This window comes from Streptomyces sp. 5K101 (genome assembly GCF_046506645.1).
Taxonomy (GTDB): Bacteria; Actinomycetota; Actinomycetes; order Streptomycetales; family Streptomycetaceae; genus Streptomyces.
This window is the reverse complement of the sequence record NZ_JBKFFO010000026.1, coordinates 1-56,575: the sequence shown is the minus strand read 5'-3', so window position 1 is coordinate 56,575 and position 56,575 is coordinate 1. Positions and strand designations below refer to the sequence as shown.

The 56,575-nt window shown below is 71.9% G+C and carries 49 protein-coding genes and 2 pseudogenes (1 of these 51 cut by a window edge); 34 read left to right on the top strand and 17 right to left on the bottom strand.

The features are described from left to right. The 11 genes from ACLB9X_RS30885 to ACLB9X_RS30835 all read left to right on the top strand — a co-directional run. Window positions 1-103, top strand: the 3' end of a protein-coding gene (locus ACLB9X_RS30885; RefSeq protein ID WP_410363729.1) for a class I SAM-dependent methyltransferase. Its footprint begins 617 nt before the window's first position; the window shows 103 of its 720 coding nt (coding positions 618-720); the start codon falls outside the window, past its left edge; the stop codon is at window positions 101-103. Then, on the top strand, window positions 100-4,278 hold the full coding sequence (locus ACLB9X_RS30880; protein WP_410363728.1) for an alpha-(1->3)-arabinofuranosyltransferase family protein: 4,179 nt from the start codon (window positions 100-102) through the stop codon (window positions 4,276-4,278). The genes ACLB9X_RS30885 and ACLB9X_RS30880 overlap by 4 nt, the downstream gene beginning before the upstream one ends. Further along, on the top strand, window positions 4,278-5,588 hold the full coding sequence (locus ACLB9X_RS30875) for a condensation protein (protein WP_410363727.1): 1,311 nt from the start codon (window positions 4,278-4,280) through the stop codon (window positions 5,586-5,588). The genes ACLB9X_RS30880 and ACLB9X_RS30875 overlap by 1 nt, the downstream gene beginning before the upstream one ends. Next, window positions 5,585-6,304, top strand: a complete 720-nt coding sequence (locus ACLB9X_RS30870) for a methyltransferase domain-containing protein (RefSeq protein ID WP_410363726.1) — start codon at window positions 5,585-5,587, stop codon at window positions 6,302-6,304. Before ACLB9X_RS30875 ends, ACLB9X_RS30870 begins: the two co-directional genes overlap by 4 nt. Window positions 6,305-6,308: 4 nt before the next feature. Continuing rightward, window positions 6,309-7,190 (top strand): hypothetical protein, encoded by an 882-nt coding sequence (locus ACLB9X_RS30865; protein ID WP_410363725.1) that lies wholly within the window; start codon window positions 6,309-6,311, stop codon window positions 7,188-7,190. Window positions 7,191-7,304: 114 nt separating this feature from the next. Then, window positions 7,305-7,514: a Trm112 family protein gene (locus ACLB9X_RS30860; RefSeq protein ID WP_410363724.1), complete on the top strand. Its 210-nt coding sequence runs from the start codon at window positions 7,305-7,307 to the stop codon at window positions 7,512-7,514. A gap of 265 nt (window positions 7,515-7,779) precedes the next feature. Further along, window positions 7,780-8,274, top strand: coding sequence for a DUF2617 family protein (locus ACLB9X_RS30855; protein WP_410363723.1), 495 nt, complete (start codon window positions 7,780-7,782; stop codon window positions 8,272-8,274). Further along, a complete protein-coding gene (locus ACLB9X_RS30850) occupies window positions 8,271-8,672 on the top strand; it encodes a DUF4247 domain-containing protein (protein WP_410363722.1) in 402 nt (133 codons plus the stop codon). Before ACLB9X_RS30855 ends, ACLB9X_RS30850 begins: the two co-directional genes overlap by 4 nt. A gap of 55 nt (window positions 8,673-8,727) precedes the next feature. Next, window positions 8,728-9,165 (top strand): DUF350 domain-containing protein, encoded by a 438-nt coding sequence (locus ACLB9X_RS30845; RefSeq protein ID WP_410363721.1) that lies wholly within the window; start codon window positions 8,728-8,730, stop codon window positions 9,163-9,165. Between the two features lie 6 nt (window positions 9,166-9,171). Beyond that, window positions 9,172-10,770 (top strand): polyamine aminopropyltransferase, encoded by a 1,599-nt coding sequence (locus tag ACLB9X_RS30840; RefSeq protein WP_410363720.1) that lies wholly within the window; start codon window positions 9,172-9,174, stop codon window positions 10,768-10,770. A 116-nt stretch (window positions 10,771-10,886) separates the two neighbouring features. After that, window positions 10,887-13,103 carry a WD40/YVTN/BNR-like repeat-containing protein gene (locus tag ACLB9X_RS30835; protein WP_410363719.1) on the top strand — a complete coding sequence of 739 codons (2,217 nt, stop codon included), beginning with the start codon at window positions 10,887-10,889 and terminating at the stop codon, window positions 13,101-13,103. An 80-nt stretch (window positions 13,104-13,183) separates the two neighbouring features. On the opposite strand, the gene ACLB9X_RS30830 is transcribed toward ACLB9X_RS30835, so the two are convergent. Beyond that, window positions 13,184-13,405: a hypothetical protein gene (locus ACLB9X_RS30830; protein WP_410363718.1), complete on the bottom strand. Its 222-nt coding sequence runs from the start codon at window positions 13,403-13,405 to the stop codon at window positions 13,184-13,186. Between the two features lie 171 nt (window positions 13,406-13,576). On the opposite strand from ACLB9X_RS30830, the gene ACLB9X_RS30825 reads away from it, so the two are divergent. From ACLB9X_RS30825 to ACLB9X_RS30805, 5 genes and pseudogenes are all read left to right on the top strand, one after another. Further along, on the top strand, window positions 13,577-13,999 hold the full coding sequence (locus ACLB9X_RS30825; protein WP_410363717.1) for a hypothetical protein: 423 nt from the start codon (window positions 13,577-13,579) through the stop codon (window positions 13,997-13,999). Next, a complete protein-coding gene (locus ACLB9X_RS30820) occupies window positions 13,989-14,645 on the top strand; it encodes a hypothetical protein (RefSeq protein WP_410363716.1) in 657 nt (218 codons plus the stop codon). Before ACLB9X_RS30825 ends, ACLB9X_RS30820 begins: the two co-directional genes overlap by 11 nt. A 2-nt stretch (window positions 14,646-14,647) precedes the next feature. After that, window positions 14,648-19,451: pseudogene (locus ACLB9X_RS30815) on the top strand (putative T7SS-secreted protein). After that, window positions 19,439-19,927 (top strand): hypothetical protein, encoded by a 489-nt coding sequence (locus ACLB9X_RS30810; RefSeq protein WP_410363714.1) that lies wholly within the window; start codon window positions 19,439-19,441, stop codon window positions 19,925-19,927. Before ACLB9X_RS30815 ends, ACLB9X_RS30810 begins: the two are co-directional and overlap by 13 nt. Before the next feature lie 219 nt (window positions 19,928-20,146). Beyond that, window positions 20,147-20,479 (top strand): hypothetical protein, encoded by a 333-nt coding sequence (locus tag ACLB9X_RS30805; RefSeq protein ID WP_410363713.1) that lies wholly within the window; start codon window positions 20,147-20,149, stop codon window positions 20,477-20,479. 37 nt (window positions 20,480-20,516) lie between these two features. Here the strand turns inward: ACLB9X_RS30805 and ACLB9X_RS30800 are convergent, their stop codons facing one another. Then, window positions 20,517-20,939, bottom strand: a complete 423-nt coding sequence (locus tag ACLB9X_RS30800; protein WP_410363712.1) for a YjbQ family protein — start codon at window positions 20,937-20,939, stop codon at window positions 20,517-20,519. Between the two features lie 88 nt (window positions 20,940-21,027). Between ACLB9X_RS30800 and ACLB9X_RS30795 the strand changes: the two genes are divergently transcribed. Beyond that, a complete protein-coding gene (locus ACLB9X_RS30795) occupies window positions 21,028-22,110 on the top strand; it encodes an NAD(P)-binding domain-containing protein (protein WP_410363711.1) in 1,083 nt (360 codons plus the stop codon). A 124-nt stretch (window positions 22,111-22,234) separates the two neighbouring features. Here the strand turns inward: ACLB9X_RS30795 and ACLB9X_RS30790 are convergent, their stop codons facing one another. Then, entirely contained in the window at window positions 22,235-24,061 is a 1,827-nt protein-coding gene (locus ACLB9X_RS30790) for an ABC transporter ATP-binding protein (protein WP_410363710.1), read from the bottom strand. Window positions 24,062-24,172: 111 nt separating this feature from the next. On the opposite strand from ACLB9X_RS30790, the gene ACLB9X_RS30785 reads away from it, so the two are divergent. Beyond that, window positions 24,173-24,619: a MarR family winged helix-turn-helix transcriptional regulator gene (locus ACLB9X_RS30785; protein ID WP_410363709.1), complete on the top strand. Its 447-nt coding sequence runs from the start codon at window positions 24,173-24,175 to the stop codon at window positions 24,617-24,619. A 36-nt stretch (window positions 24,620-24,655) separates the two neighbouring features. On the opposite strand, the gene ACLB9X_RS30780 is transcribed toward ACLB9X_RS30785, so the two are convergent. Continuing rightward, the gene (locus ACLB9X_RS30780) at window positions 24,656-26,245 is read right to left on the bottom strand and encodes a peptide-N4-asparagine amidase (RefSeq protein WP_410363708.1); all 1,590 of its coding nucleotides are present in this window, start codon (window positions 26,243-26,245) and stop codon (window positions 24,656-24,658) included. A 183-nt stretch (window positions 26,246-26,428) separates the two neighbouring features. Here ACLB9X_RS30780 and ACLB9X_RS30775 point away from each other — a divergent pair. Together ACLB9X_RS30775 and ACLB9X_RS30770 are read left to right on the top strand one after the other, a co-directional pair. Further along, window positions 26,429-28,233: pseudogene (locus ACLB9X_RS30775) on the top strand (ABC transporter transmembrane domain-containing protein). Beyond that, window positions 28,230-30,011, top strand: a complete 1,782-nt coding sequence (locus ACLB9X_RS30770) for an ABC transporter ATP-binding protein (RefSeq protein WP_410363707.1) — start codon at window positions 28,230-28,232, stop codon at window positions 30,009-30,011. Before ACLB9X_RS30775 ends, ACLB9X_RS30770 begins: the two are co-directional and overlap by 4 nt. 81 nt (window positions 30,012-30,092) lie before the next feature. Here ACLB9X_RS30770 and ACLB9X_RS30765 read toward each other — a convergent pair whose 3' ends face one another. Continuing rightward, the gene (locus tag ACLB9X_RS30765; protein WP_410363706.1) at window positions 30,093-30,719 is read right to left on the bottom strand and encodes a TMEM175 family protein; all 627 of its coding nucleotides are present in this window, start codon (window positions 30,717-30,719) and stop codon (window positions 30,093-30,095) included. A gap of 67 nt (window positions 30,720-30,786) precedes the next feature. Further along, on the bottom strand, window positions 30,787-31,578 hold the full coding sequence (locus ACLB9X_RS30760; protein ID WP_410363705.1) for a metal-dependent hydrolase: 792 nt from the start codon (window positions 31,576-31,578) through the stop codon (window positions 30,787-30,789). 59 nt (window positions 31,579-31,637) lie between these two features. Between ACLB9X_RS30760 and ACLB9X_RS30755 the strand changes: the two genes are divergently transcribed. From ACLB9X_RS30755 to ACLB9X_RS30735, 5 genes are all read left to right on the top strand, one after another. Then, a complete protein-coding gene (locus ACLB9X_RS30755) occupies window positions 31,638-34,211 on the top strand; it encodes a DEAD/DEAH box helicase (RefSeq protein WP_410363704.1) in 2,574 nt (857 codons plus the stop codon). A gap of 24 nt (window positions 34,212-34,235) precedes the next feature. Continuing rightward, window positions 34,236-35,099 (top strand): acyl-CoA thioesterase, encoded by an 864-nt coding sequence (locus ACLB9X_RS30750; RefSeq protein ID WP_410363703.1) that lies wholly within the window; start codon window positions 34,236-34,238, stop codon window positions 35,097-35,099. 188 nt (window positions 35,100-35,287) lie between these two features. Further along, on the top strand, window positions 35,288-35,479 hold the full coding sequence (locus ACLB9X_RS30745; protein ID WP_410363702.1) for a hypothetical protein: 192 nt from the start codon (window positions 35,288-35,290) through the stop codon (window positions 35,477-35,479). Next, window positions 35,464-35,682: an aldehyde dehydrogenase family protein gene (locus ACLB9X_RS30740; protein ID WP_410363701.1), complete on the top strand. Its 219-nt coding sequence runs from the start codon at window positions 35,464-35,466 to the stop codon at window positions 35,680-35,682. Before ACLB9X_RS30745 ends, ACLB9X_RS30740 begins: the two co-directional genes overlap by 16 nt. Then, window positions 35,679-35,816 carry a hypothetical protein gene (locus ACLB9X_RS30735; protein WP_410363700.1) on the top strand — a complete coding sequence of 46 codons (138 nt, stop codon included), beginning with the start codon at window positions 35,679-35,681 and terminating at the stop codon, window positions 35,814-35,816. The genes ACLB9X_RS30740 and ACLB9X_RS30735 overlap by 4 nt, the downstream gene beginning before the upstream one ends. A 96-nt stretch (window positions 35,817-35,912) precedes the next feature. Here the strand turns inward: ACLB9X_RS30735 and ACLB9X_RS30730 are convergent, their stop codons facing one another. The 5 genes from ACLB9X_RS30730 to ACLB9X_RS30710 form a co-directional block, all read right to left on the bottom strand. Then, window positions 35,913-38,798 (bottom strand): ATP-binding protein, encoded by a 2,886-nt coding sequence (locus ACLB9X_RS30730; RefSeq protein WP_410363699.1) that lies wholly within the window; start codon window positions 38,796-38,798, stop codon window positions 35,913-35,915. A gap of 202 nt (window positions 38,799-39,000) precedes the next feature. Then, complete coding sequence (locus tag ACLB9X_RS30725) at window positions 39,001-40,344, bottom strand: cytochrome P450 (RefSeq protein WP_410363698.1); 1,344 nt, start codon at window positions 40,342-40,344, stop codon at window positions 39,001-39,003. Window positions 40,345-40,367: 23 nt separating this feature from the next. After that, window positions 40,368-41,408: a terpene synthase family protein gene (locus ACLB9X_RS30720; protein ID WP_410363697.1), complete on the bottom strand. Its 1,041-nt coding sequence runs from the start codon at window positions 41,406-41,408 to the stop codon at window positions 40,368-40,370. A 331-nt stretch (window positions 41,409-41,739) separates the two neighbouring features. Next, the gene (locus ACLB9X_RS30715) at window positions 41,740-42,873 is read right to left on the bottom strand and encodes a TIGR03364 family FAD-dependent oxidoreductase (protein ID WP_410363696.1); all 1,134 of its coding nucleotides are present in this window, start codon (window positions 42,871-42,873) and stop codon (window positions 41,740-41,742) included. 65 nt (window positions 42,874-42,938) lie between these two features. Continuing rightward, entirely contained in the window at window positions 42,939-43,163 is a 225-nt protein-coding gene (locus ACLB9X_RS30710) for a hypothetical protein (RefSeq protein ID WP_410363695.1), read from the bottom strand. A 188-nt stretch (window positions 43,164-43,351) separates the two neighbouring features. Between ACLB9X_RS30710 and ACLB9X_RS30705 the strand changes: the two genes are divergently transcribed. The 3 genes from ACLB9X_RS30705 to ACLB9X_RS30695 all read left to right on the top strand — a co-directional run bounded on the left by ACLB9X_RS30705 (window position 43,352) and on the right by ACLB9X_RS30695 (window position 45,192). Further along, window positions 43,352-44,263, top strand: coding sequence for a LysR family transcriptional regulator (locus ACLB9X_RS30705; protein WP_410363694.1), 912 nt, complete (start codon window positions 43,352-43,354; stop codon window positions 44,261-44,263). 132 nt (window positions 44,264-44,395) lie between these two features. Beyond that, complete coding sequence (locus tag ACLB9X_RS30700; RefSeq protein ID WP_410363737.1) at window positions 44,396-44,881, top strand: glutathione peroxidase; 486 nt, start codon at window positions 44,396-44,398, stop codon at window positions 44,879-44,881. Between the two features lie 47 nt (window positions 44,882-44,928). Continuing rightward, on the top strand, window positions 44,929-45,192 hold the full coding sequence (locus tag ACLB9X_RS30695) for a hypothetical protein (protein WP_410363693.1): 264 nt from the start codon (window positions 44,929-44,931) through the stop codon (window positions 45,190-45,192). Between the two features lie 93 nt (window positions 45,193-45,285). Here ACLB9X_RS30695 and ACLB9X_RS30690 read toward each other — a convergent pair whose 3' ends face one another. Next, window positions 45,286-46,551 (bottom strand): acyl-CoA dehydrogenase family protein, encoded by a 1,266-nt coding sequence (locus ACLB9X_RS30690; protein ID WP_410363692.1) that lies wholly within the window; start codon window positions 46,549-46,551, stop codon window positions 45,286-45,288. Between the two features lie 162 nt (window positions 46,552-46,713). Here ACLB9X_RS30690 and ACLB9X_RS30685 point away from each other — a divergent pair, with 162 nt between their 5' ends. Then, on the top strand, window positions 46,714-47,349 hold the full coding sequence (locus tag ACLB9X_RS30685) for a TetR family transcriptional regulator (protein WP_410363691.1): 636 nt from the start codon (window positions 46,714-46,716) through the stop codon (window positions 47,347-47,349). Window positions 47,350-47,918: 569 nt separating this feature from the next. Here ACLB9X_RS30685 and def read toward each other — a convergent pair. Then, window positions 47,919-48,488, bottom strand: coding sequence for a peptide deformylase (def, locus tag ACLB9X_RS30680; RefSeq protein WP_410363690.1), 570 nt, complete (start codon window positions 48,486-48,488; stop codon window positions 47,919-47,921). A gap of 127 nt (window positions 48,489-48,615) precedes the next feature. Between def and ACLB9X_RS30675 the strand changes: the two genes are divergently transcribed. The 5 genes from ACLB9X_RS30675 to ACLB9X_RS30655 all read left to right on the top strand — a co-directional run bounded on the left by ACLB9X_RS30675 (window position 48,616) and on the right by ACLB9X_RS30655 (window position 53,152). After that, window positions 48,616-49,851: a MurT ligase domain-containing protein gene (locus tag ACLB9X_RS30675; RefSeq protein WP_410363689.1), complete on the top strand. Its 1,236-nt coding sequence runs from the start codon at window positions 48,616-48,618 to the stop codon at window positions 49,849-49,851. 38 nt (window positions 49,852-49,889) lie between these two features. Beyond that, window positions 49,890-50,618 carry a type 1 glutamine amidotransferase gene (locus ACLB9X_RS30670; RefSeq protein ID WP_410363688.1) on the top strand — a complete coding sequence of 243 codons (729 nt, stop codon included), beginning with the start codon at window positions 49,890-49,892 and terminating at the stop codon, window positions 50,616-50,618. Window positions 50,619-50,805: 187 nt separating this feature from the next. Further along, window positions 50,806-51,831 carry a 6-phosphofructokinase gene (locus tag ACLB9X_RS30665; protein WP_410363687.1) on the top strand — a complete coding sequence of 342 codons (1,026 nt, stop codon included), beginning with the start codon at window positions 50,806-50,808 and terminating at the stop codon, window positions 51,829-51,831. 105 nt (window positions 51,832-51,936) lie between these two features. Then, window positions 51,937-52,887 carry a cytochrome c oxidase assembly protein gene (locus tag ACLB9X_RS30660; RefSeq protein ID WP_410363686.1) on the top strand — a complete coding sequence of 317 codons (951 nt, stop codon included), beginning with the start codon at window positions 51,937-51,939 and terminating at the stop codon, window positions 52,885-52,887. A 106-nt stretch (window positions 52,888-52,993) separates the two neighbouring features. After that, on the top strand, window positions 52,994-53,152 hold the full coding sequence (locus tag ACLB9X_RS30655) for a hypothetical protein (protein WP_365992397.1): 159 nt from the start codon (window positions 52,994-52,996) through the stop codon (window positions 53,150-53,152). Between the two features lie 22 nt (window positions 53,153-53,174). Here the strand turns inward: ACLB9X_RS30655 and ACLB9X_RS30650 are convergent, their stop codons facing one another. The 4 genes from ACLB9X_RS30650 to ACLB9X_RS30635 form a co-directional block, all read right to left on the bottom strand. After that, window positions 53,175-53,597 (bottom strand): subtilase-type protease inhibitor, encoded by a 423-nt coding sequence (locus tag ACLB9X_RS30650; RefSeq protein ID WP_410363685.1) that lies wholly within the window; start codon window positions 53,595-53,597, stop codon window positions 53,175-53,177. A gap of 353 nt (window positions 53,598-53,950) precedes the next feature. Then, the gene (locus ACLB9X_RS30645) at window positions 53,951-54,301 is read right to left on the bottom strand and encodes a PRC-barrel domain containing protein (protein WP_410363684.1); all 351 of its coding nucleotides are present in this window, start codon (window positions 54,299-54,301) and stop codon (window positions 53,951-53,953) included. 89 nt (window positions 54,302-54,390) lie between these two features. Further along, complete coding sequence (locus ACLB9X_RS30640) at window positions 54,391-55,353, bottom strand: hypothetical protein (protein WP_410363683.1); 963 nt, start codon at window positions 55,351-55,353, stop codon at window positions 54,391-54,393. A gap of 266 nt (window positions 55,354-55,619) precedes the next feature. Beyond that, window positions 55,620-56,312 (bottom strand): class F sortase, encoded by a 693-nt coding sequence (locus ACLB9X_RS30635; protein ID WP_410363682.1) that lies wholly within the window; start codon window positions 56,310-56,312, stop codon window positions 55,620-55,622. Window positions 56,313-56,575 lie beyond the last annotated feature (263 nt).

The following is a 56,575-nucleotide window of genomic DNA, read 5'->3' as shown; positions in this document are numbered from 1 at the left end:
GTCGCGGTACTGGCCCGTCGTCCCGCAGCTCGTGCCGCTCGTGCCGGGGCTGCGCGAGTTCGCCACCTGGAACCTCCTCCTCATTCTCCGGCGGTGTTCATGACCAGCGCTGTCCACGCCCGCCCGCCCGCCTCGCCCGCGGCCGGCCCCCCGCCGCCCGGTCCGCCGCCCCCGCCGCGGCGCTCGCGCCGCTGGCTGCTCGGCTTCTGGGCCGCGGTCCTCGTCGCGTTCCTCGCGGTCTCGCCGGGGCGCATGACGTTCGAGACGAAGCTCGGCGTCGTGGCCGACCCCTGGAAGTTCCTCCGCGACCTGGGCCAGTTGTGGCACGACCGGGCCGGGTTCGGCGGCATCGCGGACCAGTACGCCGGCTACCTCATCCCGATGCTGCCGTTCCACGCGGCCGCCGACCTCGTGCGGCTGCCCGTGTGGCTCGCCGAACGACTGTGGCTCTCACTGGTGGTCACCACCGCCTTCTGGGGTGCGCTGCGCCTGGCCGAACGCCTGGGCACCGGCTCCGCCGCGACCCGGCTGCTCGGCGCCGCGGTGTACGCCCTGTGGCCGACGTACACCATCGTCGTCGGCTCGACCTCGGCCGCCGCCCTCCCCGGCGCCCTCCTCCCGTGGGTGCTGCTGCCGCTGACCGACGCCCGCACGAGCCCCCGGACCGCCGCCGCGCGCTCCGCGCTGCTCATCCCCCTCATGGGCGGCGTGAACGCCGCGTCCACGCTCGCCTCGCTGCTGCCCGTGGGCCTGTACCTGCTGTGCCGGCCGGCCGGTCCCCGCAAGCGCGCGCTGATCGCCTGGTGGACGCCGTGCGTAATCCTCGCGACCGCCTGGTGGATCGTGCCGCTGCTGCTGCTCGGCACCTACGGCGAGAACTTCATGCCGTACGTGGAGACGTCCCAGACCACCACCGCGACGATGTCGGCGACCGAGGTGCTGCGCGGCGCGGGCAACTGGGTCGGCTACCTCAACTTCGGTGAGGCGTGGCTGCCCGCCGGCTGGACCGTCGCCACCTCGGCCCTGGTGATCGCCGGATCGGCGCTCGCGGCCGCGCTCGGGCTCGCCGGTCTCGCGCGGCGCGATCTCCCCGAGCGGCGCTGGCTGGTGCTGACCGTGCTGGCGACCGCCCTCGTGACCCTCGCCGGGTACGGCGGCGCGCTGGGCGGCCCGTTCCACGAGACGGTGCAGGGCTGGCTGAACGGACCGCTGGTGCCGTTCCGCAACATTTACAAGTTCCAGACCGGCATGGCGCTCGCGCTCGCTCTCGGTCTCATGCACCTCACGGCCGTCGTGCCGCGCACCGTGCCCGCCCCCGCCCGGCGCCTCGCGCCCGTGGCGGCGGCCGCGCTCGTGCTGCCCGGCCTCGGCTGGCCGTACGTCAACGGCTCCATCCTGCAGCCCGGTTCCTTCCGGCAGCTGCCCGCCTACTGGGAGAGGACCGCCGACTGGCTGGCCGAGAACTCGGCCGAGGACCGGGCGCTCGTCGTGCCCGCGACCGCGCACGGCCTCTACACCTGGGGCTCGCCCATCGACCAGCCGCTGGACGTGCTCGCCCGTTCGCCTTGGGCTCAGCGCGACTACGTGCCCTTCGGCACTCCGGGCAACCGGCGGGCCATGGACGCGGTGGAGCAGGCGCTGACGTCGGGCGGCGAAGTGCCCGGCTTGAGCGCGTTCCTGGGCCGCGCGGGCCTGCACTACGTCGTCGTGCGCAACGATCTCGACCCGGACCAGATCGGCCACGTCCCCACCACGACGGTGAAGCGCACGCTGGAGGCGTCCGGGTACCGGCGGGTCACCGGGTTCGGGCCGGTGCTCACCGGCGGACGCATCGCGGACGACACCCCCGTGCAGGTCGAGGGCCTGTTCCCGCGCCAGCGCGCGGTGGAGATCTACGAGCCGCCCGCCGGGACCGACCGCCCCGGCACGGCCCGCATGACACCGGTGGCATCGACGGCGGTGGTCAGCGGCGGGCCGGAGACCCTGCTGCCGCTGTCCGCCGACGGCGCCCTCACCGGGCGGCCCGCCGTCCTCGCGGGAGACGCCCGTCCCGGGGTGGACCGTCCTTCCCTGTATGCGGCGGGCGACGGGATGCGCCGTGCCGACACCCGGTTCGGGCTCGTCAACTCGCACACGTCGCACACCTACACGCGCCAGGAGCGCAACCCGGTCGGCGCCGCGCAGGACCCGGGCGCGCAGCCGCGGCAGATCCTGCCCCTGACGGGCGAGCGGCACCGGACCACGGCCGTGCTGCGGGGCGCCGCCTCCGTCAGCGCGTCCTCCGTGGGGAACTGGCTGTTCCATCTGCCCCAGTACGACCCGGTGAACGCCTTCGACGGCAATCCCGACACCGCCTGGGCGGAGGGATCGGCGGGCTCGCCCGAGGGCGAGTGGCTGCGCATCGCCTTCACCGGCCCCACACGGATGCCCGCGACGCTGTCGCTGACCCCGCTGCCCAGCGGCAACGTGCGCGCGGCCCCCACTTCGGTGCGGGTGGAGACGGACCGGGGCAGCAGGGTCTCCGCGCTGCGGCCGGACGGAACCGCGCAGCAGGTCGCCGCACCCGAGGGCGAGGCGCGGTGGCTGAAGGTGACGATCCTGGACTCCCAGCAGGGCCGCCCGGGGCTGACCGGCGCCGGGTTCACGGAGATCTCGGTGCCCGGTGCGCAGGTGACGCGGATGCTGGAACTGCCCGCCGACGCGCCGCGCGACGGCGCCGGCTCGGTCGTCTACTCGCTGCGGCGCGGCAGCGACCCGGGCGGACTGTCCGCGGTGCCCGCCGAGGTGGGGCTGCACCGGCAGTTCGACGCCGCCCGCCCCGGCGACTACGCGGTGCGGGCGACCGCGCTGCCCGTGCCGGGCGACGCGCTCGACGAGCTGCTGTTCGACCTCACCGGACAGCGCGACAAGATCCTCGTGAGCGCGGACTCCACGGCGCGCCTCGGCACGAACCTGAGCCCCCGCAACCTGACGGACGGCGACCTGACCACGGCCTGGGTCGCCGGTGAACGCCCCGTCCTGCACCTGTCCTGGCCGAAGAAGACCCCGGTGGGCGAGATCGTCTTCGCCGCGGCCGGGGGGCTCGCCACCCGGCCCGAGCAGGTGCAGATCAGCTCGCCCGACGGGACGGCGGTGGCGGCGGTGGACGAGAACGGCATGGCGCGGTTCGCTCCCGTCACCACCGACCGGATGGACATCACGATCTCCCGGGTGGCCCCGCTGACGCTCCACAACCCGGTCGCCGACGACCGGTTGCAGCTCCCGGTCGGGCTGAGCGAGGTGCACATCCCGGCCCTGGAGAAGTTCCGCGCGCCCCAGCCGGCCCCGGACAAGACGTTCAGGCTGCCGTGCGGCAAGGGGCCGATCGTGTCGGTCGACGGCCGGTTCCTGGAGACCCGTGCCGAGGGGCGGGTACGGGATCTGACCGAGCGCCGCCCCATCGCCGTCTCGCTCTGCACCGAGACCGGCCGGGTGCCGCTCGGCAACGGCACGCACACGGTCGAGGCCGGGGACACCGGCCCGCTGGCCGTCACCGGGATCACGCTCTCCACCGGCCCGTCGCGGGCAGCGGCCGGCGCGCCCCGCCGGGTGGAGTCCGTCTCGGGCGGCGGCGACCGCCGGACCGTGCGAGTGGGCGCGGGAGACGCCTCGTACCTCCAGATCCACGAGAACCACAACGCGGGCTGGAAGGCCACGCTGAACGGCAGGGAGCTGACGCCTCTGCGGCTGGACGGCTGGCAGCAGGCATGGCTGGTCCCGGCCGGTGCGGGCGGCACGGTGACGCTCCTCTACGAGCCCTCGCGCCTGTACGACGCCGGGATGACCGGTGCCGGGGCCCTGCTGGTCCTGCTGGCCGCGCTGGCCTTCGTCCGTCGCCGCTCCTCCGCCGCGCCGGCGCTGCCGGAGCAGGCGGTGCCGCCCGGACCCGGGCTGCTGCTCGGCACCGTCGCACTGACGCTGGTGGGTGCGGTGGTCGCCGGTCCGGTCGCCGCGGTGGTGCCCGTCCTCGCGGTGGTGGCGTGGCTGCGCCCGGCCGTGCTCGGCCCGCTCGCGTTCGCGGCCATGGCCGGTGCCGGTGTCGCGGCCGTCGCGGGCAGCGGGGAGGCGGCCGCGCTGGGCCGGGGGGCGTACGGACCGGTGGCCCAACTCCTCGCCCTGACCGCGCTGTTCGCCGCGCTGGCGACGGTGGGCCGGGAACGCCGCAGCGGGGCCCACCGGGCCGGCGGGCCCAGGGAACGCGGCGGCAACGAGCCCCACCACGACCGAGGGAGGGCCTGATGGCCACCGTTCAGCGATCGTCCGCCGTCGGAGCGGTGCCGCGGGGACCGCTCGCCCGCGTGCCGTTCCCGGTCGTCGACGAGGTGGCACGGCACTGCACGGACCCCTCCGAGCCCAACACCGTGCACATCGAGATCCACCTGCCGGGCCGCATTCGACCGGACCGGCTGCGCGAGGCGTTCGCCCACGCGCTGCGCCGGCACCCGAGGGCGCTGATGCGGGAGCGGGCACGCGGCCGGTTCGCGCGGCGCTACGAGTGGGAGCTGACGGACGGGCCCGACACCGACGTCGTCTCCGTCCCGCCGCCCGTACCCGGCGCCCTCGCGCTCGCCCGCGCACGCGCGCTCACCGTGGCGCCGCCGCTGTCCGCGTCGCCTCCGCTGCGCCTGGAGGTTGTGGCGGAGCCGGGAGCCCCCGGCTGCGTGCTGCTGTTCACGGTGCACCACACGGCGCTCGACGGCCCGTCGTGCCTGCGGATCGCGGCGACGGCGGCGGAGTTCCTCAGTGGCCGGCCCGCCCCGGCCGTGCCGTCCCTGGTCCGGCCGCTGGCCGCACCGGAGCGCGGGACGGCCCGTACCCCCGTACTGGCCAGACCCGCCCGGGTCGCCCTCGGCAGACCGGGGCCGGTACCCGGCAACGCGATGCTCGTGGCCGAACTGCCCGTACCGCGGCGGCAGCCGGGCGCTCCGTACACGGTCAACGACCAGCTGATGGCCGCCACGGCCCTGACCGTCGCCGACTGGAACCGCGAACACGGCGCGCCCGAGCGCCCGCTGCGCATCACGATGCCCGTCGACGACCGCAGCCGCGGTCCCGAGATGCCGATCGGCAACGGCACCCGCCTGGTCGAGGTGGGCTTCACGGCAGCGGAGGTGGCGGCCGACGCCGACATGGCCGTCCTGCTGCGGCTCACCGCGGAACGCACCCGTGCCCTCAAGGCGCGGCCCCGTCCCCCGCTGGGTCGCGGCGCGTCCCTGCTGACCGCGCCGGTGCTGCCCGTCGGCACCCGCGCCGCGACGACCAGGGGCCTGATGCGGCTGGCCGCGCCCTGGACCTCCACGACACTGCTCAGCAACATCGGCCGGATCCCCTACCCGCTGGATTTCGGCGAGGCCGGCCGGGCGAGTGCCGTCTGGTTCTCGGCGCCCGCCAGGATGCCGCGCGGTCTGACCGTCACCACGGCCTCCACGGGCGGCCGGCTGCACCTGGTCCTGCGCTGGTCCCGGGCGCTGCTGGGCGAGGACGACGGGCTGCGGCTGCGCGACGTGTTCGCCCGCCGTCTGGCGGCGACGGACGCGGAGGCCCTGTGAACGGCACCGCTCCCCGGGGCCTGCATGCCTTCTACGAGAATGCGGCCGTGCCCGTGGCGTCGGGCGACGCGCGCAGCAGGCGCCAGGCGCGGCTGCTGGCCCGGGCGCTCGACCTGCCGGGCGCGCTCGTCGTCGACGTCGGCTGCGGGGACGGCACGGCTGCCGCCACCGCGGCGACCGTCCTCGCCGGACACCGGATCGTCGGTGTCGACTGGTCGCAGGACGCCCTGCGCCGGGCCCGGCCCCGGCTCGCGCACGCGGTGCGCGGCGAACTGGGCGACGGCGGCCTGCCGTTCACCGACGGCTGCGCGGACGCCGTGCTGTTCAGCGAGGTCGTCGAGCATCTCGTGGACCCGGACTCGGCCCTGGACGAGCTGCGGCGGATCCTGCGGCCCGGCGGTCATCTGATGCTGTCCACGCCGAATCTGGCCGCCTGGTACAACCGCGCGCTGCTGCTTGCCGGATGGCAGCCGGTGTTCTCGGAGGTGAGCCTGCGCGGCATCCACGGCCGGCCGGGCCGCGACGTGGTCGGCCATCTGCGCCTCTACACCGCCCGTGCGCTGCGTTCCTTCCTCACCGCGTCCGGTTTCGAGGTCGTACGGATCGCGGGCGCCCCGTTCCACGGGGTGCCGCGCGGGCTGCGGCTGCTGGACCGGGCGGCGTGCGCCGTGCCCTCGGCGTCGTCGATCCTGCTGGCCCACGCCCGGCGGAGGTAGCGGCATGTGGTGGGGTGTGGGCGCGGCGCTGCTGGCCAACGTGCTGTACAGCGTGGGCTTCGTGCTGGAGAAGCGGGCGCTCGGCACCCTGCCCGCCCTGTCGGCCCGGCGGCCCGCGCGCGTCGTCGCGGTGCTGGTGGCGAGCCCGTTGTGGATCGTCGGGGCGCTGGCCCTCGCCGCCGGGTTCGTCGCCCAGCTGATCGTCTACCGTGCGCTGCCGATCGCGGCCGCGCAGGGCATCTTCGTCTCCGGTCTCGTCCTGCTCCTGCTGCTGTCGTCCGCCGTGCTCGGCGAACAGCCCTCCGGCCGGGAACGCTACGCGCTCGGCGCCGTCCTGGTCGCCCTGCTGATGGTGGTCGCCTCGGTGCGCGAGGGTGAGGACGTCGTGAGCACCGGCGCTCCGTGGAAGCTGGTGCTCCTCGTCTGCGTGCCGTCGCTCGCGGGCGGGGTGTGGCTGTACGGGCGCGTGGAGGCGCGGGCGAGAAGGCGGCACCGGGTGCCGACGAACGGCATCGGCTACGGGGTGGCCGTCGGGCTGCTGTACGGGGTCAGCTCGCTGGCGATCAAGGGCGCGTCCGGCCGGCTGACGGGCGCGGGCGTCGGCGAGGCGGCGCGTGCGCTGTTCGCCTCCCCCTATCCGTATCTGCTGCTGTTCACGGCCGTCGCCGGGCTCGTCATGTCGCAGGCCGCGCTGCAGCGGTGCCGGGCCTCCCTGATCGTGCCCGTCTGCACGACGGTCACCTGTCTGTTCACGGCCGTGCTCGGGACGCTGACCTTCGGGGAACGTCTGCCGGACGACCCGCTGCTGCTGACCCTGCGGGTGGCCGGCACCGGGCTGGCGCTGTCGGCGCTGCTGGCCATGCCGCGCCACGACCCGCAGACCTGAACCCCGTCCGCCGTCATGCCCGTACCTCCCACCTTCCGTACCTCCCGTACTCCCACCGCCCGTACCGCCTCTACCGCCCGCCTCTACCGCTCACGAGATCGAGGAGCCCGTCCCATGAACCCCGACGACCCGCTGCTGCGGATCCTGGCCTGCCCGCTCGACAAGGGCCCGCTCACGCTGCCGGCCGGTGAGAGCGTGCTGTACAACCCGCGTCTCCAGCTGAGTTACCCGATCGTGGACGGCATTCCGCAGCTGCTGCCCTCCTCCGGGAGCAAGGTCTCCGCGGACGACCACGAGAGGTTCGTGCGGGCGGCCGCCGGCTGAACCGCCCCGGCGCGCGGCGCGGCCTCCCGGCCCGCCGCGCGTCGGCCGGCAGCGGGGGCCACCCCCGCGCTGTGACGTGGAATGCCTGTGCCATACTCAGCGCGCTCATTGCCCGTTCCACGTCGTAGGGATCACCCTTGAAGCCCCAGGCCGCCGTCCTCGGCACCGGACCCGTCCGCGGTGCCGGTCGCAGGGAGGGGACGGCCGCGCCAGGAAGGCGCCCCGCCGGGGCTGCCGCAACCGACCCCCGGGCGGGCAGCGGTACGTGAGCGGCATAGCACTGACGACCCCGTATCTGGACACCGACGCGGACCAGCTCTCCTTCTCGCTGGTCCTGCCGGCGCTCGACGCACTCGCCGTACGCGATCTGACGGTCGGCGGGCTCGACGTCCAGCTCAGACTCCTGGGCGCATCCCATCAGGTCTTCGCCGGGCCGGTCCGGGAGACCGTGGCCTGCCTCCCCGGCGTCGCGGGAGGACTGCCCGGGACGACGGTGCGGGAGTTCGACGACTGGACCTACCGCTTCGAGGCCCGCGTCCGGCGCTTCACCGCGGCCGGGTTCAGCAACCGGGTGGCATCGATCCGCAGCCGGTCGGACCGCAAGCCCCGGGCGCTGTACGGGATCTTCCCGGGCTCCCCGGAGGCCGTCACCGCGCTGACCGTCGAACCGCACGCCACCGGACTGAGCTGGCGCACTTGGCACACCTACCCGCAGAGCCGCCGGATCGTGGCGACGCACACCCGGCTGGAGGCCCGATGAAGACCGCCCGACTCATCAGCGTGACGATGCTCGCCACGATCGTGCTCACCGCCTGTGCCGGTGAGTCCGACGACGACAACGACGTGCCGAGGTCGTGGATCCACCAGGAGTACGACGGCGTCGGGCCGACGTACACCGACAGCCTCGACACGCCGGCCAAGGTCGGGGACGAGATCCACCAGCACACCGCCGCCCAGGACCGCATCGAGGACGACGGCTACGTCTTCCTCCGCTACCGCGACGACATCGTCGCGATCAGCCCCCACCAGAGCGGCAGCGTGATCGAGATCGACGACTACCGCGACGGCCACCGCCGTTGGAAGTCCCGCATCGGCAACGTATGGCCGGACCCGGACAGCGACGCGTTCCGCGGCGGCGGTCCCGGCTCCGGCAAGTAACCGCACCCGGTCCACCCACCCGAAACCACCGACGACGTCCCCGAAAGGCACCCCCGTGGCAGAGATCCTCGAGTCGGCAGGCACCGCCGTGCTCTACGGCCTGGTCGGCTTCATCGTGATGGCGGTCGGCTTCATCGCTCTCGACCTCGTGACCCCCGGCAAGCTGCTCCACGTGGTGTGGACCGAGCGCAACCGGGGCGCCGCGGTCCTGCTCGCCGGCCAGACGATCGCCATCGGTCTCGTCATCGACCAGTCCATCAGGGCGAGCGAGTCCGAACAGGGCCTGGGCCTCGGGCTGTTCAGCACCCTGCTGTACGGCCTCGCGGGCGTCGCCGTGATGACGTTCATCTCCGTCGTCGTGGGTCTGCTGACCCCGGGCCGCCTCGGTCACGCCGTGCTCGACGACAACGGGGACCGTCCCCACCCCGCCGCCTGGGTCCAGGCCGCCATGTACATCGGCGCGGCCTTCATGGTCGGCGCCGCCGTCTCGTAACCACCCATGGGCACCACCACGCCGGACCGCACCACCACGGCCGCCGCCCGCCCGCCCGCGACCCGCTCGCGAGGCGCGCGCTTCCTGCTGCTGTTCTCGGTGTTCCTCTGCGCGGCCTGCGGCCTCGTCTACGAACTGGCGCTCACCGCGCTGGGCAGCTACCTCATCGGCAACTCCGTGATGCAGACCTCCGTGGTCATCTCCGTCATGGTGTTCGCCATGGGCGTCGGGTCGCTGGCGGCAAAGCCGCTCCAGCGGCGCGCGGTCGGCGCGTTCGCCCTCGTCGAGGTCCTGCTCGCGCTCGCCGGCGGGCTGTCGGTGCTCGTCCTGTACGTGTCGTTCGCCTGGCTGCGCGTCTACATGCCGTCCATGGTGGTGGTGTCCTTCGTCGTCGGCCTGCTCATCGGGGCCGAGATCCCGCTGCTGATGACGCTGCTTCAGCGAATCAGGCGTCAGGAGGCCGGCAGCGCGGTCGCCGACATGTTCGCGGTGGACTACATCGGCGCCCTGGTCGGCGGCCTGTGCTTCCCGCTGCTGCTCCTGCCGGCCTTCGGCCAGCTCAAGGGCGCGCTGGTGGTGGGCGCCGTCAACGCGGTGGCGGGCGTCCTCGTCGTCCTGTGGATCTTCCGCCGCGAGACCCGCCGGGTCGTACGCGTCACGCTGCTGGCCGGCATGGCCGCCGTCCTCGCGGTACTCGGCACGGTGTACGCGCTGGCGGACGACATCGAGGTCACCGCGCGGCAGCAGCTCTACCGTGACCCGATCATCCACGCCGAGACCACGCCGTACCAGGACATCGTGGTCACCCGGTCCACCGCGTTCACCGGAGAGCCGGACACCCGGCTCTTCCTCAACGGCGACCTGCAGTTCTCGTCCGTCGACGAGTACCGCTACCACGAGGCCCTCGTCCACCCCGCCCTGTCGGCGAAGCGGTCGTCCGTGCTGATCCTGGGCGGCGGTGACGCCCTGGCGCTGCGGGAGGTCCTGCGCTACGACGACGTCGAGTCGGTCACGCTGGTCGACCTCGACCCGGCGATGACGCGGCTCGCCCGCACCTTCGCACCACTGCGCGAGCTCAACGGCCGCGCACTCGACGACCCGAGGGTCACCGCCGTCAACGCCGACGCCTTCAACTGGCTGCGCGACGCCGGCCGGCGCTACGACACGGTCGTCATCGACTTCCCCGACCCGGACAACGCGGCGCTCGCCAAGCTGTACTCCGTCGAGTTCTACCACCTGCTGCGCCACGTCCTGAAGCCGGACAGCCAGGTCATGGTGCAGGGCGGCTCCCCCTTCTTCGCCCCCAAGTCGTACTGGTCCATCGCCACGACGATCGCCGAGGCCGGCTACCGCACCACCGAGTACCAGGTCGACGTCCCGAGCTTCGGCAATTGGGGTTTCGTCCTGGCCACTCCCGGCACTGACGGTCCGCCGCCGCCCCTGCGCCTGGCCGACGACGCCCCGCCGCTGCGCTTCCTGGACGACGCCGTGCTGGAGGCGGCCACGGTCTTCCCCGTGGACCGCCGCCCGCAGCACGTACGGGCCAGCACCCTGATGGACCCGGTGATCCTGGAGTACACCAGCAACGAGTGGCAGAATTACTGACAGCCTGTTACTTGGGGACCACGCGCGCAAAGTCCCGTCGGCGCCCTTCTGTTGGGCTGCCCACTCTCGTAACGTCGGCACGACCTGAAATGGCCATGACGAAGAAGAGGGTGCCCATGCACAAGCGTCTCCTTCAGTTGGTCCTCGCCCTTGCGGCCGGCCTCGCGGTGATCGCGGCGCCGGCCGCCGCCGCACCACCGGGCCCGCCCGACGTGTACCGCCCCGTCCGCGGGCCCGCCGCACCGGCCGAGTACAGGTACCTGCAGAAGACGCTGCCGGGACAGCCCCTCCCGCGCCACGCCCACGCGGACGCCGCCGCACAGGCGCGCAAGCTGCCCACGGCCCAAGGACGCTGGAAGGCGGTCGGCCCCACGAACATCGGCGGGCGGATCGTCTCGCTCGCGCTCGACCCGCGGCGGGCCGACACCGTGTACGCCGCCGCGGCGAGCGGCGGGATCTGGCGCAGCACGGACGCCGGGCAGACCTTCGAGTCCGCATGGCCGGACGACTGGACGCAGGCCATGGGAGCGGTCGCCACGGCCCCGGACGGGACCCTGTACGCGGGCACCGGCGAGCCCAACCCCGGTGGCGGCAGCATCACGTACGAGGGCACCGGCCTGTACCGCAGCACCGACGGCGGCGAGCACTGGCGCCCGATCGGGCTCCGCGACTCCGGCGCGATCAGCGCGATCACGGTGGATCCCGCCAACCCGCGGCGCGTCTACGTGGCCGCCGCCGGTTCGCTCTACAACGGCGGCGGCGACCGGGGGGTGTACCGCTCGGACGACGGCGGGGACACCTGGCGGCGGATTCTCGCAGGAGCCAATGAATTCACCGGCGCCACCGAGGTGTTCGTCCAGGGCTCGACGCTGTACGCCGTGATGTGGGACCACCGCCGTACGCCGGAGCTGCGCACCTACGGCGGCACGGGCTCCGGCGTCTTCCGCAGCACCGACGACGGCCGGACCTGGCAGCGCCTCGGCGGCGGCCTGCCCGCACCGGGCCCGGAGGTGGGCCGGATCGGACTCGCCGTCGCGGGCGAGCGGCTGTACGCCATCGTCAACCGGACCAGCGGCCCCTTCGAGGGCTTCTACACCTCGACCGACGGAGGCGACACCTGGAGCCGGACCCCGGAGAACAGGAAGCTCACGGAGTCGCAGTCGTCCTTCGGCTGGTGGTTCGGGAAGATCTGGGCCGACCCGAAGGACGCGCGGCACGTGCACGTCGCCGGCGTGCCGCTGATGACCACCAAGGACGCCGGCGCGACCTGGACGCACGACGACACCACCATCCATGTCGACCATCACGCGATGGTCTGGGACCCGCGCCGGCCGGGCCGGGTCTACCTGGGCAACGACGGCGGTGTCTACCGCTCGGACGCGAACGGGGACGGCGGCTGGGTCAAGGCCCGCCACGAGCCGTACACCCAGCTCTACAGCGCGGCGATCAGCCCGCAGGACACCTCGCGCATCTCCGGCGGGTCGCAGGACAACGGCTCGCTGCGGTCGTGGGGCGGGGACGGCTTCAACGAGTACCTCGGCGGGGACGGCGAGGAGAACGTCATCGACCCGACCGACGTGAACAGGGTGTTCGCCTGCTACCAGTACGGCAATTGTTTCCGGTCCGCCGACGGCGGCGACTCCCTGACGTACTTCGCCGACCGCACGACGTTCAAGCGGCGCAACTGGTTCACGCCGGTCGTGCTCGACCCGCGGAACCCGAGGATCGTCTACTACGGCGCCGAGGTGCTCAACCGCTCCACGGACGGCGGCGAGACCTGGCAGGCCATCAGCCCGGACCTGTCCGGCGGCCCGGGCCCCGATCCGATCTACACCAACTACGGCACGATCACCTCGATCGCCCCGGCCGGTGACGGCCTGACCGTCTACGCCGGCACCGACGACGGCCGGGTCTGGGTCACCCGGAACCTGGGCGCCGACTGGACGAAACTGGCGGAGGGGCTGCCCTGGGTGACCCGCGTGGTCGTCGATCCCACCGACCCCGACCGGGTCTACACCACGCACTCCGCCTACCGCGCGGGCTCGGGAGTCGCCCACGTCTACGGCAGCACGGACGGCGGCAGGCACTGGAAGGACCTGTCCGGGAACCTGCCGGACGCACCCGTCAACGATCTGGTCGTCGGGCGCGGCAAGACCCTCTACGTCGGCACCGACCAGGGCGTGTTCACGTCCCCGTCGGGCGGGCGTCACTGGTTGCGCCTGGGCCGGGGCATGCCGGCGGTCCCGGTGGACGACATCGAGTACGACGCCGGCCACCACCGCATGGTGGCGGCCACGTTCGGCCGCGGCTTCTACGAACTCCGCACCGGCTGACGGCTGTCCGTCCCCCGGGGGCCCGGCCACTGAGCGGCCGGGGCCCGGGGGACGTCGCGAAACCGGCCGCGGCCGGGCGGTCAGAGCTTGTGCATGCCCTTGTAGGGGCTGACGATGCGGGTCTGGCAGGCACCGAAGTCGACGAGCAAGGCGCCTGTCGCCTCCTGGCCGACGATCTTCCCGAGGCCGTGCCGGTCGTGGGAGACACGGTCTCCGAGAGCGAAGTCCTTGATCACCGGATCGGTGGGGGCTGCGAAGGGGCTGGTGGGCAGGTGGCGCCGGGGCGCGGATCGATTCGTCATCGTGGTGCCAGTATGCCCCGCCGCACGGGCCGCGGGCTCTGCCCGGCCGAACCGGGTTCCGCGGCTACCGCGGGGCGGGAGTTCACCCCGAGCGAAGCCTCGGGAGAACCAACCCTCCCCGGAACGCGTCATGATCTACGGCCATCGCTCACCTACAACGGGGGAAAGACCGTGGGGCAGCCAAGGACAGCGCTCGCCGAGCGAATAGCCGAGCAGAGAAGGGGACTCGGTGACCCTCGTGCACTGGTCGGTGAGATGCGGCGCTCGGTTCTTCTGGTGCCGACGACGGGCGGAGGTCTGTGGTCGGCGCGTTCGGGCGGGGTGCGGTGGATCTGCGGGTTCACCGACGAGGCCGCACTGGCCCGGTTCGCCCTGCTTCAGGCATCCGGTGACCGGCCCATGGACTACGCAGCGCTGCTGGGCGCGCGCATCGTCGACGAGGTCGTGCCGTCCCTGGGCGAGCCCGCCGGGCTCGCCGTCGACATCGCCACCGAGGACGGTTCGATGTTCTTCCCTCCGGTTGTCGGCATCGTTCCGGACGGCGTCGCCGTCGACACCGGTGAGGCGGAGGAGGGACGCGGCCATGGGCGGTGACGGGGCGGACCTGCGCTTCGACAAGGCTTCTGTCGCGAAGTTCACGAAGGGCGTGGGCGCGACCATCGACCAGCTCGGTGAACTCGGCGGCGCCACCGGTTCGGTGATGGGCAAGGGCTTCTCGGAACTGTCGATGACCGGAATGGAGGCCGGTCACCACGGCCTCTCGGTCGACTTCGAGGACTTCTGCGAACGCTGGGAGTGGGGTGTGCGCGCCCTGGTGAGCGACGCCAGCGCGATCGCGAACCGCCTCGGCCTGGCGGCGGGCACCCAGTGGGAGCACGACCAGTACGTCGAGGGTGCGCTGAAGGTGGGCGTCAACTCCGTGATGGGCGGCAACCCGCACGCCACCGAGGAGGAGATCACCCAGCAGGGCTGGGGCGAGGTGTTCACGCCGGACTACCTGAACCCGGACTGGAGCGCCGAGTCATGGGACAAGGCCGGTCAGCAGATGGCGCAGACCTGGAAGGACACCGGCCGCACCGTGCTCACCGAGGGCCAGGGCGGCCGGCAGTCGGAGATGCTCAACGACGCGCTCGGCATCTCCGACGACCAGTGGAACCAGGCTCTGGACGACACCTTCGGCCCGTCGCCGGAGGAACGCGCCCGTCAGGCGCAGCAGCAGGGTGAGCCCGGGGGGAACTGACCATGGGTATCGGCGATTTCATCAGCGACATCACGCCCGACTCGGTCGAGAAGGTGGTCGAGGACGGCGTCGAGTGGGCCGGCAACCGGGTCGAGGACGCCGGGAACTGGACCGCCGACCGGCTGGACGACGTCGGCTGGGAGTCCGGCGCGGACTGGGTGCGCGAGCAGTCGCGCTCGATCGCCAACCGGATGGGCGCCGAGGTCGACGAGATGGACCTCGGGCAGACCGAGGACAAGACCAAGCTGGTCTACGGCAGCCCGGACAAGCTCCGGTCGACCGCCAAGCAGCTCCGCGGTTTCCAGACGGCCTTCGACAACGCCGGCGACGGCCTCAAGGGCCTCGACTCCTCCCAGTTGAAGGGTGAGGCGGCCGAGGCGCTGCGGACCGCCGTGGGCACCCAGCCGCCCAAGTGGTTCACCGGTGCCGATGCCTGCGAGAAGGCGGCCGGCGCGCTGGAGGCGTTCGCCGGCACGGTCACTTGGGCGCAGGCACAGGCACAGACGGCGATCGACATGTGGAAGGAGGGCACCAAGGTCTCGGAGGCCGCCGCCGATGCCCACCGCAAGAAGGTCGACGACTACAACAGCGCGGTTGAACGCTACAACGCCCAGCCCGCGGACCAGCGCGACCCGGCCACGCTCCCGCCCCGTCCCGCATCGACCTTCACAGATCCCGGCAAGCAGCTAATGCAGGATGCGCAGGACATCCTCGCCCAGGCCCGCAAGCAGCGGAACACGGCGGCGGAGACCGCGCGCACCGCGGTCCGCGCCGCCCGCGACAAGGCCCCGGAAAAGCCGTCGTACGCCGAGCAGTTGCGGGACGGGCTCCAGGAGCTCCAGATCATGGGGGACCACGTCGGCGGCGGCATCATCAAGGGCACCGCCGGGCTGGTGAACTTCGTCCGGGGGATCAACCCCCTGGACCCGTACAACATCACGCACCCGGCCGAGTACGCCACGTCGCTGAACAGCCTGGCCGCCGGGCTGGTGGTCGCCGTCAACGACCCGGTCGGCACCGGCAAGCAGATGGTCGGCGACTTCATGAAGGACCCGTACGAGGGCTTCGGCCGCCTGCTGCCGGACGCCGCGCTGACCGTGGCCACGGGCGGCGGCGGCGCCGCGGTGAAGGGCGTACGCATCGCCGCGGACGCGGCGGACGCGGCACGGCTGCGCAAGCTGGTCGACGACGCCCCGGACGGCACCAACACCCGCCCGAACGAGACGCGCACCGTCGCCGGCACCGACCCCGTGGACCTCGCCACGGGCCGGATGTTCCTGCCCCAGACCGACCTCGTCCTGCCCGGTACGCTCCCGCTGGTCTTCACCCGCCGCACCGAGTCCGGCAGCGCCACGGGCCGCTTCCTCGGCCCGTCGTGGACCTCCACCGTCGACGAGCGCCTGGAGATCGACCCGGTCGGCGTCGTACACCTCACCGCCGACGGCCTGCTGATCTGCTACCCGCACCCGGTCCCCGACGCCCCCACCGGCCCCGAGACGGGGGCGGCGCGCACCTTGCTGGGTCGCGACGCGGACGGCGACTACACCCTCACCGATCCCGACACGGGCCTGGTCCGCCGCTTCACCGCCCCGCCCGGCACCGAGCCGGGCGGCGACGGCATCGCCTGGCTGGAGCGGATCGAGGACCGCCACGGCAACGCCTGGGTCGTCGAGCGCACCGAGAACGGCGTGCCGCTCGCCCTGACCTGTTCGGCGGGCCGACGGGTGACCTTCACAGTGAGCGACGGCCGGATCACCGCCCTTGCCCTGGCCGGCGCCGGCGAGGACGGCGCCGACCTGCCGCTGATGGCCTACGGCTACGAGGACGGGAACCTCACCACCGTCACCCGGCCGTCCGGCGCCGTCACCGGCTTCACGTACGACGAGCGGCACCGCGTCACGTCCTGGCTCGACTCCAACGGACGCCGCTACGACTACATCTACGACGACCGCGACCGCGTCGTCTTCGAAGGCGGCGAGGCCGGCCACGTCCAGGTCACGCTGGCGTACACCGAACCCGACGGGGCGACCGGCCACCGTACGACCGTCCTGACCACCGCCGACGGGCATGTCACCCGCCACCTGATCGACAGCCGCTGCCGCATCGTGGCCACCACCGACCCGCTCGGGCACACCACCCGGTTCCGCTACACCCCCGACGGCAACCTGCTGTCCCGTACCGACCCGCTCGGCCGCACCACCGCCTTCACCTACGACGACGACGGCCGACTGCTCACCGTCACCCGGCCCGACGGAAGCGAACTGCGGACCGTCCGTGGCCCGTTCGGGCTGTCCACCGAGTTCCGCGGACCGGACGGCGCCCGCTGGCTCCAGGAGTTCGACTCCCGCGGCAACCGCACCGCCGTCACCGACCCGGCCGGCTCCACCACCCGCTACACCTACGACGACCGGGGCCGGCCGGTCAGCGTCACCGACGCCCTCGGTGCCACCACCACCGTGCGCTGCGACGCCGCGGGCCTGCCGGTGGAGGTGGTCGACCCGGTCGGCGGCGTCACCCGCCTGGAACGCGACGCCCTGGGCCGGACAGTGCGCATCACCGACCCGGTGGGCTCAGTCACGAGTTCCGAATGGGACGCGGACGGCAACCTCGCCCGCCGTGTCGCCCCCGACGGCACCACGGAGTCGTGGACCTACGACGGAGAGGGCAACCGCCTCACCCACACCGACCCGATCGGTGGCGTCACCCACTTCGAGTACACCCACTTCGACCTGCTCACCGCCCGGATCCAACCCGACGGCGCCCGCCACACATTCGAGCACGACGCCGCCCTGCGGCTCACCAGGGTCACCGATCCGCATGGCCTCACCTGGACCTACGAGTACGACGCCGCCGGCCGCCTCGTCTCCGAGACCGACTTCGACGGCCGCACCCGCGCCTACGGCTACGACGCGGCCGGACAGCTCACCGCTCGGGCCGACGCACTCGGCCGAACGGTCTCCTACGCCCACGACGAGCTCGGCCGGGTGGTCCGCAAGGACGCCGACGGAGCGGTGACCACCTATGCGTACGACCGGGCCGGACGCCTCCTCCAGGCGTCCGGCCCGGACAGCGAGGTCGCCTACGTGTACGACCGACGCGGACGGATCAAGACCGAACTCGTCGACGGCCGCGCCATGAACTACGCCTACGACGCCCTGGGCCGACGGGTTCGTCGCACCACCCCCACCGGCGCGATCACCGAATACGGCTACGACGCCGCCGGCCGCACCGCCCGCATGACCGCCGGCGGCCGCGAAGTCGCGTTCACCCACGACGAGGCCGGACGCGAACTCGAGCGCGTCTTCGGCGGCGGCGCCCTCACCCTGGCCTCGGGCTGGGACGAGGCCGGAAGGCTCTCCACCCAGCACCTGACGACCGGCGACCGCTCCCTGAACCACCGTCGCTACTCCTACCGTGCCGACGGCCATCTCACCTCCCTGACCGACGGGTTGTCCGGCTCCCGCACCTTCGATCTCGACGCGCTCGGCCGGGTCACCGCGATCCACGCCCGGGGCTGGACGGAGCGGTACGCGTACGACGACGCCGGCAACCAGACCTCGGCGTCCTGGCCCGCCGGGCACCCGGGCGTCGAGGCGATCGGAGAACGCGCCTACTCCGGCACCACCCTCACCCGCGCCGGCGACGTCCGCTTCGAGCATGACGCGCTCGGCCGGGTCACCCTGCGGCAGAAGACCCGGCTGTCCCGCAAGCCCGACAGCTGGCGCTACGAGTGGGACACGGAGAACCGCCTCACCTCGGTCGTCACCCCCGACGGCACGCGGTGGCGGTACCGCTACGACCCGCTCGGCCGGCGCACCGCCAAGCAGCGGCTCGCGACGGACGGCGAGCGTGTGGTCGAGGAGACGCGCTTCTCCTGGGACGGCGGGACCCTGTGCGAACAGACGGTCCACACCCCGGACATGCCGCACGTGGTCGCCCTCACCCTGGGACCACCGCGGCGTGGTCCCGCTCTCCCAGACGGAACGCCTCCTCACCCCGGACACCCGCCAGGAGGAGATCGACCGGCGGTTCTTCGCCGTCGCCACCGACCTCGTCGGCACCCCCACCGAGCTGATCGACGAGACCGGCGACATCGCCTGGCGCAGCCGGAGCACCCTTTGGGGGAGCACCGTCTGGACCCGCTCCAGCACCGCCTACACCCCGCTGCGCTTCCCCGGCCAGTACTACGATCCCGAAACCGGTCTCCACTACAACCTGTTCCGCCACTACGACCCGGCGACCGGCCGCTACACCTCCCCGGACCCCCTCGGCCTCGGCCCTTCGCCGAACCCGGTCGCCTACGTCCACAACCCGTTCACGGTGTGCGACCCCCTCGGCCTGTCCCCCTACTCTCGCTTCAAGGGTCTGGGCTGGCTCACCGAGAAGCAGCTCGAGCGTCCCTCGTTCCGGTACCAGCGGCTCGTCACCGACCAGAGCTACGAGCAGCAGTGGATCCTGCCGGACGGCCGGGAGGTCCACGTCGACGGCGGACCGCGGGACGGCTGGGTCACCGAGGCCAAGTGGACCGGCGGCGACAACTACGGCGAGTGGGAGAAATCCCCGTACAACCCCGATTCCGAGTTCTACGACGAGACCCGGCTCACCAAACAGACCGACAAGCTGCTCGCCCTCAACGAGGATCTCGGGGGCAAGGGAGTCCGCTATATGGTGTCCAACGAATGGGGTGCCGCGCATGTGAACGAGGTGCTGTCCAAGGCCTTCCCCGAGGCCTATGCCGGTGGGCAGCTGAAGGCGTATCACGTGCCCGGCAACGGCATGAGTGGAATGAGTTCATGGCTGCAGTGACCGCGATGCTGGAAGAGCTCCGGGGCCTGGTCCCGCTGACCGCCGAGGGCGCGGCGACAACGTTCTCGGCCCAGGAGTGGACGCCCGGGGGCAAGCCCCGCGACGGCGTGGAGACGTCCTGGCACAAGGACGGCATCCGGGGATGGATCCAGACGTTCCGCAGTGGGGCGGTCAGCGTCTCGTTCGCCGTCTGGATCCGCGATGTCGACGAGTCGGGTTACTTCGACGACCTGGACGCCGTCTACGAGGAGGGCGAGCGGGAACTGGCCGGCTTCGTCCCCGAGATCGAGGGGTCCCCGCTCGCCGACCACCTTGTTGAAGCCGAGCAGACGGCGGCGGACAAGGACGAGTTCATCGCGGTGCGGAAGTGGGTCCTGGACGGCCGGGTCCTGACCGCCGGCGTCGTGCAGCAGGACACCGACCTCCCGGTCATGGTCCTGGTCGCCCTGGAGGAACCCGCGCCCGCCTCCGCGTGAGCTTCCCGGTCAGGGCCTCAAGGGAAGCTTCGCTCCATGGCGCCCGGACCCCCATGAAGCTGACCTTGACGGCGACTGGCGCGCGACGGTGACGGACGATCCACTGCACATCACCCCCCCCCGCTTCACAGGGGAGACTGTGGACGTCGCGCACTACGCCGACCGGCCCGCCGAACAACAGACGTCGTCAACCCCCATTCCGCAGCACGGAGAATGAGCGTGCTCAATGCCGATGCTTACCGCGGTGAACTCGCATACCTCGCACGGTACGCACACGACGACTGGCTCGGCTTCTCGGTGGTCAGCGGATCTGTGGGAAGCCTGCTCGGGCCTGGCGCCTCATTCGAGGAGCAGACGACGCTGCTCCTGCACATCGTCGGGGACCTGTATGACGCCGACGCCAGGGCCGGCGAACTGACGGAGTCGCGAGAAGAGCCCTTCCTGCCGTGGCACCTGGAGAAGGCCGACACGCTCGCGCGGATCGCGACGGAGGTGCGCCGCCTGTCCCGGCTGCCCGACTCCGGCGACATCTGTTGGTTCACGGTGCCGTGAGTGACAGCACGAGTCGCCGCCGCGTTGGACGCGGACGCTACCCGAGGAACGACAGCCGCACCTGGCGGCTCGGGTTGTCCTTGTTCGTGTCCACCAGGCAGACCGACTGCCAGGTGCCCAGCTCCAGGCGGCCGCCGAGCACCGGCAGCGTCGCATGGGGTGGGACCACCGCGGGCAGGACGTGGTCCCTGCCGTGGCCGGGGCTGCCGTGGCGGTGCTGCCAGCGGTCGTCGGCGGGCAGCAGCGTGTGCAGCGCGGTCAGCAGGTCGTCGTCGCTGCCCGCGCCGGTCTCGATGACGGCGATGCCTGCCGTGGCGTGCGGGACGAAGACGTTGAGCAGGCCGTCCCTGCCGTCCGCGTGCTGCGCGAGGAACTGCTTGCAGGCGTGCGTCAGGTCGGTGACCGTCTCGGCCGAACCGGTGGTGAGGGTCAGCGTCGTGGTGGTGAAGTGTCCGGGCATGGCTCCATCCTCTCGTCCGTCACCTGCCCGGCGCGCGTCGCACGGCCACTCCGGGAAGATCCCGGGCCTTTTCACGGTTGGTAGAAACGTGAACAATCTTGGGGCGCAGGACGTGGACGTGGTCGTCATCGGCGCCGGTCAGGCGGGGCTCTCCGCCGCCTACCACCTGCGGCGCGTCGGCCTGGTGCCCGACCGGGACTTCGTGGTCCTGGACCACGCCCCGCGCCCGGGCGGTGCCTGGCAGTTCCGCTGGCCCTCGCTGACCTACGGCAAGGTCCACGGCATGCACAACCTGCCCGGCATGGAGCTGACCGGTGCCGACGACGACCGGCCGTCCTCCGAGGTGATCGGCGCGTACTTCGCCGCGTACGAGGAGCGCTTCGACCTGCGGGTCCACCGGCCGGTGGAGGTCCACGCCGTACGCGAGGCCGACGGCGGCCGGCTGGCGGTCGAGACCTCCGAGGGCGTCTGGTCGGCACGCGCGCTGATCAACGCGACGGGCACCTGGGACCGCCCGTTCTGGCCCCGCTACCCCGGTCAGGAGACGTTCCGGGGGCGCCAGCTGCACACTGCGGACTACCCCGGTCCCGAGCAGTTCGCCGGGCAGCGCGTCGTCGTGGTCGGCGGCGGGGCGTCGGGGACCCAGCACCTGATGGAGATCGCCGAGGTGGCCGCGGAGACCACCTGGGTGACGCGCCGGCCCCCCGTCTTCCGCGAGGGCCCCTTCGACGAGGACGCCGGACGGGCCGCCGTCGCCATGGTCGAGGAGCGCGTGCGGCGCGGGCTGCCGCCGCTGAGCGTCGTGTCGGTGACCGGCCTGCCGTTGACCGACGCCGTCCGGCGGGCCCGCGAGACCGGGGTACTGGAGCGCGAGCCGATGTTCGACCGGATCACGCCGACGGGGGTGGCCTGGGACGACGGCCGGACGGTCGAGGCCGACGTGATCCTGTGGGCGACCGGGTTCCGGGCGGCGATCGACCACCTGGCCCCGCTGCGCCTGCGGGAGCCGGGCGGCGGCATCCGGGTGGAGGGGACCAGGGCCCTACGGGACGAGCGCGTCCACCTCGTCGGCTACGGCCCGTCGGCGTCGACGATCGGGGCGAACCGGGCCGGGCGCGCGGCGGTACGCGAGATCAAGCGCCTTCTGGAGCGCGAACCGGCGCCGGCCTGACGCCGGTGGTCACGCGGCTGGCCACAGGTCAGCCCGTGTCCCTGGCCTCGGGGGCCCGCCGGTGCCGCTCAGGAACCGCGCGGCGAGGGCCGACACCTCGTCAGAAAGGCCAGGTGGGCGGGCCTCAGGGGAGCTCTGCGGGCGCGGGCGCGCCGGGCCGCAGCTCCGCGTCCCTGCGGACCAGTGCGGCGTAGCGGCCGTCGAGGTCGAGGAGCTCCTGGTGGGTGCCGCGCTCGGCGATGCGCCCGGACTCCAGCACGACGATCTGGTCGGCGTCGCGGACCGTCGACAGCCGGTGGGCGATCGTGATGGTGGTGCGTCCGGCGGACAGGGAGTCGATGGCCTGCTGCACGGCCTGCTCGGTGCGGGTGTCAAGGGCACTGGTCGCCTCGTCAAGGATGAGCACGGGCGGGTCGCGCAGGATGGTGCGGGCGATGGCGAGCCGCTGCTTCTCACCGCCCGAGAAGCGGTATCCGCGCTCGCCGACCAGGGTGTCGTAGCCGTCGGGCAGCGAGGCGATGTGGTCGTGGATCTGCGCGGCGCGGGCCGCGGCCTCGATCTCCTCGTCGGTGGCGTCCGGCTTGGCGAAGCGCAGGTTGTCGGCGACGGAGGCGTGGAAGAGGTACGTCTCCTGGGAGACGACGCCGACGGCCTGCGCGAGGGTGTCGAAGTCGAGGTCCCTGACGTCGACGCCGTCGATCGTGACGCGGCCGCCCGTGACGTCGTAGAGCCGGGGCACCAGATAGCTCAGCGTGGACTTGCCGGAACCGGTGGGCCCCACCACGGCCAGGGAGCCGCCCGCCGGCACGGCCAGGTCAATCCGGTCGAGGGTCGGCCGCTCCTGCGCGGCGTCGTAGGCGAAGTCGACCGCTTCGAAGCGGACGTCGCCGCTGATCTTGTCGAGCGGGACGGGCTTCGCGGGCGCGGTGATGTCGACGGACAGGTCGAGGTACTCGAAGATCCGCTGGAAGAGCGCGAGCGACGTCTGCATCTGCACGCCGGTCGACAGCAGGCTGACGGCCGGGCGGAACAGGCCCTGCTGGAGCGAGACGAAGGCGACGAGCGTGCCGATGGAGATCGCCGGGCCGCCCGTCCTGAGCGCGAGACCGGCCGCCCAGTAGATGAGGGCCGGCATGGCCGCCATGACGATGCCGATCGTCGACATCCGCCAGCGGCCCGCCATGCTGGAGCGCACTTCGAGGTCGACGAGCCGCTCGGACTCGTCCGCGAAGGACCGGGTCAGCGAGTCGGCCCGGCCCATGGTGCGGCCGAGGAGGATGCCGCTGACCGACAGGGACTCGGTGACCGTCGCGGCCATCGCCGCCATCTGCTTCTGCCGCTGTGTGATGATCTTCTTGCGCTCACGGCCGACGCGGCGGCTGATCCAGACGAACAGCGGCAGCAGCAACAGCGAGACGGCGGTGAGCCGCCAGTCCAGGGCGAGCATCGCGACGACCGTGGCGACCACGGCCGTGAGGTTGGAGACCAGGGAGGTGGCGGTGGAGGTGACGGTCGCCTGCATGCCGCCGATGTCGTTGGCGATGCGGGACTGGACCTCGCCCGTGCGCGTCTTGGTGAAGAACGCGAGGGGCATGCGCTGGAGCTGTGCGTAGACGCCGGTGCGCAGGTCGTGCATGACGCGCTGGCCGACGGTGGTCGAGATCAGGGTCTGGAGCACTCCGAAGACACTGGTCATCACCGCGGTGGCGATCATGCCGAGGGCGAGCAGACTGAGCAGCCGGGTGCGGCCCTGCGGGATCGCGGTGTCCAGGATCTCGCGGAGCAGGAACGGCGACGCGACGGAGACCAGCGACGACGCGCCGACGAGCAGGCCGACGACGGCGAGCCTGCCGCGATAGGGCCGGAAGAGGCGCAGGATGCGGCGGACGTCCGCGGGCGGCTGGTCGGGGTCCCTGGGCGGCGGAGTCCAGGTCGGGTGCTCGGGGCGCAACGGGCTCCTTCCGGTGGGCGGACGGACGGGGTCGTCCGGTGGACGATGTCCGAGAGCCTAGCTCACTGTTACCTGTATTCACAATGAACAACATCCTGCTAATGTTCCCGCATGAGCACCCCTGATGCCGACGGCCTGCTCGCCGAGCAGCTGCTGCGGCTGACCCGCCGCCTCCACCGCAGCCAGAAGCGCCAGTTGGAGTCCGCCGCCATCTCCATCACCCCGGCGCAGTCGCGCCTGCTGCGGACGGTCGCGCACTACGACCGGCCGCCGCGCATGGCCGACCTCGCGGAGCGCCTGGAGGTGGTGCCGCGCGCCGTGACCAGCCTCGTCGACGGTCTGGAGGCGGGCGGCTGCGTGCGGCGCGTCCCCGACCCGGCCAACCGCAGGGTGACCCGCATCGAGCTCACGGACACCGGCCGCGCCGCGCTCCGGACGCTGCGCGACGCGCGCCGCGCCGCGGCGGAGGACGTGCTCGCGCCGCTCACCGCCGAGCAGCGCGAGGTGCTGGGCGAGCTCCTGTCCACGCTGGTCGACGGGCCGCGCCGGCGCTGCTGAGACTCGCTCGGCAGGGCCCCGCCCGCCTCCGTCACATCAGCACAGGCGCCGGTCCTCCGTCAGCACCCCCTGCACCGTGCGCAGGCTGCGGTCGTAGCAGCCGGCGGAGCCGTGGAGGCGATAGCGCTCGGCCGACGTGCCGACCGCGTGCCGCTGGTCGCGGGGCACGTTCGCCGTGTACGTGGCGTCACCCGTGTACGTGTCGTCCAGGCGCGACCACGACAGCCGCCGGGTGCCCCGGGTGACGGTGGTGTCGGCCTTGTCCGCCAGGGTGAGCACGGTTCGCAGCCGGTCGCCCTCGCCGAGCGTGGTCACCCCGTCCATCTCGTACGTGCGGCGGGTGGTGGTGACAGTGCCTCCCCGGGTGAGCCTCTCGTCGTCGGTCCAGGTGGCCGTGAGCGCGTCGGGATTCTCGCCGTCGCTCCAGCGGTGGACCGAGGTGTTCGCCACGGACCGGGTGACCGTCGTGGTGACCCTGCCGTGCGAGGTGTCGAGGTGCCCGGCGACCGTGAGGCGGTGTTCGCCGCGGGTGTCCAGGCGGTGTTCGGCGCCGGGCGTGTAGGTGGACGAGTTCAGCGGGCGGCTCTCCTCGTGGCGGGTGAGCGCGCCGGTGACGACGTCACGTCCCTCGTCCTGCCACACGAGGACGTTGACGGGGGTGCTCCAGCCGGTCTGCCCCGGCGGCACGCCGACGACGGAGACCTCCAGGCGGTGCGGCCGGCCGTCGTTGAGCAGCGCGGCGAAGGGGGTGAGGTCGTACTGGACGGGCTTGACGTCGAGGGCGCGCGGTCCCGGAACGACGTACCAGAGGAACGGATTGGACCAGCCTCCGGTCCACACGGTCGGGAACGGTGCCGCGATGCCCGCGAGTTGACCGTCCACGCTGATCCGCACCTCCCGATAGGGCCCGTCGGCGGCCTTGCAGGAGTACGGGGCGGCGTCGGGGACGGTCATGTACCAGTACTCCTCGCAGCCGCCGCCCGAGCCGGTCGCGTAGACCTCCGCGACGATGCGTTCGCTGTTGCGCGGAGTGGTGAGGGTGGTGCCGTCGGGGGTCAGCACCCTGTCGGGCGTCTCGGCGGGCCGGGCGCCTCGCCCGGGGGTGTAGAAGGTCAGCGTGACCTTGACGTCGATGACGCCGGTGTACGTCTCGTTGACGACGTTGCCGATCAGCATCTCGACGGGCTGCGCCCGGCGCAGGGTGTCGCTGTATCGGGTGATGTCCTTCTCCACCGACCAGGTGATGCCGTCCGGCGAGGGCTGCGGCGTCGACGTCCGCAGGATCTCGACGCCGCCGATGGCGAGATGGCCGAGCCGGTCGTACTGGCGTCCCTTCACCGATCCTTCGAGCCGCAGCACGACCTTGCTCCAGCGGGTGCCGCAGGCCGGGGGCGGTGCGTAGGCGCCGCGGTAGGGCGTGAAGTCACGGAACTGGGCCTGTGCGACGGTGACTTGGCACGATCTGGTCTCGGGGCGCGCCACGGGCGGGGCGGCGCTGACGGGGTCGTGCCAGTCGGTGCCAAACTCGGCGGGCGGGGTCTCGGCCGCGGCCGCCGGTCCCGTCCCGAGGACCGTCCCGAGGGCGAGGACCACCCCGGTAATCATGGACATGATCTTTCGCTTCATGGGTCAGGAGTGAAGCGTGCGCGGGGTGTGCCGCGCCAGACCCCCGCTGATGGATATTGGCGTGTTCTGTGCTGCCCTGCGCAGAAATTCAATTGCCCGCCGGGGCGGTGAACCGCGAACCTTGCACGGTTTGAACCACATCCTCGCCCTCCACACTCCCTCCTCGACGAGCCCTGGGACGTCATGCAGATTCGCGATCTTCCGTATCCCGATCCAGGAGTACCCGACGTCCGGTCCGGCCCCCGTTTCCTCCTCTGGCTCGGTCTGGGCCAGCTGCGCGGACAGGTCAAGTCCCTGTGCTGGGGCCTGCTGCACTTCGTGTCCGTGATGCGCTGCCGTACGGCGTCGGTATCGCCGTCCAGGCCGTGGTGGAGCGCTCCGCGGCCGGACTGGCCGCGGCGGGCGGCCTGATGGCGCTCGCGACGGCCGGAATCGCCGTGGGCGACACGATGCTGCACCGTACGGCCGTCACCAACTGGATCACGGCCGCCGCGCGCACCCAGCAGCTGCTGGCGCGCAGGACCGCGCAGTTGGGCTCGGCGCTCACCCGCCGTGTCGCGGCGGGTGAGGTCGTCGCGGTGTCGACGGGCGACGTCGAGAAGATCGGCTGGTTCGTCGAGGCGGTCTCCCGCTTCCTGGCGGCGGCCGTCACGGTCGTGGTCGTCTGCGTCGCCCTGCTGGTCTACCAGCCGGCGCTCGGTGTGCTGGTCGCGATCGGGGTGCCGGTGCTGGCTCTCGGCGTGCTGCCGCTGCTGCCGCGCGCGACCCGGCTCGCGGACACGCAGCGCGAGAAGGCGGGCAGGGCCACCGAGCTGGCCTCCGACACGGTCGCGGGCCTTCGGGTGCTGCGCGGCATCGGCGGCGAGGAGCTGTTCCTGGCCCGCTACCGCCGCGCCTCCCAGGAGGTGCGCAGGGCGGCCGTGCGCAGTGCCCGTATGTGGTCGCTGATCGCGGCCGTGCAGGTGCTGCTGCCGGGCCTTCTGATCATCGCGGTCGTTCACCACGGCGTCGGGCTGGTCGGCGACGGCCGTATCGCGGTGGGCGAACTGGTCACCGCGTACAGCGCGGTGATGCTGCTGGCCTACCCGCTGCGGCACTTCGAGGAGATCGCCATGGCGTACTCCTTCTCGCGCCCGTCGGCCCGCCGGGCGGCGCGGGTGCTGTCACTGGAGCGGCCCACGAACGGCACGGGCGCCGACGCGGCGGCAACGGCGGGTGATGTGTACGACCCGGCCACCGGAGTGCACGCGCCCGCCGGCCTCCTGACCGCGGTCGTGTGCGGCGACCCGGACGCCGCCGGCCGGCTGGCCGAACGGCTCGGCGGACACCCGGCGGAACCGGAGGGTCTGCCGTCCGTGCTGCTCGGCGGCGTCGCCCTGGACGACCTGCCGCTGGACGCCGCGCGGGCGGCCGTCCTCGTCCAGGACAAGGACCCGGTCCTGCTGTCCGGGACGCTGACCGAGCTGCTCGACGTGCCCGCGTCAGGTGGGGTGTCGGCGGCGGACGCGCTCGCGGCCGCCGAGTGCGGCGACGTCCTCGCCGCACTCGCGCAGGCGTCGCTCGACGGGGGCCCCATGGGGGCGCCGATCACCGAGCGCGGCCGCTCCCTGTCCGGCGGCCAGCGCCAGCGCCTGGCGCTCGCGCGCTCGCTGGTGACGGACCCCGAGGTGCTGGTGCTCGACGAACCGACGTCGGCCGTCGACTCGCACACCGAGGCGCGGATCGCCGACGGACTGCGGTCGCTGCGGTCCGGGCGTACGACGGTCGTCTTCACGTCCTCGCCGCTGCTGCTGGACCGCGCCGACCGGGTCGTCCTGGTCCACGACGGCGCGACGGCGGCGGTGGGCCCGCACCGCGAACTGCTGCACAAGGAACCGCGGTACCGCGCGGTCGTCACCCGCGAGACCGACGAGGAACAGCTCTCCTCGGTCCACGTATCGGGCGACCGCGCCCTCACCACCGCGATCGACATCGAGGAGACGGCATGATCGGCGTGGTGCCACCGGACTACGACCCGGCGGCTCCCCAGACGGCGACGACCCTGCCGGTGGGGTCACCCGCGACGGTGCGGGCGTACGTGGCCGGGCTGCTGCGCCGCCACCGCCGGGCCTTCGCGCTCCTCGTGCTCGTCAACACCGTGGCCGTCGTGGCCTCGATGGCCGGCCCGTGGCTGCTCGGCTCGCTCGTGGAGCGGGCGGCGGACGGAGCGCGCGAGCTCCATCTGGAGCGGACGGTCGCGCTGTTCGCGGTGGCGCTGGTGATCCAGGCCGCGTTCGTGCGCCTGGTACGGCTGCGGGGCGCGATGCTCGGTGAACGGATGCTGGCGGACCTGCGCGAGGACTTCCTCGTACGGTCGGTCGGGCTGCCGCCCGGCGTGCTGGAGCGGGCCGGGACGGGCGATCTGCTGTCCCGTATCACCACGGACATCGACCGGCTGGCGAACGCGATGCGCGAGGCGGTCCCACAGCTGACGATCGGTGTGTTCTGGATCGTGCTGCTGCTCGGCGGGCTGACGGTGACCGCGCCGCCGCTGGCGCCCGCGGTGCTCGTGGCGGTGCCGGTGCTGGTGATCGGCTGCCGCTGGTACTTCCGGCGGGCGCCCTCCGCCTACCGCTCGGAGGCAGCTGGCTACGCGGCCGTGGCCGCCGTGCTGGCCGAGACCGTCGACGCGGGCCGCACCGTGGAGGCGCACCGCCTCGGGGCCCGCCGGGTGGCGCTCTCCGACCGGCGGATCAAGGAGTGGACGGCGTGGGAGCGGTACACGCTCTACCTGCGCTCCGTGCTCTTCCCGGTCCTCAACGTCACGCACGCGACCGTGCTCGGTTCCGTGCTCATGATCGGCGGCGTGTTCGTCCTCCAGGGCTGGATCGGCATCGGGCAGCTGACCACGGGCGCGCTGATCGCCCAGATGATGGTCGACCCCGTGAACCTGATCCTGCGCTGGTACGACGAGCTCCAGGTCGCCCAGGTGTCGCTGGGACGGCTCGTCGGCGTGCGGGAGATCGAGCCGGACGCGGGCGACGGGGCGGTGCGCCCGGAGGGTCGCGACGTACGCGCGGACGGGGTCCACTTCGGGTACCGGGAGGGCGTCGACGTGCTGCACCGCGTCTCGATGGACGTGGCTCCCGGCACCCGGCTGGCGCTCGTCGGCCCCTCGGGCGCGGGCAAGTCCACGCTGGGCCGGCTGCTCGCGGGCATCTACGCCCCGCGCACCGGCCGGGTCACGCTGGGCGCGGCCGAGCTGTCCCGGATGCCGGCGGAACGGGTGCGCGAGCACGTCGCGCTGGTCAACCAGGAGCACCACGTCTTCGTGGGTTCGCTGCGGGACAACCTGCTCCTCGCCCGTACGTCGGCGGAGGACGCCGAGCTGTGGGCGGCGCTCGGGGCGGTCGACGCGGACGGGTGGGCACGGGCGCTGTCCGACGGCCTGGACACCGAGGTCGGCTCGGGCGGTGTCCCGCTCACCCCGGCCCAGGCCCAGCAGATCGCGCTGGCCCGCCTGGTGCTGGCGGACCCGCACACGCTCGTCCTGGACGAGGCGACGTCGCTGCTGGACCCGCGGGCGGCCCGCCACCTGGAGCGCTCGCTGTCGCGGGTGCTGGAGGGCCGCACGGTGGTGGCGATCGCGCACCGGCTGCACACGGCGCACGATGCGGACGTGATCGCGGTGGTGGAGAACGGCCGGATCAGTGAACTGGGCAGTCACGACGAGCTGGTGTCGGCCGAGGGGGCGTACGCGGCGCTGTGGCGGTCCTGGCACGGATAGTCTCCACGGACTCCGCGGGCTCCGCGCACTCCACGGACTCCGCGCACTCCACGGACCTCGCGAGCGCCGTCGGCGCCCCGGTCAGCCGCGGGCGAGGCGGCGGCGGAGCGGGATCGCCAGCAGCCACCAGAGCTGGGCGACGACGGGCGAGACGAGGGTGAGGGGGATCGACGTGGCGAAGACGGCCACCATGACCGCGCCCTCGATGACGGGAATGCGCAGGCTCTCCCGCGACACTCCCGGAGCGGCCAGGGCCGGCCGACGGTGGACCCTGAGCGCCATCGCGGTGAGCAGTGCCGCGGCGAGCGCGATGGAGCTCGCGTAGACCGCCGTCCCCAGCGGGGTGTCCCCGTACTCGCTGATCAGCCGGGTCGGGAACGGCAGCCCCGCGATCATGGCCAGCAGCGCCAGATAGAGGTACAGCAGCCACGAGTCGAGCCGGGCGATCCGGGAGAACAGTGCGTGGTGGTTCACCCACAGCACCCCGATGACGACGAAGCTGAGCAGGAACGCGCCCACGTCGGCGAGGGTCTTGTCGAGCGCGCCGACGAGCTCCGCGGCGGACAGACCGTCCGGCACGGTCATGTCGAGGGCGAGCAGCGTGATCGCGATGGCGAAGACGGCGTCCCCGAAGGCGAGCAGCCGATCCCGCCCGATGACGGTGTCCGCGTCCTCGTCCTGGTGCCGTCCGCTTCCGGCTTCGCCCACGCCCGGGACGCTACCGGCGAGCGCCCCCGTCGGCAGCCGGTGTTGCCCCGGATGGAGCCCGGAGACCCTAGATCACATTCAGCGCCGCCGCGCCGCCCACGCCGCCCAGCAGCATGAACGCCGGCATCAGCACCTTCAGCTCCACCCAGCTGCCCGCCCGGAACCGCAGGCCCTTCGGCGGGCCCACCGGGTACCAGCGCTTGCCGGACACCGGGATCGGCCACAGGATCGGGCAGCCGGAGACCGTCAGCGCGTCGCCGATGTCGTGGACGAGGGCGCCGAGCACGATCGGCAGGCCGAGCCACAGGTACTCCTGCCCGGGCGCGGTGAACAGCCAGTCCGCCCCATTGCCCGGCTTGTCCAGCACGCCCGCCAGGATCCACGCGCTCGTCGCGCCCAGCAGCCACACCAGGACGTCGCTGGAGACGCGCGCGGCCCGCCAGAGCAGGCCCTCGACCGCGAGCACCATGTGGACGAACAGGATCGCGAGCACGGCCCACCGGCCGCCCATGATCGCCAGGACTGATGCGCCGGCGCCGATCAGCACCGCCCACAGCCAGGTGTGCGTCAGCGTCCGGTGACCGCCGGTCCTGCGCTTGTCCCCCGGCTTCTTCGTCGCCTTGTAGACCGCGTACGAGAGCTTGTCGACGATCTCGCACAGCCCGCGCGAGACCGGACCGAAGGCGCGGGAGATCGTCGCCGCCTTGTGGTCGAGGTCCGGCGCGAGCGCCGCGCCCGCGCAGATCAGCGCTCCGACGACGAGCACGGGCCACGGCATCGCGTGGCCGGCGGCGGCCGTTGCCGCCCCCACCCCCAGCCAGGCAGCCGCCCCGGACAGCGAGTGCGCCGGTCCCATCATGTGTGTTCCCGCCCCATTGACTTGTGCTGAACCCCAGTTGGCAGGGCAGCGTACCGTTCGTGATCTTCGGTGCGGCGGCCGGTTCCCTCATCCGGGCGGAAGCCAGGCAAGATGGGGGCGTGACCCTTATCGATCAGCTGCCGCCCCACGCCGACCCCGATGCCCTCTTCGACGCCTTCTCCTCCTGGACCCAGGAGCGGGGCATCACGCTGTACCCGGCTCAGGAGGAGGCCCTGATCGAGGTGGTCTCGGGGGCGAACGTGATCCTGTCCACCCCCACGGGCTCCGGGAAGAGCCTGGTCGCGGCGGGTGCGCACTTCACAGCGCTGGCCCATGACCAGGTCACCTTCTACACGGCGCCGATCAAGGCCCTGGTGTCGGAGAAGTTCTTCGACCTGTGCAAGCTGTTCGGCACGGAGAACGTCGGCATGCTGACGGGCGACGCGTCGGTCAACGCCGACGCCCCCGTGATCTGCTGCACCGCCGAGGTGCTCGCCTCGATCGCGCTGCGTGACGGCAAGGACGCCGACATCGGCCAGGTCGTGATGGACGAGTTCCACTTCTACGCGGAGCCGGACCGCGGCTGGGCCTGGCAGATCCCGCTGCTGGAACTGCCGCAGGCGCAGTTCGTCCTGATGTCGGCGACGCTCGGCGACGTGTCGATGTTCGAGAAGGACCTCACGCGCCGCACCGGGCGCCCCACGTCCGTGGTCCGCTCCGCGACGCGCCCGGTCCCGCTCTCGTACGAGTATCGGCTGACGCCGATCACGGAGACGCTGACCGAGCTCCTGGAGACCAAGCAGGCGCCGGTCTACATCGTCCACTTCACCCAGGCGCAGGCCGTCGAGCGGGCGCAGTCGCTGATGAGCATCAACATGTGCTCGCGCGAGGATAAGGACCAGATCGCCGAGCTGATCGGCAACTTCCGCTTCACCACCAAGTTCGGCAGGAACCTGTCCCGTTACGTACGCCACGGCATCGGCGTGCACCACGCGGGCATGCTGCCCAAGTACCGGCGCCTGGTCGAGAAGCTGGCCCAGGCGGGTCTGCTGAAGGTCATCTGCGGCACGGACACGCTCGGCGTCGGGGTCAACGTCCCCATCCGCACGGTGCTGTTCACCGCGCTCACCAAGTACGACGGCAACCGGGTGCGGACGCTGCGGGCGCGTGAGTTCCACCAGATCGCGGGCCGCGCCGGCCGCGCGGGCTTCGACACGGCGGGCTTCGTGGTCGCCCAGGCGCCGGAGCACGTCATCGAGAACGAGAAGGCGCTCGCGAAGGCGGGCGACGACCCGAAGAAGCGCCGCAAGGTGGTGCGCAAGAAGGCGCCCGAGGGCTTCGTGGGCTGGACGGAGAACAGCTTCGAGAAGCTGATCGCCTCCGAGCCGGAGCCGCTGACCTCGCGCTTCCGTGTCACCCACACCATGCTGCTGTCGGTCATCGCCCGTCCGGGCAACGCGTTCGAGGCGATGCGCAAGCTGCTCGAGGACAACCACGAGCCGCGCCGGAACCAGCTGCGGCACATCCGGCGGGCGATCGCGATCTACCGCTCCCTGCTGGACGGCGGGGTCGTCGAGCAGCTCGACGCGCCCGACGCCGAGGGGCGCACGATCCGGCTCACCGTCGACCTCCAGCAGGACTTCGCCCTCAACCAGCCGCTGTCGACGTTCGCGCTCGCCGCGTTCGAGCTGCTGGACCCGGAGTCGCCGTCGTACGCGCTCGACATGGTCTCGGTCGTCGAGTCGACGCTCGACGACCCGCGCCAGATCCTGGCCGCCCAGCAGAACAAGGCGCGCGGCGAGGCCGTGGGCGCGATGAAGGCGGACGGCGTCGAGTACGAGGAGCGGATGGAGCGGCTCCAGGACATCTCGTACCCGAAGCCGCTCGAAGAGCTGCTCTGGCACGCGTACAACACGTACAAGAAGTCGCACCCGTGGGTCGGCGACCACCCGGTGTCGCCGAAGTCGGTCATCCGTGACATGTACGAACGCGCGCTGTCCTTCACGGAGTTCACGTCCTTCTACGAGCTGGCCCGCACCGAGGGCATCGTGCTGCGCTATCTGGCGAGCGCGTACAAGGCGCTGGACCACACCATCCCGGACGACATCAAGACCGAGGACCTCGAGGATCTGACCGCCTGGCTGGGCGAGATGGTCCGCCAGGTCGACTCCAGCCTGCTGGACGAGTGGGAGCAGCTGGCGAACCCCGAGGTGGAGACGGCCGAGGAGGCGCAGGAGAAGGCCGACCAGGTCAAGCCGGTCACGGCGAACGCCCGCGCCTTCCGCGTCCTGGTCCGCAACGCCATGTTCCGCCGGGTGGAGCTCGCCGCGCTCGACCAGGTCGGCGAACTGGGCGAGATGGACGCCGAGTCCGGGTGGGACGAGGAGGCGTGGGGCGAGGCGATGGACGCCTACTGGGACGAGTACGACGATCTGGGCACCGGCCCGGACGCCCGCGGCCCGAAGCTCCTCGCCATCGAGGAGGAACCGGCGCACGGTCTGTGGCGTGTGCGCCAGACGTTCGCCGACCCGAACGGCGACCATGACTGGGGCATCAGCGCGGAGGTCGATCTGGCGGCCTCCGACGAGGAGGGCCGGGCGGTCGTGCGCGTCACGTCCGTCGGCCAGCTCTGAACCGCACCGAGAGGACGACCCGTCATGACGAATCCGGCCGATCGGCTGGTCGATCTGCTCGACCTGGAGCAGATCGAGGTCAACATCTTCCGTGGGCGCAGCCCCGAGGAGTCGCTGCAGCGCGTCTTCGGCGGGCAGGTCGCGGGCCAGGCGCTGGTCGCGGCCGGCCGGACGACGGACGGCCGGCGCCCGGTGCACTCGCTGCACGCTTACTTCCTGCGGCCCGGTGTTCCGGGCGTGCCGATCGTCTACCAGGTCGAACGGGTCCGGGACGGCCGGTCGTTCACCACGCGCCGCACGACCGCCGTCCAGCAGGGCAAGACGATCTTCAATCTGACGGCGTCGTTCCACCGCCCGGAGCCGGGCAGCATCGAGCACCAGCTGCCGCCGCGGCACGTGCCCGCCCCGGAGACGCTGCCGATGCTCGTGGACGAGATCCGCGATCATCTGGGCGCGCTGCCCGAGTCGCTGGAGCGGATGGCCCGGCGGCAGCCGTTCGACATCCGCTACGTCGACCGGCTGCGCTGGACCCGCGAGGAGCTGAAGGACGCGGACCCGCGCAGCGCGGTGTGGATGCGCGCCGTGGGGCCGCTGGGCGACGACCCGCTGGTGCACATGTGCGCGCTCACCTACGGGAGCGACATGACGCTCCTGGACGCGGTGCGCATCCCGGTCGAGCCGCTGTGGGGACCGCGCGGCTTCGACATGGCGTCGTTGGACCACGCGATGTGGTTCCACCGTCCGTTCCGGGCGGACGAGTGGTTCCTGTACGACCAGGAGTCCCCGATCTCCACGGGCGGCCGCGGCCTCGCGCGCGGCCGGATCTACAACCGGGAGGGTCAGCTGCTGGTGTCGGTGGTACAGGAGGGTCTGTTCCGGCCGGTGTAACGGGTCAGCAGCATGTCCCGGTGCCCGGGCCCGTCGGCCCCGCCCCCCTCCCGCCGACCGGACCGCGCCGTCGATAGGCCGGGGTTGTCGGGCGTATTCGGCAATCGGGCGTTGTGACGGCCCTCTGTCGTCGGAGAGCCTGGCCGGGTCCGGCAGTGGTGCCGACGTGGTCCAGCGAAGGGGAGGGCATGGCTCAGTCACAGCACCTTCGGCTCAACTTCATCGACGGACGGTGGGTCCCGGCCGAGTCGGGACTGACCAGGGAGAACATCAATCCGGCCGATGTCGCCGACCGCATCGGCGAGTTCGCCGTCTGTGCGGCGGCGGCCGGGAGGAACGGGAGGGGTTGCCGCAGGGGTGCTACGTGCAGCCGACGGTGATCCGGGACGTGCCGTGGGACAGCGAGCTCGCCCAGGAGGAGGTGTTCGGCCCGGTGCTGGCCGTCGGCGACGCGGACGGGTTCGACGACGCGCTGCGCATCGCGAACGCGGTGAGGTACGGGATGAGCGGGACGGTGTTCACGGCGTCCCAGGCGCGGGCGTTCGAGGCAGTGGAACGGTTCGAGGCGGGATGCTGCACGTGAACCGTCCGGGCGTGGGCGCGTACGCGCATCCGCCGCACACCGGCGCGAAGGCGTCCCAGTACGGGCCGCCGGAGTGCTCGCCCGAGGTCTGGGAGTTCTACACCGCGTGGCATTCGGCCTGTATCGGCTACTGAGGGCTGCGGCGCACCACGGCGAAGCAGGCGCCGGGAGGGCGACGGGACGTCCCTCCCCCGTCGGCGTGGGAGAGGGCGTCCCGGACCCCGGCCGGATCACATGCCGAGCGCGCGGCGCAGGCCCCCTCGGTCGGTTCCCAGTTTGGTGAAGACCGCGGACAGCAGTTTCGCCACGGCGTGCTCGCCGATGCCGAGCTCGGCGGCGATCGCCGCGTTGTCGAGTCCGAGCGCGGCGTGGCGGGCTGCCACGCTCTCCGCTTCGGAGAGCGTGTCCCACTCCGTGACCTGGCGGCGACGCGGGCGCAGTCCGGCGGCGGCGAGCTCGGTTCGGGCGCGGGTGGCGAGGGCTTCGGCGCCGCAGCCGGTCGCGGCTTCCATGCCGGAGTAGAGCTGGTCGGCGGCGCGCTCCAGGTCGCCGACGGCGTGCAGGGCGGTGCCGTGGTCGACGAGCGCGTAAGCGAGTTCGTACGCGGCCGGGGACCTCTCGAGGTGCTCGACGGCTTCCTGGAGGAGAACGACCGCCTCGGCCGGATCGGTCGTCGCCGCCTGGACGCGCAGTGCGTGACCGATGACGCCGGCGGTGCCGAACGCGCGGGCGCGGGCAACGGCCTCTTGCGCGGTCGCACGGGCCTTCTCGGGGTGATGCCTGGCCTGTGCCAGGGCGAGGTCGAGCTGCCAGGGGCTCCAGGAGGGGTTGCGGGTGCCTCGGCTGTCGAGGCGCTGGCCGGCTTCGGCGAGCTGCCGCTCCGCCTCGTCGCTCATGCCGCGGGCCAGGAGGAGCTTTCCCCAGACGGCTTGGGGGTCGGGGTAGACGACCGAGTTGGGGAAGCCCTTTCCGAAGTCGTAGGCGTCCGCGACGCGCTGGGCCTCGGCGGTGTGTCCGTGGGCGAGCTGGGTCTCGATGAGGGTGCCGACCGCCTGCCACTGCGCGGGGATCCCGCGCCCCACCCGGTCGGCGATCTCAAGTCCCTGGCGTGCGAAGTCCTCCGCTTCGGTGAGCCGTCCGCGCCGGTAGCGGACGTAGCCGAGCAGGGTGTAGGCGAAGGACAGGTGCGCGCCGCGCCATCCTCGTGCTTCGAACTCGGTGATGGCGTCGTTGAACAGTTCTTCGGCCCTGCCCGGCTGATCGCAGTACATGAGGGTGAGAGCGATGACGGCCGGCACCTCGAACCCGAAGTCCTGGTCGGTCCAGCGCAGGCCGCCGCCCAGCGCCCGTTCCGCGTACTGCAGCGCCCTGGCCGAGGGTTCGCCGCGCATCACGCAGTCCCAGCCCCGGAGCCCGAGGATCTGGCGTTCGGCCTGGCTGCGGCCGGTGAGGCGCTTCGCGAACTGGGCCAGCAGCCGGGAGCGGGCCGGCGAGTCCTGCTCGTCGACTCGGACCGCGTTCCATTTGAACTGCTCGGCCTGCATACGCAGTTTGGCGCGGGCGCTGGAGGTGCGGCGAGCCTCGTCCGCGAGGAGTTCGGTCGCCTGCGCCAACTGCCCGGTGTGGGCGAGGGCTTGGGCGAGCCGGTAGATGACGGCTTCCCGTAGGTCCTGTTCGATCTCGGGCTCTTCCAGTGCGGCCCGCAGGTGGTTGACGGTGGTGGCGGGTTCGTGGAGGAGACCGGCTGATCCGAGTTCGAACAGCACCTGGGCGCGGTCCTCCGGAATCGGCGGTTCACGCAGAGCGCGGGCCAGATAGCGGCGGGCGGCGTCGGGAGCTCCGGCGGAGAAGTTCTGCCGGGCGGCCTGGCGCAGATGCTGCACGACCCAGGTGTCGCCCTCCGGGTGCATCTCCAGCATGTGGCGGGCGGCGGCTCCGGCGCCGAGGCCGGCGTCGATCACGGCCTTCGCCGCCATGCCGTGCATGGCGACGCGTACGCCCGGAGGGATGGACCGGTACACGGCGGTGGCGATCAGCGGGTGGAAGAACTCCACGACCTCGTCGCGCTTCACCGTGGTCAGGACCGTCAGGATGCGCGCGGCGTGCAGTTGGTCGATGGCCTCGTTGATCTGCGCGTCGCCGAGCGCGGCGACGCTCGCCGCGATCCTTGTGGAGATGCCGGTGCCCAGCACCGCGGCGGCCCATGCGAGCCGGACGGTGGAGGGACCGAACTGTTCGAGCCGTTCGATAAGCCCGCTGCCCTTGACGGCCGAGGCCAGGTCACGGAGGTGGGGCAGGTTGTCCCGATGCGGCTTCAGGCCACGGTCGCGGGCCTTCGCAATGAGTTCGACGACCTCGAACGGGTTTCCGCTGGTGATCGCCCAGCACTCCCGGCAGAACAGGTCGTCGGCGCCGTCGCCGAGGGCGCCGCGCACTATGCGCGCCACCGCACTCGATGTGAGGGGCTCCAGCCGGTGCGGGCGTGCCCCGTGGCGCGAGGCCAGGGTGTGCAGCACGGTGGCGTCGGCGGGGAGCTCGTCCGGCCTGCACGCCACGACGATCAGCATGCCCAGTTCCTGGGCGCGTGCGGCGAAGGCAGTGAGCCACGCCAGGGATTCCGCGTCTGCCCAGTGCGCGTCGTCGAGGATCAGCACGACGGGCGTGGAGCGCACCGACAGCCGGGTGACGACCCAGTCGAGACCGTCACGCACGCCCTGGGGGTCGGGTGCGGTGCCGTCCCGCGGGGCGGTCAGACCGATCGCCGGTGCGACGATGCCGTACCAGTGCCCCAGGATCTCGCGGTGCTCGCCCTCGCTCATGGCGGCGACCGTGGGCTGGATGAGCTGGCGCACCACGTGGAACGGCACCTGCCTCTCCTGCTCGCCGCCCCGCGCGGACAGCACCGTGCAGCCGCGTTCGGTGGCGTGTCGGCGGACTTCGGCGAGCAGGGTGGTCTTGCCCATCCCGGCTGGTGCCGCGAAGACGAGCACGCCGCCCCGTCGCGCTCCCGAGCCGTTGGCCGAGGACCCGTACAACTCGTCCAACGCATGCCGGATCGCGTGCACTTCGGCTTCCCGTTCGAGAATGGGCTGATGAGCCCACCCTTGCTGCTCCACGGCCTGTGTCACCTCATGCCCCCTCCAGCGCCTGCGCCGAGTGTACGGATAGAACGGTGGGGTGATACTCCTTGCGACCATTTTCAGGGAATTCGGCCACTCATTCGTGGGCGGGCCTGTATCCTCCGCTGACGCAGCCGCGGGCACCCGGTCGCGAGACCGGCCGAAGACCGTCTCGAAGGGTGCCCACGGTCATGTGCCGTCAGTGTCGTGCGAGGGGAATCATGGCCAGTGCGTCCGGCTGCGGGATCCCGGCAGGAACTTCGCGCACAGTGGTGCCCGGAGCATGGACCAACCGCCACCGGGACGCCACGGTCGCCACGGCGATCACGATCTCCGACGCGGCGAAGGAATCCCCGATGCATTTGTGCTGACCGGCCCCGAACGGAATGAACCGGTGCGGGCGTGGCCTGTCAGCCGCGTCGGTGTTCCAGCGGTCAGGATCGAATGTCCTGGGCTCGTGGTACAGCGCGGGGTCCCGATGGAGCGCGTAGGGGCTGTAGCCCAATTCGGCTCCGGCCGGGACCGAGACGCCACCGATCGTCACCGGAACCAGAGCCCGCCTGGTGAACAGAAGCGGCGAATGCAGGCGAAGCGCCTCCTGGAAGACATTGTTCGTATAGGGGAGACGGGCGACGTCGGAGGGACGCACCGGCCCCGTGCCGATCACTGCGTCGACCTCGGCGTGCAGACGCTTCTCCACCTCGGGATGGCGGGCGAGTTCATGGAAGATCCAGGACAGTACCGTGGCCGAGGTCTCCGTCGCGGCGAAGAAGATGGAGATCACTTCGTCCCGCACCTGCTCGTCGCTCATCCTCTCGCCCGTCTCGGCGTCCACGCTGGACAACAGCAGGGACAGGAAGTCGTCCCGGTCCGACTGTTCGGCGCCGTACCGCGCGATCACCTCGTCGATGATCCGGCGCAGCCGTGCGGCGGCCGCGTCGAACCGCCGATTCATCGTCACCGGGAACCGGTCCAGCGACTTCGGCATGATGGCTCGCCTGAGGATGCCCTCCACGAGGATGGGGAACGAGCGGTGCACTTCCTCGACGGCCGACCGCCCCAGGTCGCCGGAGAAGATCATGGCCGCAACCGAGGACAGCGCGAACCGGCGCATCTGGGTCGTCACCGAGATCTCTTGTCCGGCGGTCCACGACGTGGACATCTCGTCCGCCTGTCGGCACATCATCTCCGCGTAGGAGGTGATGTGGCCCCGGTGGAACGCCGGTTGCATCAGACGACGCTGCTTGCGGTGGAACTCGCCGCCGGTCAGCGGAAGACCGTTGCCGAACAGCGGGCGCAGCCGGTCGAAGACCCTGCCGCGCCCGAAGTTCTTCGCGTCACCGACCAGTACGGTCTGGATCAGGTCAGGGCTGGTGAGGACGTGGACGGGCCAGGTCGCCACGTCGACCCGCACGATGTCGCCGTGCGTCCGCAGCGACTCCAGGAACGCTATCGGCCTGCGCCACAACTGCAGCGCGTGGCCGAGGACGGGAAGACTCCCCGGAGCCACCGCCGCGTCGCGTGACGGGTTGACATGCGCCATGGGCGCCTCCTCCGTCATACCGCTCATATGCCCAGGACCAGATCCGGGCGGATGTACGTGGACTCGAGGCCCGCGACCCAGCGTTCGTCGCTGTAACGGGTGCACTCGTACCGCTGCCAGAGGTCCGCGCCGATCATCCAGTCCTGATAGCTCCGCACGCAGCGCGCGACGCCGGCACGCGCCTCGGGGTGCGTCACCCCGAGGGCGTCCAGCGCGTCGGGCAGTGCCTGTGCGGCGGTGAGGAAGTCGTCGACGCGGGAGCGGGTGCGCTCCTGGACGGCACGTACGGCCTGCGCCAGTGACCACTCGTTCCACCAGGCAAGAAGGGAGACGAGGTTGTTGTTGTCCCCGCAGGAGAACTCCTTGCGCAGGGAGAAGACGTCGTTGCCCCAGGAGATGACGTCCAGGGCGCTGGCTATCAGGTCCTGGAACGTGGAGCTGTCGTACACCTCCGGAGGCACTTCGACGCCCAGGCCGGCCTCCACCATGTCCATCATCGGCAGCAGTTGGGAGCTGTGTCGGCGCATGCGGACGTAGTCGTCGATCGTCGGCTGCTGCGGGGCATTCCGGTTGACCGCCTCTTGGTCGAGGGAGCGCAGCATGAGGGGGATGTGCGCGCGGTAGCGCTCCTGGATGCCCGGCGGCATCTCGGCCAGGACGCGGTCGCACAGGTCGACGAATCCGGCCACCAGCGGATTTCGGCGCAGCTGCGGCGCGCTGTCGATCCTCCCCGTGGCGAGGTACCCGGTGATCGCATCGGTGAGGGGACGCCACGCCTCCAGCCGCCCCGCCCTGATCAGGTGGTCGTGCTGGTCATCGAGTACGAACGACCAGGCCATCCACTCGGCAAGGAGTACGACGTGCCGGTAGGGCGCCTCGTGACACACCCGCCCGGACAGGTGCCCGAAACCGATGCCGGCGAACTGCTCCGCCGCGTCGGTGATCAGCCCCCGGCGAAGTGCCCACGAGGTCGCCTCGTCGTTGGCCTGACGTGACTGCGGATGTTTCGCGGACTCGAAGGGGAGATGAAAGTCTGGAATGGTGAAGGAATCGAGAAGGACCACAAAATGCTCCATGGGAAATTCGGATTCGACACTTCCGCACTGACACTCGGGCGATCACGCCTCAACGACGGCATGGCCCGGCATGTTCCTACGATCTCCGGTTGCAAAATTGGTCAATTTGCGCATTCGCGCGAGAAGATCCGACACCTCAGGCGGTCAATTAACGCCTGGAACCGAGCGGACTGTCAACGTAATCCGGTCACGAAAACCCGGAGCACTTTGGGCAATCGCCAGACGGTTATTCGGGGAGTCATATGCGAATGCCATAATTGGCGCAACGCCGGTGTCCGCCAACGGCGTCAGGGCGTTCCCGCGGGGCCCTGCCCCGCGTTCACGCGCCGATGACCTCCTCGGCGAGTCCGAAGGAGAGCGTCATGCCGGCCCCGCCGAGTCCGTTGACGACGGTGACGGACGGCTCAGGGGAGACGACGAGTTCGGTGCGCCCGTCCCGCAGGGAGGGGTAGTAGCCGGTCCAGCGTTCGGTGATCCGGGCGTCGGGGAGCGTGGCGAAGGTGGCGAGGTAGGCGAGGACGGCCTCGTTGATCTCCTCGTTCTCGAACGGGTCGTGGGTCATGCCGTAGGCGTGGCTGTCGCCGATCGTCAGCCGCCCGTCCGCGGTCTGGGAGAGCAGCACGTGGATGCCGTGCTCGCGGTGGAACGGCAGCTCGGCGTCCATCCGTTCGGCGAGCCGCGCACGCGCGTCGAGGCCGTCGAAGGCCGCGTAGTGGAGCAGGGTGAGCCCTCCGCAGAGCATCGGACCGAGCGGCCGGCCGCCCGGCTGGACCCCGGTGCGCATCATCTGGAGCTTGCAGCGCACGAGGCCGCTCTCGGCGAAGACGTCGGGGTAGAGGGTCGCGAAGTCGTTCCCGCTGCACACCAGGACCCGCCCGGCCCGCCACTCCCCCGCCGTCGTGGAGACGGTGGGCAGGCCGACCGCGCGCACGGTGGTGCCGAAGCGGATGTCGACCCCGTACTCGGCGACGAGGTGCTCGGCGACGGCGGGGATCGCCCGCCGCGGGTCGACGTTGACCTCGGTCGGGCTCCACATCGCGGCCAGCAGGCCGTCGGGCCGGGCGACGGCGCTGCGCCGGGTGGCCTCCCGGGCCGTGAGCAGGGTGGCGCCGCGCTCGCGGTCGGTCGGCGTCGTGGCGAGGAACTCCTCGAGGACGGCCACTTCGTCGGGGTGGTGGGCGAGGTGGAGCGAGCCGGTCTGTTCGGCCCACATACCGGTCTTGGCGGCGATCTCCAGCCAGATCTTCCGGCTGCGCAGCGCGCGTTCGTAGACCGCGCCCCGTTCCTGGCCGATGGCCCAGATCATCCCGAAGTTGCGGATGGACGCGCCGACGGCGAAGTCGTCACGCTCGAAGACGACCACGCGCCCGCCGCGGCGGGCGGCGGCCAGGGCGTGCGCGAGTCCGACGATGCCTGCGCCGACGACGACGGTGTCGGCCTGGTGGACGGTCATAAAGGTTCGGTTCCTCTCTCGGTACGGCCGGTACGGCGAGGGGTGAGGTTGCGTACGACGGGAGTTCACGCGCCTGTCGTGCGCGGCAGCCGGTTCCAGTGCGGCAGCATCAGCAGCCCGGCGAGCAGCGCGGCGCCGGCGAAGCCGGTGAACAACGCGCCTGCGGAGAGGAACCCGGGCAGCAGTCCGCCCAGGATGGCGCCGACGGAGCCGCAGCCGTTGACCAGCCCGGCCGCGGTGCCCGCGCCCTTGTCGGTCCCGAAGTCCACGGCGGCGACGCAGGAGATCATCGAGTGCGTCGTTCGCCGTCCCGCTCTTTCATGGGTAGCACCGGGCCGAGCGGGGGCAGAACCACCGGATTCGCTATGGCCCCCATAGCTCCGGCCGGTACGGTCGCCGCTTCCCGCACCGTCCCCACCAGGGCGTCCCGGGGCTGGAGTCGGCGGCTCGGTGATCGGCGAGAGGCGTGGGGAGGCATGTGGAACTCAACCTGCACCGTTTGTGGATCTTCATGCAGGTCGTGGAGCACCAGGGCTTTTCGGCGGCGGCGCACCGGCTGTACATGAGTCAGCCGTCGGTCTCCAACCAGGTGCGCCGGCTGGAGCAGTCCCTGAAGGTCACCCTGATCGACCGTTCGGGCTCCCGGGCGCGGCCGACGGCCGAGGGCGAGGTGCTGGCGGAGTACGGCAAGCGGGTGTTCCTGCTGGCCGAGGAGGCCGTGACGGCGGTGCAGCAGGTGAGCGGGCTGGCGTCGGGGCGGCTGCTGGTCGGCGGTTCGACGACGGTCGGCACGTATCTGCTGCCGCCCCTGCTCGCGGGCTTCCAGGAGCGGTATCCGGGCATCGAGTGCGACATCTTCGTGGGCAACAACGAGGCCGTGCTGGAGCGGCTGCTGGCCGGGGACATCCGGGTCGCGGTGGTCGCGGGTGCGCCGACGGCGTCCCAGCTGGTGCCGGAGACGGTGCTCGGGGAGCGTCTGGTGCTCATCGCGGCGCCCGGGCATCCGCTGGCGGCGCGTGACGAGGTGTGCCCGCGGGATCTGTCGGGCTGCCGCTTCCTGTTGCGCGAGCCGGGGTCCCAGACGCGGGAGCTCCAGGAACAGGTACTCACACACTGGGAGTTGACCCATGTCTCGCGGGGTGACGTCTGGGGGCCCGAAGCGGTCAAGCAGTGCGTGGTGGCGGGCCTGGGGCTCGCCCTCATCTCCGAACACGCCGTGGTGGAGGACGTACGGGCCGGGACGCTGACGGTGCTGCCGGTCGCGGTCCGGCCTGTCAATCTCGTCCGCCGCAGGGATCGTCTGCTGTCGCCGGCGGAGCGCGCGTTCATCGAGCTGCTGCGCTCCGTCGGCGAGTGGCCGCGTGAGCTGCCGGCGGTGGATGCGCCCTGACTGCGGGACGGGCTGTGGATCCTGCGGGGCCGAAGGGGGCGTCGGGGCGCTCATGGCGGGCTTCCTCGTGATTGCATGCATGTCGAACGCGCGCACGCTACACACATGAACACAGGCACAGAGGAGTCCTCGATGTCCCTTTTCGACATTCCGTTGCGCACCCTGACGGGCGAGCCGACGTCGCTCGCCGACCACCGTGGCAAGGCCGTGCTGGTGGTGAACGTGGCGTCCCGTTGCGGCCTGACGCCGCAGTACGAGGGCCTGGAGCGGCTGCAGAAGACGTACGGCGACCGCGGATTCACGGTGCTCGGCGTGCCGTGCAACCAGTTCGCGGGCCAGGAGCCGGGCAGCGCGGAGGAAATCGGTGCGTTCTGCTCGGCGACGTACGGTGTGACGTTCCCGCTGCTGGAGAAGACCGAGGTGAACGGCGAGAGCCGGCACCCGTTGTACGTGGAGCTGACGAAGACGGCGGACGCGGCGGGCGAAGCCGGTGACGTCCAGTGGAACTTCGAGAAGTTCCTGATCTCCCCGCAGGGCGAGGTCACCCGCTTCCGCCCGCGCACCGAGCCGGAGTCCGCCGAGGTCGTAACGGCGATCGAGGGGCTACTGTCTGCCTGACGCCCCGAGGGCGGCGTCGCGATACACGTGTCCTGTGGGGGGATCCGATGGGAAAGAGAAGTGGGGACGCCGCATGGCCGGCGGCCGTGGGGTTCGTGGGCGGCTTCCTCGGACTGGCGCTCGGCATATGGGCGTCCTACGAGGCGTTCAACGGCGGCACACTGCCGCTGATCGGTTACGACGTCCCGTACGAGTCGCTGGTGCTGGGCATCGTCATGGCCCTGGTCGTGACTCCGGTGCTGTTCAAGATCGGCTTCATCGTTCTGCTCCTGCCGTCGCTCCTGATCGAGAAGCTGACACGCCGAAGGTGACACGCCGACGGCGCGGAAGGTGACGAGGCGCTGCCACGAGCCCCTGGGAACCGGCGAACCGGCTGCCAGGGGCTCTCGCGGAACCGGGCGGCGTCAGCGGATCGGCATGCCCGACAGGGTGCGGGCGATGACCAGGCGCTGGATCTCGCTGGTGCCCTCGAAGATGGTGTAGATCGCGGCGTCGCGGTGCATGCGCTCCACCGGGTACTCGCGGGTGAAGCCGTTGCCGCCGAGGATCTGGATGGCCTGGGCGGTCACCTTCTTGGCCGTCTCGCTGGCGAACAGCTTGGACATGGAGCCCTCGGCCGAGGTGAACGGCTTGCCCGTGGTCGCCATCCAGGAGGCCCGCCACACCAGCAGGCGGGCGGCGTCGATCTGTGTGCGCATGTCGGCGAGCTGGAAGGCGACGCCCTGGTTGTCGATGATCGGGCGTCCGAACTGCTCGCGCGTGGTGGCGTATTCGAGCGCCTCCTCGTACGCGGCACGGGCGGTGCCCACGGCCATGGCGCCGACGGCGGGGCGGGACGCCTCGAAGGTGGCCATCGCGGCGTTCTTGACCCTCCCCCAGCCTCCGGCCGGGGGGACCCCCATCTCGCTTCGCCGGCCCCCGGACCTGGCCCTCTCGCGCGCCTTGGCCAGGCGCTCGTCCAGCTTCTCCTTGCCGCCGAGCAGGCAGTGGCCGGGGACGCGGACGTTCTCCAGGACGACCTCGGCGGTGTGCGAGGCGCGGATGCCGTGCTTCTTGAACTTCTGGCCCTGGGAGAGGCCGGGGGTGTTCGGCGGCACGATGAAGGACGCATGGCCCTTGGAGCCGAGCTCGGGGTCGACGACGGCGACGACGACGTGGACGTTCGCGATGCCGCCGTTGGTCGCCCAGGTCTTGGTGCCGTTGAGGACCCATTCGTCCGTGGCCTCGTCGTAGACCGCGCGGGTGCGCATGGAGGCGACGTCACTGCCGGCGTCGGGCTCGGAGGAGCAGAAGGCGGCGACCTTCACGTCGTCCGCGTCGCCGTACATCTGGGGGATCCAGGTGCCGATCTGCTCCTCGGTGCCGTTGGCAATGACGCCGACGGCGGCGAGGCCGGTGCCGACGATCGACAGGGCGATGCCCGCGTCGCCCCAGAACAGCTCCTCCATCGTCATCGGGATGCCGAGGCCGGTGGGGTCGAAGAACTGCTGGGCGTAGAAGTCCAGGGAGTAGATGCCGAGTTTGGCCGCCTCCTGGATGACGGGCCAGGGGGTCTCCTCACGCTCGTCCCACTCGGCCGCGGCCGGGCGCATCACGTCCTTGGCGAAGCCGTGGAGCCAGTCACGGACCTGCTTCTGGTCCTCGTTGAGATCGAGCGTGAACTCGGCCATGTCCCCTCCAGCACTACGGCGCCCGCCAGGGCGTTACTTGCGGTAACGGAAGTCTGTTACCGATCAGTAGCCCCTGTCAACCGAGGTCACCGGATCACCGGTTGTACGCGGCGGGTGTTACTTTGCGCGTCACGCATTCGCAAGGGCGGGGAGAGACAGGGCATGGAGAGCACACACCAGCAGCGGTCGGCGGACCAGCGGCGACGGGAGCTGCTCGAAGCGGCGGACCGGGTGGTGCTCCGCGAGGGGCCGCACGCCTCCATGAACGCGATCGCCGCCGAGGCGGGCATCACGAAGCCGATCCTCTACCGTCACTTCGGCGACAAGGGCGGGCTGTACCGGGCCCTGGCGAAGCGCCACACCGACGCGCTGCTGCGGGCCCTGCAGGTGGCGGTCGACGCGGACGTCGACCGCCGGGAGCGGGTGGCGGGAACGCTGGACACCTACCTCGCGGCCATCGAGGCGCGGCCCCAGGTCTACCGCTTCCTGATGCACCCGGCGGAGGACAACCAGCCGTCCGAGCAGGGCTTCGACGTCGGCCGCCACTCGGCCCCGCTGCTGCGCCGCCTCGGCGAGGAGCTGGGCAAGGTGATCGCCGACCGCGTCGACCTGGGCCCGGGCAGCGACCTGGTGGCGCGTGTGTGGGGCCACGGCATCGTCGGCATGATGCACGCCGCGGGCGACTGGTGGCTGGGCGAACGCCCGTGCTCCCGCGCGCAGTTGGTGGAAAGCCTGACGGACCTGCTGTGCGGCCGCCTCTTCGACGCGCCTGACCGCGTGGGCGGCCCGGGCTTCTAGGGGGCCGCCGCCGCGCCCGTTGGGGCTCCACCCCAAACCCCGCGCCTCAATCGCCGGCGGGGCTGCAACGCCCCGGGGGGCGAAGCCCCGAGCCCCGCCTACGAGGCACGACGGCCTGGCGACGAAGCCCAACGCCGGCCCGTCGCCCGAAGAGCAGGACGCCCCGGCCGGAGCCGACGATGCGGCCCACGCCGCACGAGGCGCGGCACGGGGCGCTGGCCCGAACCGGGCGACTGGGGCTGGGGCCGAGTCCCGCAGCCCGGGCCCGCCAGGGCGCAGAAGGGGGGTCCGGGACGGAACCCCCCAAGCCCGCGCCCGCCAGGGCGCAGGTCACACCGCGCGCAGCCGGCACGGAGTCCGGGCGGAACCCCCAAGCCCGAGCCCGCCAGGGCCCAGGGCACCGCGCGGCGCGGACCAGGTCCGATGCAAAGCCCCAAGCCCCCGCCCGTCAGGGCGCGCCGCACGCGGCGCGGTAGAGGGGCCGGGGCCTGCCCCGAAACGGGTACCGGGGGCTGGGGCGGAGCCCCAGTTTCGGGAAGGGGCGGGGTGGGGGGAAAGCGCCCCCGGCGCTACCCCCGCCCCAGCCGCGCCACCCCCTCCGGCGACGACCACCGCGCCTTGCGCGCCGCCCGCGCCAGGCGGCCACGGCGCCACGGCGTCAGGCGATCCACATACACCAGGCCGTCCACGTGATCGCACTCGTGCTGCAGACACCGCGCGAAGAACCCCGTGCCCTCCACGCGCACCGGCTCGCCGTCCAGCGTCACGCCCTCCACGACCGCCCGGTCGAAGCGTTCCGTCCCCGCCTCCAGGCCCGGGAGGGACAGGCAGCCCTCGGGGCTGCGGACCGTGACGCCGTCGGCCGCCACCAGGCGCGGGTTGACGACGTGTCCGAGGTGGCGGACGTCCTCGTCGTCGGGGCAGTCGTAGACGAACACACGCAGCGGGACGCCGACCTGGTTGGCCGCGAGACCCACCCCCTGCGCCGCATACATCGTCGCGAACATGTCCTCGACCAGTCGCGCCAGATCCGCGCCGAAGTCGGTGACGGGCTCGCAGGGGGCGTGCAGCACCGGATCGCCGAGCAGGCTCATGGGCCTGACCAGTCCGGAACTGCCGGGGATGGGCCGGTTTCGCATGGCGACCAGCCTACGTTCCCGGCAGGTCCGCCCGTGACCTCCACGTATTCCGACGGTGCCGCAGTACGGGCGGCCGAGAAGAGGTCGATAGGCTGACTCCGGACCGATGCTAGGAGGATCAAGGACGATGTCAGGCAACTCGGAGCTGACGCCGCGAGCCAAGCTGGCCGTTACGGCGGGCAAGGCCGCAGCGGCGGTGTCGCGCGCCGCCGGGCGCGGCAGCGGATCGGTGATCGGCGGCCGGGTGGCGCTCAAGCTGGACCCCGACCTGCTGGGGCGGCTCGCGCAGCACCTGGACGTCGTCCTCGTGTCGGCGACCAACGGAAAGACCACGACCACGCGCCTGATCGCGGAGGCCCTGCGCGCCAGCGGCCCCGTCGTCTCGAACGCGCTCGGCGCCAACATGCCCGCGGGCATCACCTCCGCGCTGGCCGGCGGTTCGGACGCCAAGTTCGGTGTGATCGAGGTCGACGAGAAGTACCTCGCCGGTGTGGCGAAGGACGTGACGCCCAAGGCCATCGCGCTGCTCAACCTCTCCCGCGACCAGCTGGACCGCGCGGCCGAGACCCGGATGCTGGCCGAGAAGTGGCGTGAGGGTCTCACGGGCGCGAAGGCCACCGTGATCGCGAACGCCGACGACCCGCTCGTCGTGTGGGCCGCGTCCTCCTCCCCCAACGTGGTGTGGGTCGCCGCCGGCCAGGAGTGGAAGGACGACGCCTGGTCCTGCCCGTCCTGCGGCGGTGTGATGCAGCGCCCGGGCGACGACTGGTTCTGCGGCGAGTGCGGCTTCCGCCGCCCCGCGCCGAGCTGGGTGCTCAGCGGCGACCACGTCCTCGACCCGCACGGCTCGGCCTGGCCGATCCACCTGCAGCTGCCCGGCCGCGCCAACAAGGCGAACGCCGCCACCTCGGCCGCCGTCGCCGCCTGCTTCGGCGTTCCGCCGCAGGTCGCGCTGGAGCGCATGTACCAGGTCCAGGCCGTCGCCGGCCGGTACGACGTCGTCTCCTTCCTCGGCCGTGACGTGCGGCTGCTGCTCGCGAAGAACCCGGCCGGCTGGCTGGAGACGTTCTCGCTGATCGACCCGCCGCCGACGCCGGTGATCCTGTCGGTCAACGCCCGCGGCGCGGACGGCACCGACACCTCGTGGCTGTGGGACGTCGACTACACCCGGCTCGCCGGGCACCCGATCTTCGTGATCGGCGACCGCAAGCTCGACCTCGCGGTCCGGCTGGAGGTCGCGGGCCTGGACTTCCGGGTGTGCGAGACGGTCGACGAGGCCGTGCAGACGGCCCCGCCCGGCCGGATCGAGCTGATCGCCAACTACACCGCCTTCCAGGACGTGCGCCGCCGCGTCGGCAACTGAGCGACTGACGAGCGAACGGACGAAAAGGACTTATGGGAATGAGTGACAGCAGTCTGCGTCTGGTCTGGGTCTACCCGGATCTGCTCAGCACCTACGGAGACCAGGGCAACGCGCTCGTCGTCGAGCGCCGCGCCCGGCAGCGCGGCCTCGACGTGATGCGCATCGACGTGCGCAGCGACCAGCCGGTGCCGACCTCCGGCGACATCTATCTGATCGGCGGTGGCGAGGACCGGCCGCAGCGGCTCGCGGCCGAGCGGCTGCGCCGCGACGGCGGCCTGAGCCGGGCCGCCTCCAACGGCGCGATCATCTTCTCGGTCTGCGCCGGCTACCAGATCCTCGGCCACGAGTTCATCAACGACCTCGGCGAGCGCGAGCCGGGTCTCGGCCTGATCGACGTGATCTCCACACGCGGCGAGGGCGAACGCTGCGTCGGCGACGTCCTGGCGGACATCGACCCCCAGCTGGGGCTGCCCCAGCTGACGGGCTTCGAGAACCACCAGGGCATCACCCATCTCGGCCCGACCGCCCGGCCGTTCGCGCGCACGGTCGTCGGTCGCGGCAACGGCACCGGCGACGGCACCGAAGGGGCCTACAACGACACGGTCTTCGGCACGTACATGCACGGCCCCGTGATGGCCCGCAACCCGCAGATCGCCGACCTGCTGCTGAAGCTGGCACTCGACGTGAACGCGCTTCCGCCGACCGACGACCGCTGGTACGAGGCCCTGCGCGCCGAGCGGATCGCGGCCGCCACCCAGCCCGCCTGACGCGCTCTCCGCTCAGTCGAGCGCACATCCTGACGGCCCCTTCGCTCAGCCGAGCGAAGGGGCCGTCGGCCGGTCCCACAGGTCGGACGCCCGTTTCTGACCGGCCGCCCGACGCCGGTAGGGTGGCGGGGATCCAACCGGACGACGTGGTCCGGGAGTCGGCCCACGTTGTAAAGGTTTTCGGGCTATGCGCATTGGTGTGCTCACCTCCGGCGGCGACTGCCCCGGTCTGAACGCCGTCATCCGTTCCGTCGTGCACCGTGCCGTCGTCGACCACGACGACGAGGTCATCGGATTCCACGACGGCTGGAAGGGCCTACTGGAGGGCGACTACCGCAAGCTCGACCTGGACGCGGTGGGCGGCATCCTGGCCCGGGGCGGCACGATCCTCGGTTCCTCCCGCGTCCAGCCCGCGCATCTGCGCGACGGCGTGGAGCGGGCCAAGGGCCACGTCGCCGATCTCGGTCTCGACGCGATCATCCCGATCGGCGGCGAGGGCACGCTCAAGGCGGCCCACCTGCTGTCGGAGGCCGGTCTGCCCATCGTGGGCGTGCCGAAGACGATCGACAACGACATCGCGTCCACCGACGTCACCTTCGGCTTCGACACCGCCGTCGGTGTCGCGACGGAGGCGCTGGACCGGCTGAAGACCACGGCCGAGTCGCACCAGCGGGTGCTGATCGTGGAGGTCATGGGCCGGCACACGGGGTGGATCGCGCTCCACTCGGGCATGGCGGCCGGCGCCCACGCGATCGTCGTCCCGGAGCGCCCCTTCGACATCGACGAGCTGACCGCGCGGGTCGGCGAGCGGTTCTCGGCCGGCAAGAAGTTCGCGATCGTGGTCGTCGCCGAGGGTGCGAAGCCGCGTGAGGGCACGATGCGCTGGGACGAGGGCGGCAAGGACATCTACGGGCACGAGCGGTTCGCGGGCGTCGCCCGCCAGCTCTCCGTCGAGCTGGAGCAGCGGCTCGGCAAGGAGGCCCGTCCGGTGATCCTCGGCCATGTGCAGCGCGGCGGCACCCCGACCGCGTACGACCGTGTGCTGGCCACGCGGTTCGGCTGGCACGCGGTGGAGGCGGCGCACCGCGGCGAGTTCGGGATGCTGACGGCACTGCGCGGCACGGACATCACGATGGTGCCGCTCGCCGAGGCGACCCGGACGCTGAAGACGGTTCCCTCGGACCGGTACGACGAGGCGGAGTGCGTGCTCTGATCCGGCGCCCTGCCAGGCGATGTGCCCCCGGTCGCGGCCGCGACCGGGGGCACATCTAGTCTGGTCCGGACAACAGGCACGAATCGGGAGCCCGGGAGTACACAGATGGATCACAGCGGGCACGGCATGACCATGGATCTGCCGCCGTTCACGCTGGGGCGGGGCCTTGAGTTCTCACCGGACCCCTTTTTCCTGGTGGGCTGCCTGCTCGCGCTCGGCCTGTACGGATGGGGCGTCGCCCGGCTGCGCGCTCGCGGGGACGCCTGGCCGGTGAGCCGTACGGTCTGGTTCACCGTCGGCGTGCTCAGCGTGGCGCTGGTGATGTGCACCAAGCTGAACGACTACGGCATGGTCATGTTCAGCGTGCACATGGTGCAGCACATGGTCATCAGCATGCTGTCCCCCATCCTGATCCTGCTGGGCGCGCCGATCACGCTCGCCCTGCGGGCACTGCCCGTCGCGGGCCGTGGCCGCAAGGGTCCCCGCGAGCTGCTCCTGATGCTGCTGCACAGCCGGTACATGCGGGTCGTCACGCACCCGGCCTTCACGATCCCGCTGTTCATCGCGAGCCTGTACGGGCTGTACTTCACGCCGCTGTTCGACTTCCTGATGGGGTCGAAGACCGGCCACATCGCGATGATGCTGCACTTCCTCGCGGTGGGCCTGGTGTTCTTCTGGCCGATCATGGGCGTGGACCCCGGCCCGCACCGGCCCGGTTACGTGATGCGGATGCTGGAGCTCTTCGCGGGCATGCCGTTCCACGCGTTCTTCGGGATCGCGCTGATGATGGCGACCGCGCCGATGGTCGGGGCGTACGAGAATCCGCCCGCGTCCCTCGGCATCGACGCACTCTCGGACCAGAACGCGGCGGGCGGCATCGCCTGGGCGTTCAGCGAGATCCCCTCCGTGCTGGTGCTCATCGCGCTGGTCTTCCAGTGGTACCGCTCCGACCAGCGGCAGGCCAAGCGCCGCGACCGGGCCGCGGACCGGGACGGGGACAAGGAGCTGGAGGCGTACAACGCGTATCTCGCCTCGCTCCAGGCACGCGGCCGGTGACGCGCCGCCGGTAGCGCCGCCCGGCCGGTTTCCGCAGGCCACTGGCGCGAGGCCCGCCTGGCGAGCGACCATGGTCTTGACGGTCCCCGCCGTCGAAGGAGGGCGCATGTCCGGTTCGACGAAGGTCATGGGAGTGCTGACCGTCGGGTCCCTCGTGGCCGTGACGGCCTACACGGCGGCACTCGGCAGCAACGGCTGGCTGTGGTTCGGGTGGGTGGTGCTCGGTCTGGTGACCATCGGCGTGGTCGCCTCGCGGAGCACCTGAGATCGGACGGCGGGCCAGGGGGTCAGAAGCGGAAGACGGGCCCGGTGGCGACGGCCAGTTCGCAGGCGTTCGAGAAGGTCTTGTGCCAGGCGGTCGGCCGGCCGCGCCATGCTCCGGTGGCGCTCACCGTGACCGGGTCGTACTGCTTCGTGCACGGGTGCGGCTCACCCCGCAGGCGGTCCAGGTCGCCGCGGGCCTCGTCCAGGGCGGCGCAGGCCTGGGCGGCCTCCGGGTGGGGGCCGCTCGGCTGGGGGCTGCACTGCAGCAGCACACCGCGGATCCAGGTGTTCTGCGAGCCCGAGACCGTGAGGAACAGTCCACGGGGTGCGACGGGCTTGGCCACCCGCTCCGGCGGCTGGGACGCCGCGGCGGGGACGGCCGAGGGGACGACGGCGGCCGCGACGGCGAACAGGGCCGCTGCGGCGAGGGCTGCGGAGCGGTGCATCCGGTGCCTCCTGACGGGAAGCCGGCACGCGGCCGGTACGGGCTGGGCGAGCCATAGAGGACCCTTCCGCACGGTCCGCCGCAACGCACCACGCCGGACCGTGGTACGGACGGGTGTCCGGACTGACCCGGACGGCTCCGCCCGGCCACCGCTCCGCCTGTTCCCGTCCCTACGCCGGAGGCCACGCACACCTACGCGTACTTCGCCGTCGCCCTGCCGAGTGCGCGTCCACGAGGGCGGCCCTCACGAGCGCGGCCGCTCCCTCAACCAGCCCGCAGAACGGCCTTTTCGCCGGCAGGGGGCGCGCGTCCGGCGGCCCGGGGCCCGCGCGCGCCGGACCGCGGCCGCCTCCGTCACATGTGGCGGTTCGCGTAGTAGTGCTCGACGAGCTGGAGGTAGGGCAGGTCGTCCTCGTGCCGGCCGCTCTCGAACGGCGGCGAGTCCTTCACCTCGGCCTTCGTGCAGGACAGGTGGACGACCCGGCCGGCGGTGTCGATGCGCGAGACGAGGCCCGCCGGCAGCAGGACGCGCCTGCCGAGGATCCACGGCCCGGTGTCGACGACGAGGTACGACCTGCCCACCTCCTCGGTGTGCGCGTCGACCTTGCCGATCGAGCCGTCGCTCGCCTCGACCGCGTACCCGACCAGCTCCGCTCCCGGCACGTACTTGGCGGTTTCCGGGTAGCCCCAGATGTCGGCACCCATGTCGGCCTCCTCACCTGCCCCGTCGGTCCCGTCCCTCCGGCGCGGGTACCCGGGTGCGGCACGCTCACACGGTGCCGACCGTCAGTCCGTCAGTGCTGGTGGCCGGGCGCCTCGTCACCGTCCACGGGCGTCCGGTCGGCAGCGGCCCCGGCGTGGACCGTGAAGGCGGCGGTGCGGACCTTGCCCCCGTGCCGGAAGTCGAGGAAGAGGCGGTAGGCGCCCTCGCTGGGCGCGGTGACGGTGAAGGAGATCTCCGGTCCGGGCTTCGTGGTGCCGTCGCCGGGCTCGCCGTTCGGGTGGACGTGCAGGTAGGCCAGGTCTCCCGAGCGCAGGGCCACGAGGTGACCGTACGCACCGAGGTAGGGCTGAAGGTCGGTGACCGGCTCGCCGCCCTTGGCGACGCTGAGGACCAGTTCGCCGCTCGCACCGGGGCGAAGGGCGCCGGTGAGGGTCACCTCGTAACCGTCGACGGTGGCGGTGGTGCTCTCGGCGGGCAGCGGATCGGGGTCGGCGACGCCGGACACGGCGAGGTCGGCGCCGAGCGTGAGGCCGCGGGCTCCCTTGAAGTCCGGGGTGAAGTCGGCGAAGACGCGGTAGCCGCCGGCGTCGGGAAGCCGGACCGGTACGGACCAGGTGCCGTCCGCCGCTCGCACCGGGTGCAGATGCCGATACGTCGTCAGGTCGCGCGAGGCAACGATCAGGTGCAGCTCCTTGCCGTGCTCGCGGCGGAACGCGGTGACGTTGCGGTTGTTCTTGTCGTCCACCACGGCGAAGCGCAGTTCGGTGGTCCTGCCCGCCTCCAGGCCCTGCGTCTCGAGGTCGAGTGTGAGACCCGCTTCGGACACCTGGAGCCCGCCCGGCCCGGACGGCGCCCCGGCACCCTCGGCCGCGTGTCCGTCGTGGCTCTCGCGCGCCCCGTCCGCGTGGCCGTCGTGCCGCGCCGGCTCCGCCTCGGCCACCACGGCGTCCATGCTCTGGCCGACGCCGTAGGCGGCGCCGAAGGCAGCGGCGACTGCCGCGGCGAAAGCGGTGATCTTGACGCCCGTGTTCATGACCATCTCCTCGATCGGGGCCGTCCTTCCACGACCACAAGCAGAATATACCCCTTGGGGGTATGCAGCCCAGCTCGATGCCTGTCGCCGTCCCGGGCCCGGTACGCGGCGCGGCCCCCACGCCCGCAGGGTGGGGGCCGCATCCCGGCACGGAGCTCAGGCCGCCACGGCAGGCCGGAACCCGGCCTGCGCGTCGATCGCCTGGCCGCCGCACGCGGACTGTGCGCCCTCCGCCGGCGTGCGCCGCGCCTCCGGCCGGGACGACATCACGGCTGTTTCACCGCGTCCAGGTGCGCGAAGACCACGAGGTTCTCGGTGTAGTCCTGCGCCTTCTTGTCGTACTCGCCAGCACAGGTGATCAGCCGCAACTGGGGGTCCGGAGTGTCCGAGTACACGCGCTTGCTGGGGAAGTTGGACTTCTCGTACGTCTCGACGGAGTCGACGACGAAGGTGGCGACCGAGCCGTCCGCACGACTGATGTCGACCTTGCTCCCCTTCTTGAGCTCGCTGAGCTGCATGAACACGGCGGGTCCCGTCTTGGTGTCGACATGGCCCGCGACGATCGCCGTGCCGCGTTCGCCGGGCGTCACACCCTCCTGGAACCAGCCGACCAGATTGCTGTCGTTCGCCGGCGGCGCCTCCAACTGGCCCGATGCTTCGAGGGACAGACCCATGAAGGGCGCGTTGACGGCGATCTCCCTGATCTTCAGCCGTTTCGGTTTGGCGGACGGCAGCACCAGGGCTTTCTCGGCCTTGGCGGACGGCGACCGGTCAACCGAGGGTGTGGAGACGGAGATCACGGGCTGAGCAGGGGGCTTGGCATCCGTGGAGGTGCCGAAGGAGTTGAAGACCAGCAGGAAGCCCAGACCGACGGCCGCGGCAGGCCAGAGCAAGGCGCGTCCGAGGGAGCGGGGGGCAGATGCGGTCTGCGACTGCACAAGGGGAGGCTGCGCGGACATACGAAGTTCGTACCTTTCACTGCCGTGACGACGTGACGACATGGCGGGGTGGGCGGCGCGTCCCGTGCGGTGCGCGACCCGGGCCCGGGATCGAAGCGGCCCCGTCGCGGCCGCCGGGCCGGGGGGGGGTGGGTCGGGGGGCCGCCGGCTCGGCGGCGCACGCGCCGCAGGGGTGCCGCCGGGCTGCGGGAGGACCGGCCCGGACGACACCCCAGGGGCCCTCCTCCGCGTCAGGTGCGAGCGGAGGAAGGGCCCTCGGTCAC

What these genes read in the sequence shown, in the direction of transcription:
- ACLB9X_RS30880 (WP_410363728.1), top strand. Translation starts at nt 100, where the DNA reads ATGACCAGCGCTGTCCACGCCCGCCCGCCCGCCTCGCCCGCGGCCGGC.
- ACLB9X_RS30875 (WP_410363727.1), top strand. Translation starts at nt 4,278, where the DNA reads ATGGCCACCGTTCAGCGATCGTCCGCCGTCGGAGCGGTGCCGCGGGGA.
- ACLB9X_RS30865 (WP_410363725.1), top strand. Translation starts at nt 6,309, where the DNA reads ATGTGGTGGGGTGTGGGCGCGGCGCTGCTGGCCAACGTGCTGTACAGC.
- ACLB9X_RS30860 (WP_410363724.1), top strand. Translation starts at nt 7,305, where the DNA reads ATGAACCCCGACGACCCGCTGCTGCGGATCCTGGCCTGCCCGCTCGAC.
- ACLB9X_RS30850 (WP_410363722.1), top strand. Translation starts at nt 8,271, where the DNA reads ATGAAGACCGCCCGACTCATCAGCGTGACGATGCTCGCCACGATCGTG.
- ACLB9X_RS30840 (WP_410363720.1), top strand. Translation starts at nt 9,172, where the DNA reads ATGGGCACCACCACGCCGGACCGCACCACCACGGCCGCCGCCCGCCCG.
- ACLB9X_RS30835 (WP_410363719.1), top strand. Translation starts at nt 10,887, where the DNA reads ATGCACAAGCGTCTCCTTCAGTTGGTCCTCGCCCTTGCGGCCGGCCTC.
- ACLB9X_RS30830 (WP_410363718.1), bottom strand. Translation starts at nt 13,405, where the DNA reads ATGACGAATCGATCCGCGCCCCGGCGCCACCTGCCCACCAGCCCCTTC.
- ACLB9X_RS30820 (WP_410363716.1), top strand. Translation starts at nt 13,989, where the DNA reads ATGGGCGGTGACGGGGCGGACCTGCGCTTCGACAAGGCTTCTGTCGCG.
- ACLB9X_RS30810 (WP_410363714.1), top strand. Translation starts at nt 19,439, where the DNA reads ATGGCTGCAGTGACCGCGATGCTGGAAGAGCTCCGGGGCCTGGTCCCG.
- ACLB9X_RS30800 (WP_410363712.1), bottom strand. Translation starts at nt 20,939, where the DNA reads ATGCCCGGACACTTCACCACCACGACGCTGACCCTCACCACCGGTTCG.
- ACLB9X_RS30785 (WP_410363709.1), top strand. Translation starts at nt 24,173, where the DNA reads ATGAGCACCCCTGATGCCGACGGCCTGCTCGCCGAGCAGCTGCTGCGG.
- ACLB9X_RS30780 (WP_410363708.1), bottom strand. Translation starts at nt 26,245, where the DNA reads ATGAAGCGAAAGATCATGTCCATGATTACCGGGGTGGTCCTCGCCCTC.
- ACLB9X_RS30770 (WP_410363707.1), top strand. Translation starts at nt 28,230, where the DNA reads ATGATCGGCGTGGTGCCACCGGACTACGACCCGGCGGCTCCCCAGACG.
- ACLB9X_RS30760 (WP_410363705.1), bottom strand. Translation starts at nt 31,578, where the DNA reads ATGATGGGACCGGCGCACTCGCTGTCCGGGGCGGCTGCCTGGCTGGGG.
- ACLB9X_RS30750 (WP_410363703.1), top strand. Translation starts at nt 34,236, where the DNA reads ATGACGAATCCGGCCGATCGGCTGGTCGATCTGCTCGACCTGGAGCAG.
- ACLB9X_RS30745 (WP_410363702.1), top strand. Translation starts at nt 35,288, where the DNA reads ATGGCTCAGTCACAGCACCTTCGGCTCAACTTCATCGACGGACGGTGG.
- ACLB9X_RS30725 (WP_410363698.1), bottom strand. Translation starts at nt 40,344, where the DNA reads ATGGCGCATGTCAACCCGTCACGCGACGCGGCGGTGGCTCCGGGGAGT.
- ACLB9X_RS30715 (WP_410363696.1), bottom strand. Translation starts at nt 42,873, where the DNA reads ATGACCGTCCACCAGGCCGACACCGTCGTCGTCGGCGCAGGCATCGTC.
- ACLB9X_RS30710 (WP_410363695.1), bottom strand. Translation starts at nt 43,163, where the DNA reads ATGATCTCCTGCGTCGCCGCCGTGGACTTCGGGACCGACAAGGGCGCG.
- ACLB9X_RS30700 (WP_410363737.1), top strand. Translation starts at nt 44,396, where the DNA reads ATGTCCCTTTTCGACATTCCGTTGCGCACCCTGACGGGCGAGCCGACG.
- ACLB9X_RS30695 (WP_410363693.1), top strand. Translation starts at nt 44,929, where the DNA reads ATGGGAAAGAGAAGTGGGGACGCCGCATGGCCGGCGGCCGTGGGGTTC.
- ACLB9X_RS30690 (WP_410363692.1), bottom strand. Translation starts at nt 46,551, where the DNA reads ATGGCCGAGTTCACGCTCGATCTCAACGAGGACCAGAAGCAGGTCCGT.
- ACLB9X_RS30685 (WP_410363691.1), top strand. Translation starts at nt 46,714, where the DNA reads ATGGAGAGCACACACCAGCAGCGGTCGGCGGACCAGCGGCGACGGGAG.
- def (WP_410363690.1), bottom strand. Translation starts at nt 48,488, where the DNA reads ATGCGAAACCGGCCCATCCCCGGCAGTTCCGGACTGGTCAGGCCCATG.
- ACLB9X_RS30675 (WP_410363689.1), top strand. Translation starts at nt 48,616, where the DNA reads ATGTCAGGCAACTCGGAGCTGACGCCGCGAGCCAAGCTGGCCGTTACG.
- ACLB9X_RS30670 (WP_410363688.1), top strand. Translation starts at nt 49,890, where the DNA reads ATGAGTGACAGCAGTCTGCGTCTGGTCTGGGTCTACCCGGATCTGCTC.
- ACLB9X_RS30665 (WP_410363687.1), top strand. Translation starts at nt 50,806, where the DNA reads ATGCGCATTGGTGTGCTCACCTCCGGCGGCGACTGCCCCGGTCTGAAC.
- ACLB9X_RS30660 (WP_410363686.1), top strand. Translation starts at nt 51,937, where the DNA reads ATGGATCACAGCGGGCACGGCATGACCATGGATCTGCCGCCGTTCACG.
- ACLB9X_RS30655 (WP_365992397.1), top strand. Translation starts at nt 52,994, where the DNA reads ATGTCCGGTTCGACGAAGGTCATGGGAGTGCTGACCGTCGGGTCCCTC.
- ACLB9X_RS30650 (WP_410363685.1), bottom strand. Translation starts at nt 53,597, where the DNA reads ATGCACCGCTCCGCAGCCCTCGCCGCAGCGGCCCTGTTCGCCGTCGCG.
- ACLB9X_RS30645 (WP_410363684.1), bottom strand. Translation starts at nt 54,301, where the DNA reads ATGGGTGCCGACATCTGGGGCTACCCGGAAACCGCCAAGTACGTGCCG.
- ACLB9X_RS30640 (WP_410363683.1), bottom strand. Translation starts at nt 55,353, where the DNA reads ATGAACACGGGCGTCAAGATCACCGCTTTCGCCGCGGCAGTCGCCGCT.
- ACLB9X_RS30635 (WP_410363682.1), bottom strand. Translation starts at nt 56,312, where the DNA reads ATGTCCGCGCAGCCTCCCCTTGTGCAGTCGCAGACCGCATCTGCCCCC.